The following is a 40,486-nucleotide window of genomic DNA, read 5'->3' on the forward strand; positions in this document are numbered from 1 at the left end:
CCCCGGACCCCCGGGGCGGCCGCCGCCGTTCTCACACCAGCTGATAGCCGCGCATGTTCGTCAGCAGCATGTGGCAGTCCCGCAGCGAGTCCGACGTGTCGCCGAGCGAGCGGTAGATGCCCCACTTGGGCCGGACCCGGTCGGCGAGGAAGGTGTCGACGCCGGTCTTCTGCGCGTCGATCACTGTGCTGCCGCCCTTGCGGAGGATCCACCGCACGGTGCCGCTCGTACCGTTGCCGATCTTGAGCTGGAAGTCCACGTCGACCCATGAGTCGTGCAGGGGCGTGAGGGCGGTGCGGCCGACGAGGATGTCCTGCTCGAAGATCTTCAGCTCGATGGTCTGCGCGCCGTCGACCCGCCGCAGCGACTGCACGACGATCGGCGCGGACCCGGTGCCGGGCTGCTTCATCTGCATGATGTGGGTGAAGGTGGTGGTCGCCCGCAGGGTGCTCGGGATGTACATCGAGTACGTCACCCGCCAGCTCTCGCCCTGCTTCCACTGGAGGTACGAGCCGCCGGCCGGGCTGCGCATCCCGGTGACCTCGTGGCGCTGCCGGTCGGTGGAGGTGTCCCGGTCGACCATGTGCATGTTGAAGCGGTAGTTGTCACCCTCGGCGAAGATGTGCGGAGAGGCGGAGGTGTGGGAGTCCGCGCGGTCGTCCTCGATCGACTCGAAGGCGGCCAGCTTGTCGGTACGCGCCGAGGGCGCCCAGCGCTGCTGCCAGGAGGCCGCGGCGGCCGGACCGGCGAGCTGCGGCAGCCCGGCGGCGACGGCGCCGCCGATTGCCGCGCCCAGCAGCGTGCGCCGTGACGGGGCCAAGGACCGGTGACCCGGAACGGGGCGTGGGGAGTGTGTCATCGCGATTCACCTTGTCGTCTCGTCGGCAGGCCGTGGCTGAGGCGGCGCTGGGCGGTGTGCAGGTTGCGCGGGGTGACGGCGGGGGTCCCGTAGGCGTCGAGGCGCGCGTGCAGGGGCCCCTGGAAGTCGGGCTTGTCGATCTGGCCGAACGGGGTGACCTCGGAGATCCCCACGGTGGCGCTGTACGGGGCCACGTCGTCGATCCGTACGCACCCCGCCCGGCCGTTGGTGACGGTCACGTTCCAGTGCGTGAAGCGCGCGCCGTACAGGGGACCGGCGTTGGCGTCGCCGCCGTGCTTCCCGTCGTTGTGCAGGGTGATCTCGGTGCGTACGTTGGCGAACGGCAGGCCCCGGTGGGTGTCGAAGGTGCCGGTGGTCATGCGGCCGCGCGACCAGACGTTGTAACTCGACAGGCCCTCGACGTTGATGCCGTGCACCTGCGTCCCGGCGGGCGGTGGAACGGCGGGCCGCTCGACGGAGAAGTCCTCGACCAGGTTGTCGTGGGAGCCCTCGCGGCACGCGTACGGGTGGTGGCTGCCCCGCCCGGAGACGCGGGTCCGGCGCAGGGTGACGGCCTTGGCCGCGACGAAGAGGAAGCCGTTGTCGGCGTTGACGACATGGACGTCGTCGGCCCAGCAGTCCCAGGCGCACTGCATGGCCAGGCCGTTGTACCCGGTGTCGAGGAGATGCGGGGACTGCGTCGTCTCCCGCATCTCGATGGTGAGGCCCTCGACCCCGGACCCGGTGACGGGCGCGACCAGGGTGGTGAACCGCGGGGCCCACTCCGGGCGCGCGTCCAGCGGCAGCGGCCGGTCGAGGGTGACCCGGCGGCCCCGCACGGCGGTGATCCGCACCGGCCACTCGTACGGGGCGTAGCTCAGCAGCTTGGTCTTGTCGGACCAGTCGTACGCGGCGGTGCCCTCGACGTCGCCGCACATGTGGGCGAGCAGGCCGTGCCCGGCGTCGTCCGAGAGCTGGAGCAGCACGCGGTCGCCGGGGCGCAGCGCGGCCGGGGCGTCCACGGTGACGGTGAGGTCGCCCCGGCGGGCGGGCGAGGTGACGCGGGCGAGGGTGCGCCACTGGTCGCGCCGGTTGCCCGTCCATCCCTCGAACGGCCACTCCCGGGCCCTGATCGCCCCGGTCAGCGCCCGGAGCCGGTCGCGGGGGCAGACCCACACCAGCCCGCCGGCCCAGGACCAGGAGGACTTGTCGCCGCCGTACCGGCTGCCGTAGGGGCCGATGATGTCGGTGAGTGAGCGGGTGGCGTACAGCGTGGTGGCACCGCTGCCCGCGCCGCGCAGGGTGACGTTGCTGTGGCCGATGCGGATGATGTCGTCGATCCGGTACCGGCCGGGCGGGAGCCGGACCGTGCCGCCGCCGCGCTCGCCGGTCTCGGCGATGGCCCGGTTGATCGCGGGCGCGGCGTCGGCGGAACCGTCGGGACGGGCCCCGTACCGCACCACGTCGGCGCGGACCGGGCGGCGCGGGAAGGCGGTGGAGCCGCCGGCGAAGCCGGCCCGGCCGATGAACGGGATCTGAGGATGTGTACGGGGTGAGGCCCGGAACTCGTCCCAGAGGGAGGCGCCGGGGCGGTGTCCGGGGGCGGTGTCCGGAGCGCGTTCGCCGTGCGCCATACCGGTGAGGGCGACCGAGGTCGCGGTGGCTGTGGTGGCCTGGAGCAGACTTCTTCGGCTGATCACCATGCATGCGCCTTTCGGGGCAGCTTTCATGTATATGAATGGCGTTCAGATGTGCATCCCTGGGGGAGAGTGCCACGGGCCCGCGAAGCAGGGAAGAGGTCGCCCGCAAGATTTTCCCGGGCGAAGGCGCGGCGGGGCGCGGGCGGGCCACGGGCGGAGATCACCCCGATCACCCCGATCGCCCCGATCGACCGGGCCGCCGGAACGCGGCGGTGTCCCCGGGCGCACCGAAGCCCCGCCGGCGAGCGGATCCGGCGGGGCCAGGCACAACTGATGGTACGTCAGATGAGGTAGGTCAGGTCATCACACGGGGCCGGGGTGTCACACCGGCCGCAGCCAGACGGTGGCCAGCGGCGGCAGCGTGAGCTGGATGCTCGTCGGCCTGCCGTGCGCGGCCACCGACTCCGGCTTCAGCGGCTCCGGGTTGCGGATGTCGCCGCCGCCGTACCGCGCCTCGTCGGTGTTGAGGACCTCCGTCCAGGCCGTGAACTCCTCGGGCACCCCCAGCCGGTACTGGTGGCGCACCACCGGCGAGAAGTGCGAGACCGCCAGCAGCGGCGAGCCCTGGGCGTCGAAGCGCAGGAAGGCGAAGACGTTGTCCTCGCCCGCGTCGCCGTCCACCCAGGCGAACCCCTCCGGCACGGTGTCCCGCTGCCAGAGCGCCGGCGTCGCGCCGTACACCGTGTTGAGTTCCCGGACCAGGTCGCGCACGCCCCGGTGGTCGGGCTCGGCCTCGTACGACGGGTCCAGCAGCCACCAGTCCGGGCCGTGGCCCTCCGACCACTCCGCGCCCTGCGCGAACTCCTGTCCCATGAACAGGAGTTGCTTGCCCGGATGGGCCCACATGAAGCCGAGGTACGCCCGCTCGTTCGCACGCTGCTGCCACCAGTCGCCGGGCATCTTCGCGACCAGCGCGCCCTTGCCGTGCACGACCTCGTCGTGCGAGATCGGCAGGACGTAGTTCTCGCTGTACGCGTACACCATGGAGAAGGTCATCTCCCCGTGGTGGTACTTGCGGTGCACCGGCTCCTTCGAGACGTAGTCCAGCGAGTCGTGCATCCACCCCATGTTCCACTTCAGCCCGAAGCCCAGCCCGCCGAGCCCGTCGGGGCCCACCTGGTGGGTGGCGCGGGTGACACCGTTCCAGGCGGTGGACTCCTCGGCGATCGTCACGACGCCGGGACAGCGGCGGTAGACCGTCGCGTTCATCTCCTGAAGGAACGCCACCGCGTCCAGGTTCTCCCGCCCGCCGTGCTCGTTGGGGGACCACTGGCCCTCCTCGCGCGAGTAGTCGAGGTAGAGCATCGAGGCGACCGCGTCCACGCGCAGCCCGTCGATGTGGAACTCCTCGCACCAGTAGACGGCGTTGGCGACCAGGAAGTTACGGACCTCCGTGCGCCCGTAGTCGAACTCCAGCGTCCCCCAGTCCGGGTGCTCGGCCCGCTGCGGATCCGCGTGCTCGTACAGCGGCCGGCCGTCGAAGCACGCCAGCGCCCACTCGTCCTTCGGGAAGTGGGCGGGCACCCAGTCGACGAGCACCCCGATGCCCGCCCGGTGCAGGGCGTCCACCAGGTACCGGAAGTCGTCGGGCGTCCCCATGCGGGACGTCGGCGCGTAGAACCCGGTGACCTGATACCCCCACGAACCCCCGAAGGGATGCTCGGCCACCGGCATCAGCTCGACGTGCGTGAAGCCCAGGTCCTTGACGTACGCGGGGAGTTGAGCCGCGAGCTGACGATACGTCAGGCCAGGTCGCCAGGAGGCGAGATGCACCTCGTAGACGGAGAACGGCGCCTCGTGCACCGGACGTTCACCGCGCCGCGCCAGCCACGCGGCGTCCCGCCACACATGGTGGGACTCCGTGACGATCGAGGCCGTCGCGGGCGGCACCTCCGTACGCCGGGCCATCGGGTCGGCGCGCAGGGTGTGCGAGCCGTCGGGGCGGGCGATGTCGAACTTGTAGAGCGCGCCCTCGCCGATCCCCGGCACGAACAGCTCCCACACCCCCGAGGAGCCGAGCGAGCGCATGGGCAGACTCGTACCGTCCCAGTAGTTGAAGTCACCGGCGATCCGCACCCCGCGCGCGTTCGGCGCCCAGAGGGTGAACCGGGTCCCGGTCACCCCCTGGTGGGTCATCGTCCGGGCGCCGAGCGCCTTCCACAGCTCCTCGTGGCGGCCCTCGCGGATCAGGTGCAGATCGAGATCCCCGAGCGCGGGCAGGAAGCGGTACGGGTCCCCCACCTCCAGCTCGTCCGGCTCGGCCGCGGAGTCACCGCCGCCGTCGGCGTCGGCGCTCTCGCCGTACCGGACGAGCAGCGTGTACGCGGGCACCGTGCGCAGCGGCAGGACGCCGGAGAAGAAGCCGTCCCCGTCGTCTCTCAGCTCCGCCCGCAGATCCGTGGCGCATACGGTGACGGCGCGCGCGTACGGCCGCAGCACCCGGATCGCCACCCCGTCCGGCACGGGGTGCGCCCCCAGCAGCCCGTGCGGATCGTGGTGGGTCCCGCTGAGCAGCCGGTCCCGGTCGCCCGCGTCCAGCGGCGGCGCGACCCGCACCCGGGGCGCGGCCGTCGCGGGAGCCGCGGCGGGTGCGGGTGCCGTCGCGGGGGCCGGGATCGGGACGGCGACGGCCGGTGACGCGGCCTTCGGTTTCGTCTTCGGTGTGGTCTTCGGCTTCGGCTTCGGCTTCGACGCGGACTTCGATGTGGACTTCGACGCGGGCTTGGGAGTCCGGTCCGACGAACGGTCGGACGGCGTGCGGGCGGTCACGGGGGCTGCCTCCTCGAAGGGGCTTCGTTGTCGAACAGAGGGGGAAACAGGGAGGAGAGGAACGGGGGAGGAGCGAGGACCGCGACGGGCGGGCGGCGCGGGTCAGGTGCCCGCGGCGAGCCGGCGGATCGCCGCCATCGGGACCGGGAGCCAGTCGGGGCGGTGCCGCGCCTCGTACAGGACCTCGTACACCGCCTTGTCCGTCTCGTACGCGCGCAGCAGCTCGGGCTCCGCGCGCGGATCGGTGCCCGAAGCGGCGGCGTACCCCTCGCAGTACGCCGCGCGGCAGCGCGCCGCCCAGTCGGGGCGCCACGGCTCGTGCTGGCGCGCCGCGTAGTCGAAGGACCTGAGCATGCCCGCGACATCGCGGACCGGCGGCTGCGGCCGGCGCCGTTCGGCGAGCGGCCTGGCGGGTTCGCCCTCGAAGTCGATGACCGACCAGCGGCCGTCCGGGGTCCGCAGGGCCTGGCCGAGATGGAGGTCGCCGTGCACCCGTTGCGCGGGCCGGCCGCGCCCCGCCCCGGCCGGCCCGGCGAGCGCGTCGAACGCGGTGCGCAGCCCGGGGACGTACGGCAGCAGTGCGGGCACCGCGCGCGCCGCCGCCTCCAGCCGTTCGGTCATCCCCTCGGCGAGGTGCGCGGTCTGCCGGCGGCCCAGCGTCACCGTCGGCAGCGCCGCGGCGAGCGCGGTGTGCACCTCGGCGGTGGCCCGGCCCAGCGCCCGCGCCTCCGCGGTGAACTCCCGGTCCTCGGCGAGCGCCGCCAGCGCCAGGCGCCAGCCGTCCAGGGAGTCGCGCAGATACGGCTGGAGCACGCCGAGCGTCAGGGTCTCGCCGCCGCCCGGCCGGCCGCCGCCCGACGGGTCGGCCGCCTCGATCCAGCCGACCGGCGCGGGCACCCGCTCGCACCCCTCGGCGTCCAGGGCGAGCGGCAGTTCCAGATCCGGATGGGGGCCGGGGAAGACCCGGCGCAGGATCTTCAGGATGTACGCGTCCGAGCCGCCGGCCGGGCCACCGTCCACGGCGGTCCCGTCCGCCCCGCTCCTGTCCGCCCCGGTCCCGTACACCAGCGACGAGTTGGACTGTTCGGCGTCGAGCAGCCGGCCCGTGAGCCCCGCCGGGACGGGCGCCGCGCGGCAGAACCGCAGCGGCCCGCGCGCGCCCGGGGCGCGCAGCCGCTCCAGCAGCAGGTCGGCGACGCGCGGGTCGTGGAGGCCCTCGTAGACGGTGCGGCCGGCCAGCGGCCCCTGCTCCACCTGGCCGATCGCGGCGGCGGCGAGGGAGGCGGGCAGCGAGTGCCGCACGCCGAGGAGGAGCTGGTAGCAGTCCTGGTACCGGCCGGCCGCCGGGGCCGGGCTCGCGGCGCCGTGCTGCTCCACCCGTACGAGCAGATGGAGCAGCCCGGGACCGCCGGCGCCCAGCGCCCGCAGCTCCGTGACGGCGACCGGGACGAAGCCGGTGACCGGCCGGCCCTTGCCCGCGAACCAGCGCTGGCGGGGCAGCCATTCCCGGAGGAGCGGCGCGAGCGAGCCGACCAGGGTGCGTGCCTCGGCGTCGGAGAGAGCGGGAGTGGATGCCTGGGCCCCGGACGGCGGGGACAGGGCACTCCTGAGTCGGGGGACGCCGTGGTCGGGGCGGGCGTCCTGCGCCGGGGAGGTGACGGGGTCCTGCGGAGGGTGGCTTCGGTCAGCGAGACCCGGAGTAATCCGGGCGGATGCCGCCTTCGACATGGCATCGCGTCCTTTCCCCGGGCACACCACAGGATGCGCAGAGTGTCCCGGATTGCGGCAATGGCTGTCCGGCTGTGCGGGACGTGTCGGGTGAGGATGATCCGTACGGATCGATTCCGTACGAACTCGATACGAATTTGATCGAATCGATCGAACTGGATGTGGAGGAGAGTGCCCCGTGCGGGGCGGTGGAAACCGCCCCGCACCACGACACGCGTTAACACCGTGTCACAAGGGCCCTCCGGGCACGGGGGAGTGCGCGGCGCACGCCCGGGATGCCCTGCGCCTCACACCCAGGAGGGATACGCGGCTCACGCCGGCGGCGCGGCGGCGACGTCCTTCCGCAGCCTGAACCAGTAGAAGCCGTGACCCGCCAGGGTCAGCAGATACGGCCATTCGCCGATCGCGGGGAACCGCACCCCGCCGATCAGCTCCACCGGGTGCCGGCCGCTGAACGTCTTCAGGTCCAGCTCCGTCGGCTGTGCGAAACGCGAGAAGTTGTGGACGCACAGCACCAGGTCGTCGCCCTCGCCCTCCTGGGAGGGCGCCTCGCGCAGGAAGGCCAGCACCGCCGGGTTCGACGACGGCAGCTCCGTGTACGAGCCGAGCCCGAAGGCCGGATTCTGCTTCCGGATCTCGATCATCCGCCGGGTCCAGTGCAGCAGCGAGGACGGCGACGCCATCGCCGCCTCCACGTTGGTGACCTGATAGCCGTAGACCGGGTCCATGATCGTCGGCAGATAGAGCCGCCCGGGGTCGCTGGACGAGAAGCCCGCGTTCCGGTCCGGGGTCCACTGCATCGGCGTCCGTACGGCGTCCCGGTCGCCCAGCCAGATGTTGTCGCCCATCCCGATCTCGTCCCCGTAATAGAGGATCGGGGAGCCGGGCAGCGACAGCAGCAGCGCCGTGAACAGCTCGATCTGGTTGCGGTCGTTGTCCAGCAGCGGGGCGAGCCGGCGCCGGATGCCGATGTTGGCGCGCATCCGCGGATCCTTGGCGTACTCCGCGTACATGTAGTCGCGCTCTTCGTCCGTGACCATTTCGAGGGTCAGCTCGTCATGGTTGCGCAGGAAGATGCCCCACTGGCAGCTGCTCGGGATCGCCGGGGTCTTCGCCAGGATTTCCGAGACCGGGTAGCGGGACTCGCGCCGTACGGCCATGAAGATCCGCGGCATCACGGGGAAGTGGAACGCCATGTGGCATTCGTCGCCCCCCTTCGCGTAGTCGCCGAAGTAGTCGACGACGTCCTCCGGCCACTGGTTGGCCTCGGCGAGGATCACGGTGTCGGGGTAGTTCGCGTCGATCTCCGCCCGTACCCGCTTCAGGAACTCGTGGGTGGCCGGCAGGTTCTCGCAGTTGGTGTTCTCCTCCTGGTACAGGTACGGCACGGCGTCGAGCCGGAAGCCGTCGATGCCCAGGTCCAGCCAGAAGCGCAGCGCGGAGACGATCTCCTCCTGCACCTTCGGGTTCTCGTAGTTGAGATCGGGCTGGTGGGAGAAGAAGCGGTGCCAGTAGTACTGCTTGCGTACCGGGTCGAAGGTCCAGTTCGACGTCTCCGTGTCGACGAAGATGATCCGCGCGTCCTGGAACGCCTTGTCGTCGTCGGCCCAGACGTAGTAGTCGCCGTACGGACCCTCGGGGTCCTTGCGGGACTCCTGGAACCAGTCGTGCTGATCGCTCGTGTGGTTCATGACGAAGTCGATGATCACGCGCATGCCGCGCTGGTGCGCGGCGTCGACGAACTCCACGAAGTCGGCGAGGTCGCCGAACTCGGGGAGGACCGCCGTGTAGTCCGAGACGTCGTAGCCGCCGTCGCGCAGCGGCGACTTGAAGAACGGCGGCAGCCAGAGGCAGTCGACCCCGAGCCATTGCAGATAGTCCAGCTTGGCGGTGATGCCCTTGAGATCACCGATGCCGTCGCCGTTGCTGTCCTGGAACGAACGCACCAGGACCTCGTAGAAGACGGCGCGCTTGAACCAGTCGGGATCGCGGTCCTTGGCCGGGGTGTCCTCGAACGTGTCGTGGACGGGCTCATTGACGATCATGATGTGGGTGACCCTCCGATCGGCGGGGACGGTCGCAGCACCACGATGTGCGCGGGCGTGACGCCCGGCTCCAGGCGCACATAGAAGGAGCTGCCCCAGTGATAGGTCTCGCCGGTGAGCTCGTCGCGCACCGGCACGGTCTCGTGACCCTCCATCGATGCGAGGCCGAGCCGTGCCCTGTCCAACGAGACCGTCGCCTCCTGGGTGTGGTGGGGGTCGAGGTTGACGACCACCAGAACGATGTCCGTGCCCGACCTCTTGCTGTACGCGATGACCGCGTCGTTGTCGGCGTGGTGGAAGTGGATGTCGCGGAGCTGCTGGAGGGCGGGGTGGCGCCGTCTGATCCGGTTGAGTGAGGTGATCAGCGGTGCGATCGTCCGGCCCTCGCGCTCGGCCGCCTCCCAGTCACGGGGCCTGAGCTGGTACTTCTCCGAGTCGAGGTACTCCTCGCCGCCCGGCTTGAGCGGTGTGTTCTCGCAGAGTTCGTACCCCGCGTACACCCCCCAGGCGGGCGCCATCGTCGCCGCGAGCACCGCCCGCGCCTCGAAGGCGGGGCGGCCGCCGTCCTGGAGGTAGGCGTGCAGGATGTCCGGTGTGTTGACGAAGAAGTTGGGCCGCATGGACCAGGCCGACTCACCCGACAGCTCCGTCAGGTACTCCGTCAGCTCCTGCTTGCTGTTACGCCACGTGAAGTACGTGTACGACTGCTGGAAGCCGACCGCGCCGAGCGTCCGCATCATGGCGGGCCGGGTGAACGCCTCCGCCAGGAAGATGACGTCCGGGTCCGTGCGGTTGATGTTCGCGATGACCTTCTCCCAGAAGAGCACCGGCTTCGTGTGCGGATTGTCGACGCGGAAGATGCGGACGCCGTGCGCCATCCAGTACCGCAGGACACGGGTGGTCTCCCGGACCAGTCCGCGCAGATCGCTGTCGAAGGCGATCGGATAGATGTCCTGGTACTTCTTCGGCGGGTTCTCCGCGTACGCGACGGAGCCGTCCGCGCGGTGGTGGAACCACTCCGGGTGCTTCTCGACCCACGGGTGGTCCGGCGAGCACTGGAGCGCGAAGTCGAGCGCGATCTCCATCCGCAGGGTGCGGGCCGTCTCCACGAAGTGGTCGAAGTCCTCGATCGTCCCCAGGGCCGGGTGGATCTCGTCGTGGCCGCCCTCGGCCGAGCCGATCGCCCACGGCACCCCGACATCCTCGGGGCCGGGCGTGAGGCTGTTGTTGGGGCCCTTGCGGAACGTGGTGCCGATGGGGTGGATCGGCGGCAGGTAGACGACGTCGAACCCCATCGCGGCCACGGCGGGCAGCCGCTCGGCCGCCGTCCGGAAGGTGCCGCTCACCGGCGGCTCGCCCTGCCGGACGACCGCGCCCTCGGAGCGCGGGAACAGCTCGTACCACGATCCGTACAGCGCGCGCCGGCGCTCGACGAGCAGCGGCACCGGGCGTGCGGCGCTGACCAGTTCGCGCAGCGGATGGCGGTCGAGGGCCGCGGTGGCCTCGGGGGCGAGCGCGGCGGCCAGCCGGGCGGCGGCGGGCAGCGCGGTGTCCCGCAGGGTGTCGGCGGCGGCGAGCACCGCCTCCCGGCCGTCGCGCTTGGGCACCCCGGCGGCGGCGCGCTCGTACAGCTCGGCGCCCTCCGCGAGGACGAGGGGAATGTCGGTGGCACCGGCCGGGATCTTGATGCCGGCGGCATGGCGCCAGGTCGCGACGGGGTCGCTCCACGCCTCGACCGTATACGTCCACCGGCCTTCCCCGGTGGGGGTGACCTCCGCGCCCCACCGGTCGGTGCCCGGGGCGAGTTCACACATCGGGGTCCACGGGCCGGGGCGTCCGCCCGGGTCCACGAGAACGACATTGGCGGCGACGGCGTCATGGCCTTCGCGGAAGACGGTCGCGGTGACCTGGAAGGATTCACCGACCACCGCCTTCGCGGGGCGTCTTCCACAGTCGACGAGCGGGCGTACGTCCAGGACGGGAATGCGTCCGATCAGCGGTTTCACTGGATCACCTGAGGGCTGTGCGGGCTTGACAGGCAGGGCGGGTGAAGCGGGTATCGCGAGTGGAGCGGCTGCAGTGCCGTGACGAGACAAGGTGTGCGAGCTTTGTGTGGTTTTAATGCTCTTTGTAGCTGCTCTGTGGGCGACTGCGAGGCTGCGAGCATGGCCGCTCCTGTCCGCGTTCACTCGAATAGCGCTGGAAATCGGGACGAGACGCGCTCGTGTGCGGTAGGTACCGCTGGAGCCTTCCCACTCGTTTCGGGGCGGTAATCCAGCGGTGTGTTAACTCCTCCTACTCCGGCCGGATCGGGTCATGCATGCCGTGAGGGGGTGGGTTTCGGCCGATAAGGACGGTGCCGCGTGTCGCGGCGCCGGACCGCTCCGGTGTCCCGGCGCCGATGTCCCCACCACGTCCCGGATATCACCGACGGGACAACCGGGGAAACCACGGGGGAGGGAGCGAATGGAGTGCATTCGCGGCCACGTGTGCGCCGTGGTCCCGCGCGGCGGGGTAGGGCTACCTTCGAGGAGAGGCGGACGCACCCTGCGGTGTGTCCGCTGCGGCTCTTCTGCCGTCCGGCTGTCCGACCCCCCGGTTGCGAAGGTGGAACACGTGAAGGCAATCCGTCGGTTCACCGTCCGCCCCGTCCTGCCAGAACCGCTCCAACCCCTCAGCGACCTCGCCCGCAATCTGCGCTGGTCATGGCAGACCGAGACCCGTGAACTCTTCGAGTCCGTCGACCCCGCCGGGTGGCGCGCGGCGGGCGCCGACCCCGTACGGATGCTGGGCGGCGTCTCCGCCGCCCGCCTCGCGGAGCTGGCGGCCGACCGTGCTTTCCTCGACCGGCTCACCGCCGCCGCCGCCGATCTCGACACCTATCTGCGCGGTCCCCGCTGGTACCAGGAGCGTGCCGTCGACGTGGGGGAGACCGGTGGGGAAGGGGGCGTACGCGGGAGCGCGGGCGGGGCCGCGGAACTGCCCGCCGCCATTGGCTACTTCTCGCCGGAGTTTGGGGTCACGGCCGCGCTGCCGCAGTACTCGGGCGGCCTCGGCATCCTCGCCGGCGACCACCTCAAGGCCGCCAGCGATCTCGGCGTACCGCTCATCGGCGTCGGACTGCTCTACCGGCACGGCTACTTCCGCCAGTCGCTCTCGCGGGACGGCTGGCAGCAGGAGCAGTACCCGGTCCTCGACCCCAACGAGCTGCCGCTGACCCTGCTGCGCGAGGCGGACGGCACCGCCGCGCGGGTCGCCCTCGCCCTGCCGGGCCACCGCACCCTGCGCGCCTGCGTCTGGCAGGCCCAGGTCGGCCGCGTCCCGCTGCTGCTGCTCGACTCGGACGTCGAGGAGAACGGCCCCGGCGAACGCGAGGTCACCGACCGGCTCTACGGCGGCGGCAGCGAGCACCGCCTCCTCCAGGAGATGCTGCTCGGCATCGGCGGCGTCCGCGCGCTCCGTACGTACTGCCGGCTCACCGGCCACCCCGCGCCCGAGGTGTTCCACACCAACGAGGGGCACGCCGGCTTCCTCGGCCTGGAACGCATCCGCGAACTCGTCAGCACCCCCGCCGAGGCCCTGTCCGGCACGGGAGCCCCCGGATCCGGTACGGGCATGGGGTTCGAGGCCGCGCTGGAGGCGGTCCGCGCCGGCACGGTCTTCACCACGCACACCCCCGTCCCGGCCGGCATCGACCGCTTCGACCGCGACCTGATCGCCCGCCACTTCGGCGACGACGGCGAACTGCCCGGCGTACCCGTGGAACGGGTCCTCGGCCTCGGCATGGAGAGCTACCCCGGCGGCGAGCCGCACCTCTTCAACATGGCGGTCATGGGGCTGCGGCTCGCCCAGCGCGCCAACGGCGTCTCCACCCTGCACGGCGCCGTCAGCCGGGAGATGTTCGCCGGGCTCTGGCCGGGCTTCGACCCGGCGGAGGTGCCCATCACCTCCGTGACCAACGGGGTGCACGCACCGACCTGGACCGCCCCCGAGGTGACCCGCCTCGGCACCCGGCGGGACGGCGCCGACCACCCCGCCCCCGCGGATCTCCCCGGGGCGGCGGACCACCCCGCCCCCGCGGATCTCCCCGACTTCGCCGGGACCTCGGACGCCGACCTCTGGGACGTACGCCGCGCGCTGCGCGCCCGGCTCGTCGCCGAGGTACGCGAACGGCTCCGCGCCTCCTGGCGGCTGCGCGGCGCCGAGGACGCCGAACTGGGCTGGATCGACGGCGTCCTCGACCCGGACGTCCTGACCATCGGCTTCGCCCGCCGCGTCCCCTCGTACAAACGCCTCACGCTCATGCTGCGCGACCGGGACCGCCTCACGGAGTTGCTGCTCCACCCCGAGCGGCCGGTCCAGATCGTCGTCGCCGGGAAGGCGCATCCGGCGGACGACGGCGGGAAGCGGCTGGTGCGCGAACTGGTGCGGTTCTCCGACGACCCGCGCGTACGGCACCGCATCGTCTTCCTGCCCGACTACGGCATGGGCATGGCGCAGAAGCTCTACCCCGGCTGCGACGTGTGGCTCAACAACCCGCTGCGCCCGCTGGAGGCGTGCGGCACCAGCGGGATGAAGGCCGCGCTCAACGGCTGCCTCAACCTGTCGGTGCTGGACGGCTGGTGGGACGAATGGTTCGAGCCCGACTTCGGCTGGGCGATCCCCACCGCCGACACCGCGAGCGCCGACGAGAACCGCCGGGACGACCTGGAGGCGAACGCCCTCTACGAACTCATCGAGGACCGTGTCGCGCCACGCTTCTACGACCGGGGCGACAGCGGTGCCGGCGGACTGCCGGGCCGCTGGATCGAGATGGTCCGCCGCACCCTGGTCACCCTGGGGCCGAAGGTGCTCGCGGGACGCATGGTGCGGGAGTACGTGGAGCGGCTCTACGCCCCGGCCGCCCGCGCCCATCGCGCGCTCGACGGCGGTACGGCGGCGGAGCTGGCCGCCTGGAAGTACCGGACGCGCACGCTCTGGCCGTACGTCTCCGTCGACCACGTGGAGGCGGTGGCGGCCACCGGCGCCGGGGGCAGTGCCGAGCTGGGCTCCACGCTCACCCTCCGGGTGTGTGTCGGCCTCGGCGAACTGCGCCCGGACGACGTCGAGGTGCAGGCCGTCGCGGGCCGGGTCGGCACGGACGACGCGCTCGTGGACGCGCGGCCCTTCCCGCTCAAACCGGCGGGCGGCCCCGACCTGGAGGGCCGCTGGGTGTACGAGGGCCCGCTCGCCCTGGACCGTACCGGCCCCTACGGCTACACCGTCCGCGTCCTGCCCGCGCACCCGCTGCTGGCCACCAGCGCGGACCTCGGGCTGGTGGCCCTGCCGACGGAGGCGACCGGGGAGGGCGCGGGGGTGCTGATGCGCTGAGCCGCGCGCCGCCACGTCCCTGGGACACCGGGCCGGGACGCCGGTTCAGGACGCCGGTGCGGAAGTCCGGTTCAGGAGAGCGAGCCGGGGTCCGTGTTGGCGCCGCACAGCACCACGCACACCCGCTCCCCGGGGCCGGGCCGGTAGCCGTACCCTCCCTCCTCCGGGGCGTGGGTGAGCGCGGCCAGCGCCGTCGACGCCGCGTGCTCCACCGCGATCCGGTGGCCGTCCCACAGGGACTGCCGGGCCGCCGTGATCGCGGTGTCCGGGACGAGCACCGAACGCACCCCGTCCCGCCCGGCGGTGGACAGGGCCATCGCCGAGGCACGGGACGCGCCCAGGGAGTCGGCGGCGACCGAGTCGACCGGCACGTCCACCACGCGGCCCGCCTCCAGCGCCGCGTTCAGCGCCCGGCAGTTCTCGGGCTCGACCGCCACGACCCGTACGCCGTGGTGCAGCGCGGCGGTGGCGACGCCGGTGAACAGCCCGCCGCCGCCCACGGACACCACCACCGTGTCCAGCTCGGGAAGCCGGGCGTGGATCTCCTCCATCAGGGTGCCCGCGCCGGCCGCGATCAGCGGATGGTCGTACGCGTGCGAGGCGAGCGCGCCGCTCGTGGCGGCGAACTCCTCGCACGCCGCGAGCGCCTCGCCGTACGTGGCCCCGGTCAGCCGCACGTCGGCGCCGTACGACCGGAGCCGGCCGACCTTCACCGGCGGGGCCGACTCCGGCAGGAAGACCGTCGCCCGTACGCCCTGCTGCCGCGCCGCCCACGCGCAGGCGAGCCCGGCGTTGCCGCCCGAGGCGATGGTCACGCCCGCGGCCGGCAGGGTGCCGGAGGCGCGGTGGGCGCGGAGGAAGTTCTGCGCGCCGCGGGCCTTGAAGCTGCCGGTGTACTGGAGGTACTCCAGCGCCAGCCAGATCTCCGCACCGCCTTCGGACACCGGGTCCGCCGGGGCCAGGGCCACGGGGCGGACGTGCCCGGCGACGCGGTCCGCCGCCTGCTTGACGTCGTCGTAGGTGATTCCGGGCATGTGCTGGCTCCTGCCGGTGGGGCGCGAGGGTCCGATGGCCACCGGGGCTCCCGGAACGGGGGGCCGAGGGGACCGGTGGATGGTCCGATACGGTGTACCGTACGCTGGCTCCCATGCCCAGGCAATCCGCTTCCCTCGACGCCGCCACCCCGGAGCGCATCGCCGCCACCGCGCTGGCGATGATCGACACGGACGGCCCCGGCGCGCTGAGCTTCCGCACCCTCGCCGCCCGCCTCGGCGTCGCCCACGCCACCGTCCAGCGCCGCTGCGCCGACCTCGCCGGGCTGCTCGACCTCTGTGCGGACCATCTCGCCGGGGACCTCCCCGACATCCCGCCGGACACCGGCTGGGCCGAGGCGACCGAGACCCGCTTCCAGGCGCTGTACGCGACGCTGACCGCGCACCCCGGGCTGCTCGCGCTGCGTGGCAGCCGACCGTGGCTCGGCCCCCGGCTGCTGGGCAGGCTGGTGGAGCCGCAGCTCGCCGACAGCGTCGCCGCCGGGATGACACCGGGCGAGGCGATCGCCGCGTACCGCCGGATGTACCTGCTCACCCTCGGCAGCGCCACCTTCGTCGACCACCGCGACCCCCGGGGGAGTGTGGCGGCGACCCGTACGGCACTGGCGGCGCTGGACCCCGAGGAGTTCCCGGTGCTCACCGGACATCTCCCGGAGATCCTGTCCGCGGTCGTGGACCACGAGGTCTTCTACGGCGCGCTGCGCCAGCTCGTCCGCGCCGCCGACCCGGCGGCATGAAACCGCCCGGGGCGCAGAGGCACCCCGGGCGGCTTCCGTGGAACGACGGCTCAGACGGTGAGCTGTCGAAGGATGAACTTTCAGAAGGTGAGCTTGAAGCTGTTGAGCCGGCCCGTGTCCTGGGACGCGACATCCTGGACCTTCAGCGTCCAGGTGCCGTTCGCCACCTCGGACGAGGCGTTGACGTAGTACGTCTCGATCACGTCGTCCGCCGAGTCACCGCTGCTGGAGGCCTTCAGCCGGTACGAGGTACCGCTCGGCCCCACCAGGTCGACGACCAGGTCACCGCGCCAGGTGTGCGTGATGTTCACGTCGACCTGGAGGGTGGACGGGGCGTTGCCCGTGACGCCCGAGACGACGAGCGGCGAGGTGATCGCCGCGCCGTTGTCCGGGATGGCGATCGACGTCGTGGACTCGAACGCCTGGCCCGTGCCGCCGCCGCCCGGACGGGGGCCGACCGCGATGCCGGCCCACGCGTTCTGCACGGCCGTGTACTCGGCGCTGGTGGTGCCGTACAGCTCACCGGCGACCGCGAGCGTGCCGGTGCGGGCCGCCGCGTAGTTCGTCGTGGAGGTGAACTTCGTGGCGAGCGCCTTGAACCAGATCTGCTCGGCCTTCTCCCGGCCGATGCCGGTCACCGGCAGCCCGTCGGAGGTCGGGGAGTTGTACGAGACCCCGTTGACCGTCTTGGCGCCGCTGCCCTCGGAGAGCAGGTAGAAGAAGTGGTTCGCCGGGCCCGAGGAGTAGTGGACGTCGACGCCGCCGATGCCGGAGTACCAGTAGTCCTTGGAGGCGCCGTCCTTGCTCGGCTGGTCCATGTAACGGAGCGGCGTGCCGTTGCCGTTGATGTTGATCTTCTCGCCGACGAGGTAGTCGCCCGGGTCGTTCGGGTTGTCCGCGTAGAACTCGACGGCCGCGGCGAAGATGTCGGAGGTGGCCTCGTTGAGACCGCCGGACTCGCCGCTGTAGATCAGGCCGGCCGTGTTGGCCGTGACCCCGTGGGACATCTCGTGGGCGGCCACGTCGATGGAGGTCAGCGGCCGGGTGTTGCCCGAGCCGTCCCCGTACGTCATGCAGAAGCAGGAGTCCTGCCAGAAGGCGTTGACGTAGCCGCTGCTGTAGTGGACGCGGGAGTACGCGCCGACACCGTCACCGCGGATGCCGGTGCGGCCGTGCACGTTCTTGAAGTAGTCCCACGTCTCGGCCGCGCCGTACGCGGCGTCGGCGCCCGCCGTCTCCAGGTTGGCGGGCAGGCCGTTGCCCCACGTGTCGGTGGAGTTGGAGAAGAGCGTCCCGGTGCCCGACGTACCGCGGTTCAGGTTGTACGTACGGTGGTTGCCGCGGCCCCCGTCGGTGAGGTTGTACGTCGAGCCCGACGCGGTGGAGCCGAGGGTGACCTGGCCGCTGTACTGGGTGTTGCCCACGCCGTTCTTGACGGCCTGCCACTGGTACAGCTTCTTGCCGGTGGCCGCGTCGGTGACGACGTGCAGCTCGTTCGGGGTGCCGTCGTGCTGGAGGCCGCCGACGACCGTCTCGTAGGCGAGGGTGGGGGAACCCTGCGCCATCCAGACGACCTTGCGCGGCGCGCGCTCGGCCTCGGTCTTCTTCGAACCCTCCGCCACGGCGGCGCTCAGCGCCTGCTTCTCCGCGACCGGGGCCGCCACGTCGGCCTCGGTGCTGACGTTCGTGAGCGTGGACTTGGACGCCTTGCTCACGGACTGCGTGGTGCCCGCCTTCGTCTCGGCGACGACGAGGTCGCCGCCGAGGACCGGCAGCCCCTGGTAGGTGCGCTCGTACCGGGTGTGCGTGGTGCCGTCGACATCCTGGGTGACGTCGCGTACGACCAGCTTCTCCTGGGCGCCGAGGCCGAGTTCCCCGGCGGTCTCCGCCTTGGTCGCGTCGGCGTCGCGCAGCAGCGCGGCGCGCTGGGCGGGGGAGAGCGTGCGCGGCAGCGCACCCGGATCGGCCTTGCCCGCGACCGGTGCGGCGGGCGCGCCGTCCGGCTGCGCGACGGCGGTGCCGGCCTGGACGCCGACGGTGAGAAGGGCTGCTGCGGCGAGCAGTGCGCCGGTGGCCGTGGCGCGCCGACGGGGTCTGTGCGTGGGTCTCACGCGAACTCCTTCTGCGAGGGGGGACCGGGCGGCTCGGTGGGTCACCCGGACAGTGCACGCGGAGCTGGGTGGAGCGCGGTGGTGCGGAGAACGGGGGAAGAGTGGCAGCAGTGACGTACTCCTGTCAGGGGCGCGTCAAGAAGTTGGCCGGAATTCGTTCGCTGCCCGAAATTGCCTGTTCGTTAAGCGGACGTTTCACCGATCAACACCCGTGCGGTGCCCGCGCGTCGGGCCGGGCGCGGGGATGTGAACGGAACGTCAACCGGCTCCGGGCGAGACCCGCCCGGAGCCGGCTGCACTGTGGCGCGTTCTGTACTGTGCGCCCGGTCAGACCGCCGTACTCCGCGCGGACGGACGGGACACCGTACCGGCCCCTGCGGTGTGTGCGGATTCCGCCGGTGCGGACGGCTCCACCGGTGCGGACGGCTTCACCGGTTTCGATGGTTGCGCCGGTTCCGGGGCCTGCCGGGCCCAGCGGGCCGCGAGGACCGCGCACACCATCAACTGGAGCTGGTGGTAGAGCATCAGCGGCAGGATCACCGGGCCCGCCGAGGCCCCGAACAGCACCGCCGCCATGGGCAGTCCCGTCGCGAGGCTCTTGTTCGAGCCGCAGAAGACGATGGTGATCCGGTCCTCCCGGTCGAAGCCGAGCCGCCGGGCGGCGTACGCCGTCGCCGTGAGCGCCAGCCCGAGCAGGCCCGCCACCACACCGAGGAGGCCGGCCAGCCGCGCCGGAGTGATCTGCTGCCAGATCCCCTCGGCCACGCCCAGGCTGAACGCCGTGTACACGACGAGCAGGATCGAGCCCCGGTCCAGCAGGGCGAGTCCCCTTTTGTGCCGCCCGACGAACCCGCCGATCCAGCGGCGCAGCACCTGCCCGGCGAGGAACGGCAGCAGCAGCTGGACCGCGATGGCGAGCAGCCGCTCCGCCGAGAAGGTCGCCGTGGCGCCGATCAGCCAGGCGGACAGCAGCGGCGTGGCGACCATCCCGGCGAGGCTGGAGTACGTACCGGCGCAGATGGCGGCCGGCACATTGCCCCGGGCGGTGGAGGTGAGGGCGATCGAGGACTGGACGGTGGAGGGGACGACGCAGAGGAAGAGCAGACCGACGTGCAACTGGTCGGTGAGCAGATACGGTACGAGGCCGCCCGCGGCCACACCGAGCAGCGGGAAGAGCGCGAACGTGCTCGCGCCCACGACGAGATGGAGCTTCCACCGGCGCAGGCCGTCCAGCGCCTCCCGGGTGGAGAGCCGCGCTCCGTAGAGGAAGAAGAGCAGCCCGATGGCGAGGTCGGCGGCGCCCCCGACGGCCACGGCGGCGCCCCCGGTCGCGGGGAGCAGCGCGGCGAGCACGACCGTACCGAGGAGGGCGGCCACGTAGGGGTCGACCGCCTTCCTCAGCCGGCCCGGCCAGGACGGCGGCCGGGACTTCTGGTTCACGTCAATCACCTTCGCCGTCGTCGCCCTGCCACGGGGGGTGGCCGATCTGCGCGATCCACCCGAGCAGCGAAGGCGTGGAGTTGGCGGCCCGCGCGGGGGCCGGTGCGGGGGGCGGGGCCCCGGCCGGTGCGGGCGGCCGGGCCTGGTCGGAGGGATCCGCGGACAGGGCGGACGGGGACGCGGTCCCGGTCCCGGACTCGGTTGCCGGGGCCGGTGGTTGTGCCTGTCCCTGTCCTGCACCGGGTGCGGGCGCCGGCGCGGGTGCTGTGACCGGTGCGGGTGCGGTGCCGGAGGTGTCCCCGGTCCGTACGTCGATCGCGCCGCCGCCCCCGTCGTGGTCGCTGCCCGCCGTCCCCTTGCTGCTGATCAGCGTGTTGAGCGTGCGGTCGACCTCCAGCCAGGAATCGGCGTGGGAGTTGTCGATCACGACGAGCCCGACGTTCCGCCCGGCGACGGGCCCGGACTCCGACGAGTCGTCGTCATCGGCCTGCGCCCCGGCGCCCGCGCACAGGATGCTCGCGCCCGCCATGGCGACGACGCCCACGGCGGAGCCGCGGGTCAGGCGGGAACCGCCGGCGGTGTTCCGGTGCCGGCCGGTGCCGGCCCGGAAAGGATTCGACGACACGAGGTTCCGCGGCCCGCTCAGACGGAGGCGGGAACGGGCACGGAATGCCGGACGTCGTGATGTCTGCTGATGTTCTTCTCCAGCAGTTCCGTCGCGCCCTGCACTCCGATGGCGCCGGTTTCCCGGGTGTCCGGCAGCCGCCCGTCCTCCATTTTCAGATCGATGAGCGCGCTGTCGATCGCGCCGTGCGCGGCGAAAAGGCACGGCGTGCTGTAGATGGCGACATCGACGCCGAGTTCCGAGAGTTCGGTGAGCGAGAGACGCGGCGACTTTCCGCCCGCGATCTGGTTGAAGAGCAGGGGCTTGTCGCCGACGACCGAACGGATCTTCCGGATCCATTCGACGCTGCGCACCCCGTCGACGAGGACGACGTCCGCGTCGGTCTCCGCGAGCGCCTCGGCCCGCCGGATGATCTCCGCCTCCTCCGTGGCGTCCGTACGGGCCACCACGAGCAGGTCCTCCCGGCTGCGCAGCACCAGATCCAGCTTGGCCAGGTACTCCTCCAGGGGCAGGATCAGCTTGCCGTCCGCGTGCCCGCAGCGGCGGGGCCGCTTCTGGTCCTCCAGGATCACCCCGGAGGCCCCGGCGCGCTCCAGCCGCTGCACGACGTGGCAGGCGACCTCGGGGTCGACGTAACCGTCGTCGATGTCCACCAGCATGTGGTGGCGGGGGAAGGCGAGCCGGAGCCGCTCGGCGAAGGCCACCATGTCGGGCCACGCGATGTATCCGATGTCGGGGAGTCCGTAGTGCGAGGCGGCGAAGCCGAATCCCGAGACGAAGAATCCGTTGTAGTGCTGGGCCGCGATCGAGGCCGAGTACATGTCGTAAATACCGATGAGCGGTGTGGTGCGGGGCGATTGAACCGCTTCCCGCAGGGCGTTGCCGTAGAGCATGGCTCTCCTCTGTCCGGAGTGGATTCCTCGGTGGAATCCGGGACGGGGTGGGTGGGGGTACGGGAAGAGATTTGCAGAACCCCAAGAGTTGGTAACGCGACACACCGGAGTATTTCCCGGTTTGGCAAAATTTCGATATTCGTCCTGTCCGGATCCGGTTGACCCGATCCGGTCTGTTGGGCCCTGGATTGGGCCCTGGGGCCCATGACGCGCCTGTGTCGCGGCCGTTACGCTCGCCCGAACGGGGGGTGGGGCGATGTGCGCCACCATGAACGGCCCTTTCACCGGGGCAGTTTGAGGTCAGTCATGTCATTTTCTGGTGTCGTTCCACGATCGGTTCCGCAGCCCATGCCCAGGCAGCTCCTGCTGGCGCGCCTGCTGGTGTACGTCCTGTTCGGCGCGACGCTGCTCGGCGGTCTCGGGATCTTCCTGACCGCCGTGCTGCTCGGCGCGGTGGACGGGACGCTGATCGGGGCGGTGGCCTGGGCCGCCGCGCCCGGAGTGGCCGGCTGGGTGCTGGCGCGGCAGGCGGGGATCGGCGGGGTCCGGGTCTGGTGGGGGCTGGTCGCGGTCCAGGTGTGGCTGATCCTCGGCGGTCTGGCCAACATCCGGGACGGCTCGGTCGCGGGTCTCACCCAACTGGTGCTGCCCATCGCGATCCTGACGCTGCTGAGCCGGGTGCGCAGCCGCGAGTGGTTCGACCTGTCGGAGCGCGAGCGGCTCGTGGACCCGCCGTTCTCGTTCGCCCACATGATCACGTGGCGGCGGGACCGCGGGCAGACGGCGATGGAGTACCTCGGTCTCGTCCTGGTCGTCGTGGCGGTCATCGGGGGTCTGGTGCTGGGGGCAGCGCAGATCGGCGGCGGTGTCCAGGCCCGTATCTGCTCGGTCCTCGACCTGTCCTGCGCCTCGGAGGGCGGCGGGGACAGCGCGATCGAGGCGGGCGGCGACCAGGGCGGCCAGGGCGACCCGGGCGGCCAGACGGGCGGTGCCACGGGCGGTACGACGGGCGGCGCCACCGGAGGGACTGGCGGTACCGGCGGCACTGGTGGTACGGGCGGCACGGGAGGCACCGGAGGTACGGAGGGCGCGGGAGGCGCGGACACCTCCGGGGGGACGGCGGACGCCCCGGGCGATGACATCCCGGGCGGCTCCGACGACGAGGCGGGCGACCCCACCGACCCGTACGAGCCCATCTTCGCGCCCGGCGAGGAGGAGCGGCGCGAGGGGGGCGGCGACGACAAGAAGGCCGACTGCTCCGGTTTCTGGGGATGCACCTGGGACAAGCTCGGGCAGGTCGGCGAGGGACTGTTCGTCGACGGCGTCTGGGGTGACGTCACCGACCTGTTCAACACGGTCGTTCACCCGATCGACACGTTCAACGGCATCCTCGACTACGGCAAGTCGCTCGGCGACAAGTGGTCGGACGACTCCAAGGACGCCTCCGGCAAATGGGGCGACGGCGACTACCTCGGCGCGCTGGGCGACTGGACCGGCGCCACGCTCAAGACCGGCGGCACGGTCCTGGACGACATGTTCATCGGGGACGACGTGCGCGAGACGTGGAACCGGGGCGAGAAGACCCAGGCCGTCACCAACGTCGCCTGGAACATCGGTTCGCTCTTCATCCCCGGCTACAACGTCGCGAAGGTCGCCGGGAAGACCAGCAAACTCGGCAAGCTGGGCAAGATCGCCCAGGCCATCGCCAAGGGGGCCGAGAAAGCCAAGGACGCCGCGGGCAAGGCGCGGAAGGCGGCGGGCCTCGGCGACGCCAAGGGTGCCCGCAAGGCGGCCGACGAGGCGCAGCAGCACGCGGACGACGCGGCGAAGCAGGTCGAGGAGAAGGGGAGCTGCAGCATCGCGCTGGGCGGCGCGCTGCGCGTCCCGTACGGCGGCGGCTCGGGCGACGGCGGTCCGGGCGACGGCGGTCCGGGCGTCGGCGGAGGTCCGGCCGGGGTGGCCGGCTCCGGCACCGGGGTCCTCGCCTCGGCCCGTGCCTCCGTACCGCTGATCGTCCTCGCGGAGGGCGGCACGAAGCGGTGCGAGGGCGCGGAGGCGGACGACGCGCGGGAGGCGCAGCGGGAGGCGGACGACGCCGACCGGGCGGCGGACGGCGCGGAACTCGTCGACGCGGCCGACCGGGCGAAGCAGACCATCAAGGACGCGAAGGACAAGCAGAAGACGCCCAAGGAGGACCGCTACAACCTCAACGAGGGCGCGATCGACAAGCTCACCGCGAAGGCCAAGGACAACCCGGACCTGCGGCGGGGCGAGTTCGGCAAGGACGAGCTGGCCGCGGCGCTGGACGACCTCTCCGAGATGCTGAACACCAAGGGCATCGACAACCAGAGCCGCGGTTCCCTCGGCGCGACCGTCCTGAAGGCCAACGACCGTCACCAGCTGGCCGAGGCCATGGCCGAGGTCCGCGCCGCCAAGCGCGCCGCCGATCTGGAGGCCGAGCCCGGCACCAAGGTGTACGCGGCCGTCGGGGAGAAGAAGGGCCGCCAGTCGGTGGACCTCGGGGACGGCACCACCGCCGACCTCAAGGGCATCGACGACGCGGACGTCGTCTACAGGGGCAAGGACGGCAACATCCACGTCGCGGAGGTCAAGAACACCGCCAACGCCACCACCCAGGCGTCCCTGCCCGCCCAGGCGAAGAGGCTCGGCGAGTGGGCGAAGCAGGACGGGGCGAACCCGCCCAGGGCGGCGCGGTACGAGATCCAGACGCAGAAGGACTGGGACAAGATCTTCGACGGCTTCCAGAAGGACAAGAAGACGGGCGAGACCCCGGAAGGCACCCCCGCGCAGACCATCGCGGACAACGGCCTCGGGGCCCGGATCGCCGGCCAGGACCTCACCCCCAAGCAGCTCAAGGACCTGGACACGGTGTGGAACGCGAAGAGCCCGGCGGAGAAGCAGGCCGCGCGCGACTCGGGCAAGATGAAGGATCCCAAGAGCGCGATGGAATACCTGGGGGTCTCGTGACCAAGGACGACGGCGCGGAGGACAGCGGTGTGAGGAGTGACGGCGTGGGCGACGGCGCGGGTGACGCTTCGGGCGGCGCCGCGCCGCTGCTGCCCGAGGCGGTGCGGGCCCTCCCGTACTCCTGGGACACCGGCTTCGGCTGGCCGCCGGAGACCCCGGAGAGCGCCGAGAACCTCGCCCTCGCCCGTGCCGTACTGGAGGCGTGTCTCCCGGCGCGCCCCCTCGCGGTGCCGGAGCCGCCCGCCGAGGTCCGGGCGAAGGACCTCGGCGAGGGGGAGGAACTGCCCGACTGGGTCGAGGCCAGGAGTGTGCTGCGGGACCTCATGCCGTACGCGCGCGACGTGACCCGGGAGCGTATGGCCGAGGCGGAGGCGCGGTGCGCGCGGGCCGGCCTGGACACCACGGACTTCGCGGCGCGCTGGACCCTCCGGATCTCCGCCTGGATCGCGGAGGAGGTGCTGCGGTGGTGCGGCCTGATGGTCGACGACACCACGGCGCTCACCCCCTGGGCGGTCGAGCTCGCGGAGCGGTACGCGACCCGGGGCGTCGCCGCCGAACAGGCCGTGTGGCTGCTCCGGCTCACCCCCGAACTCCCGTCCGGCCAGGCGGCCCTGGCCCGACTGGCCCGTGACGGGACCCTGCCGGCCGGGGTACGGGAACTGGCCGCCGACGGGGTCGAGGGAGCCGCCCCCGGGGCCTGAAAAGGGAGAACCCGGGGCCTGGAACCGGAGATCCGGCCCGGGCGGAGCTCAGGCCGCGACGGAGATCCGGCACGGCGGAGAACTGACCGCGACGGAGATCCGGCTGAGGCGGAGAACTGACCGCGACGAAGATCCGGCTGCGGCGGACGAGCGGCACGGCGGACAACCGGCACGGCCGGTGTCGGCTGTCAGCCGCCCGCGGTGACCGCTTTCAGCTGGGCCAGCGAGTCGCGGACGAGTTCCCGGAAGTCCGCCGGGCCGGGGTCGGTCAGCCAGCGTTCGAACGTGACCTTGAAGACGGCGATGCCCGCCTCGGCGGTCAGGCCCGCGGCCGGGTCGGGGACGCCGCGGCCGCGGAGGGTGTCGGCGACCCCCTCGGACAGGCGCGCGAGCTTGATCAGCTCGCGCTCCAGGAGTTCGGCGTTGGCGGAGATGATCGCCTGGCGCCTGCGGGAGTGCTCGCGGCGTTCCTGGAAGAGGGTGGCGGTGGCCTCCAGCGCCACGCCCACCGCGTCGATCGGCGCGACCGCCGCGGGCACCGCCGCGAGGGTGTCCACGATGAGCCGTTCCAGCGACGTCGAGCCCCCGAACAGGACCTCGCGCTTGTCGGCGTAGTGGCGGAAGAACGTCCGCTCCGTGAGCCCCGCCCGCCGGGCGATCTCGGCCACGGTGGTCTGCTCGAATCCGCGCTCGCCGTAGAGCTCCAGCGCGGCCTGTTCGATTCGCCCGCGCGCGTTGGGCTCCCATCGGCTCATGCCCTGATCCTACTCGACGCCAGTCACTGACATGGGTGATGGCAGTGACTGCCGTCGGCTGCTACGGTTGATGTCAGTCACTGGCATCGACTTCTCCGCCGCTTGCCGGGCGCTTCCGCGTCCCGTGGTGCGGACAGGTCGACCTATCCGGAGGTTCTCCTCATGCGTGTGTTCGTCACCGGTGCGTCCGGCTGGATCGGTTCGGCCGTGGTTCCGGAGCTGATCGGCGCGGGCCACCAGGTCGTCGGGCTCGCCCGCTCGGACGCCTCGGCCGCCGCCCTCGCCGAGGCCGGCGCCGAGGTGCGCCGCGGCACGCTCGACGACCTCGACACCCTGCGCGGCGCCGCCGCCGAGTCGGACGGCGTGATCCACCTCGCCTTCAAGCACGACATCGCGTTCAGCGGCGGCTACGAGGACGCGGCCGACGCGGACCGGCGGGCCATCGACACCTTCGGCGACGCGCTCGCCGGCTCCGGCCGGCCGTTCCTCATCGCCTCCGGCACGCTCGGGCTGGCGCCGGGTCAGGTGGCCACCGAGCGGGACGGTCAGGCGTCCGGCCCTGCCCTCGTCCACACGGCCGGCGGGCCGGCCGAGCGGCTCGCCAACGCGCAGGCGACGGCCGCCCTCGCGGAGCGCGGCGTGCGCTCGTCGGTCGTCCGGCTCGCTCCGACCGTGCACGGCGACGGGGACCCCGGCTTCCTCGCCGCCGTGGTCGCCACCGCCCGGGAGAAGGGCGTCTCCGGCTACATCGGCGACGGCGCCAACCGGTGGCCCGCCGTACACCGGTCCGACGCGGCGCGCCTCTTCCGCCTGGCGCTGGAGGGTGCTCCGGCGGGCTCCACGCTGCACGCGGTCGCGGACGAGGGCGTGCCGATCCGTACCGTGGCCGAGGTGATCGGGCGCCATCTCGGCCTGCCGGTGGCCTCGGTCTCCCCCGACGACGCGGCCGGGCACTTCACCTGGCTGGCATCCTTCCTCGCCATGGACAGCCCGGTGTCCAGCGCGTACACCCGTGAACTGCTGGGGTGGCGGCCGACCGGGCCCGGGCTCGTCGACGACCTCGACCAGGGCCACTACTTCGCCGCCCCGACCGCCTGACCGCCCGTCCGCCGTCCGCCCCGTCCGCCCCGTCCACCCGTCCGCCTGGCCGCCGTGCGCCCGGAGGCCGGCCGGTCGGAGGCCGTCCGTCCGGCTCTCAGGCCAGGCTGTCGCGCCACGCGCGGTGGAGGCCCGCGAAGCGGCCCGTGCCCGCGATCAGCTCGGCCGGGGGGCCGTCCTCCACGATGCGGCCGTGCTCCATCACCAGGACCCGGTCCGCGATCTCGACCGTCGAGAGACGGTGGGCGATGACCACCGCGGTACGTCCGTGCAGCACCGTGTCCATCGCTCGCTGCACGGCACGCTCGCCCGGGATGTCCAGCGAGCTGGTCGCCTCGTCCAGGATCAGCACCGCCGGGTCCGCGAGGAGCGCGCGGGCGAACGCGACCAACTGGCGCTGGCCCGCCGAGATCCGGCCGCCCCGTTTCCGTACATCCGTGTCGTAGCCGTCCGGCAGACTGCTGATGAAGTCGTGCGCACCGATCGCCTTGGCGGCCGCCTCGATCTCGGCGCGGCCCGCGTCCGGGCGGCCGATGGCGATGTTCTCGGCGACCGTGCCGGAGAAGAGGAACGCCTCCTGGGTCACCATCACCACCCCGCGCCGCAGCTCGGGCGTGTCCAGCTCGCGCAGGTCGACGCCGTCCAGCAGGATCCGGCCCTCCGTCGGGTCGTAGAACCGGGCCAGCAGCTTGGCCAGGGTGGACTTGCCCGCCCCTGTCGAGCCGACCACCGCGACCGTCTGGCCCGCCGGGATGGACAGATCGAAGCGGGGCAGAACCTCGCCGCCCGTGCGGTACGCGAAGCGCACCCCCTCGAAGACGGCCGCACGGCCGGGGAACCCGCCCTCCAGCACCGGCAGTTCCCTCGGCTGCGCGGCCTCGGGCACCGAGGGCGCCTGGGCCAGCAGACCCGCGATCTTCTCCATGGAGGCGGCGGCCGACTGGTACGAGTTGAGGAACATCCCGAGCCGGTCGATCGGGTCGTACAACCGCCGCAGATACAGCGCCGCCGCCGCGAGCACCCCGAGCGGCAGGGTGCCGTCCGCCACCCGGTAGGCGCCCCAGAGGACGATCCCGGCGACGGCCGTGTTGGCGACGAGCCGGGAGCCGGTCACATAGCGGGCCATCTCCAGGATCGCGTCGCCGTTGCTCCGCTCGTGACGGTGGTTGAGCCCCCGGAAGTCCGCGTCGTTGGCGCCTTCCCGCCGGAACGCCTGCACGGGCCTGATGCCGTTCATCGTCTCCGCGAACTTCACGATGACGGCCGCGATCGCGGTGGAGCGCCGGGAGTAGGCGAGGGCCGCCCGCCGCTGGTAGAGCCGTACGAGCAGATACAGCGGAACGAAGGACGCGACGGCCAGCGCGCCGAGCCCCAGGTCCAGATAGAGCAGCATCGCCGAGATGTAGACGAAGGCCAACACCACACCGATGAGTTCCTGGAGGCCCTCGCTCAGCAGCTCCCGCAGCGACTCGACGTCCGTGGTCGACCGGGAGATCAGCCGCCCCGATGTGTACCGCTCGTGGAAGTCGACGCTCAGCGCCTGGGCATGGCGGAAGATCCGGCCGCGCAGGTCGAGGAGCACGTCCTGGTTGATCCGGGCGGCGGCCCGGATGAACGCGTACTGGAGGGCTCCCGACCCGGCCGAACAGATCAGATAGCCCACACCGACGGCGTAGAGCGGCCCGTACTCCCCGTCGCGGAAGGCGGGCACGCCCCGGTCGATGGCGTACGCGACGATCAGCGGCCCCGCCTGCATCGCGGCCTGCTGGAGCAGCAGGAGCAGCGCGGCCACGACCACCTTCGTACGCCGGGCGCTCAGCAACGACCGCAGCAGGGCGCCGGTGGCTCCCGGAGGCGTGGGCAGTGCGTCCTTCCCGAAGGGATCGTCCGCGTCGGAGGAGAGCGGCGATGGCGACGGGGTCGCCTTGTCCAGGTTCAGGCCCTTGTCCAGGTCCAGGTCCAGGTCCTTGTCCAGGTCCAGGCCCTTGGCCCGGCCCCGGTCTTGGGCCTCGTCCAGGTCCTGGGCCGGGGCCCCGCCCTCGTCCAGGCTCACGGAGCGGACGCCGACCGCCTCCCGCCGGGCCTTCGCCTCCCGCCGGGCCTCCGCTTCCGCTTCCGCTTCCGGATCGGGTTCCGGGCTGTGCCCGTCCGTCGTGGTCGACGTCGTCATCGGACACTCTCCTCAACGGGCGCGGAGGCCCCGGACATCAGCCATGCGTACTCCGTGCTGCTCCGCAGCAGCTCCTGATGCGTCCCCACGGCGGCGACCCGCCCCCCGGAGATCAGCGCCACCCGGTCGGCGAGCAGCACCGTCGACGGCCGGTGCGCCACGACCAGCGCCGTCGTGTCCCGCAGGACCCGGCGCAGCGCGGCCTCCACCCGCGCCTCCGTGTGCACGTCCAGCGCGGAGAGCGGGTCGTCCAGCACGAGGAAGCGTGGTCGGCCGGCCACCGCCCTGGCCAGCGCGAGCCGTTGGCGCTGGCCGCCGGAGAGGCTGTGGCCCTGCTCGCCCACCTCGGTCTCCGTGCCGTGCGGCAGCGCCTCGACGAAGTCCGCCTGCGCCACGTCCAGCGCGCGCGGCAGTGCGTCCTTCCCGAGGTCGGCCGCGCCCATCAGGACGTTCTCGCCAACCGTCGCGGAGAAGAGCGTGGGCTCCTCGAAGGCCACGGACACCAGCTCCCGCAGCCGCCGTCTGGGCAGCTCCGTGATGTCCTGCCCGTCCAGGGTGATCCGCCCCGCCGTCGCCTCGTGCAGGCGCGGTACGAGCGCGGTCAGCGTCGTCTTGCCCGAACCCGTGGCCCCGACCAGCGCCATCGTCTCGCCGGACCGGATGTGCAGATCGATCCGGTCCAGGACGGGAGCGGAATCGGCGGGGGCGTCGGGATAGCGGAACGAGACGCCCTCGAAGCGCATCCCGCCTCCGGTGCCGTCCGTGCCGTCCGTGCCGTCCGTGCCGTCCGTGCCGTCCGTGTCTCCCGTGCCGTGCGGGCTGTCCGTGCCGTGCGGGCCGTCGGCCAAAGGGCCGCCCGCCGCCGCTTCCGGCGCCCCCGCTTCCGCTTCCGATTCCTCTTCCTCCCGTACGTCCATCACCTCGAAGTACCGGTCGGTCGCCGTCGCCGACTCCTGGCTCATCGCCAGCAGGAACCCGATGGACTCCACCGGCCAGCGCAGCGCCAGCGCCGTCGACAGGAACGCCACCAGCGTGCCCGCCGAGAGCCCGCCGTCCGCCACCTGGATCGTGCCCAGCACCAGCGCCGCGCCGATGGCCAGCTCCGGGACGGTCACGATGACGGCCCAGATCCCGGCCAGCAGCCGTGCCTTGACCAGCTCCGTCGCGCGCAGCCGGCGCGTGAGCTCACGGAAGGCCAGCGCCTGGCTGCGATGGCGGCCGAACCCCTTGATGATCCGGATGCCGAGCACGCTCTCCTCGATCACCGTCGTCAGATCCCCGACCTGGTCCTGCGCCTTCCGCGCGACCAGTGAGTACCGCGTCTCGAAGAGCGAACAGACGATCACCAGCGGTACGACGGGGAGCAGCAGCACCAGCCCCAACGACCAGTCCTGGAGCAGCAGAATGACGAAGCCGATCAGAATCGTCACGCCGTTGACCAGCAGGAAGGTCAGCGGGAAGGCCAGGAACATCCGCAGCAGCATGAGGTCCGTCGTGCCGCGCGAGAGCAACTGCCCCGACGGCCAACGGTCGTGGAAGGACACCGGCAGCCGTTGCAGATGGCGGTAGAGATCGGCGCGCATCGCCGCCTCCACCCCCGCCAGCGGCCGGGCCACCAGCCACCGCCGCAGCCCGAACAGCAGTGCCTCCGCGACCCCCAGCCCCAGCAGCGCCAGCGCGCCGAGCCAGACGCCCCCGGGGTCCCGGTCCGTCACCGGGCCGTCCACCATCCACTTCAGGACGAGCGGCATCACCAGCCCCAGGCACGACGCCACTATCGCGACGACCGCCGCGCAGAAGAGACGCCTGCGCACCGGCCGTACGTACGGCCACAACCGCAGCAGCGAACGGACGGACGAGGACCGCTCCCCGGGGCTTTCCCCGGGCCGGTCCTTGGCAGGTGCATCTGTTTCGGTCATCAGAGCGAGCCTACGGTCCGGCACTGACAAGGCTCATGTGGTTTTCCTGCCACTCTCGTCCGGTCGTACCACCACATCAACCGATCGGATGATGGTAGTTCGAGCGTGGTGGCCGATGCCGCTCGGCGCCGCCGCGCGGAACCCTCGTCCTCATGGCGATCATCGAAGTGAACGGCCTGCGCAAGGCGTACGGCGGCCGAACGGTGGTGGACGGAGTCTCCTTCACCGTGGACGAGGGGGAGATCTTCGGGATCCTCGGGCCCAACGGCGCCGGCAAGACGACCACCGTCGAATGCGTCGAGGGCCTCAGGACCCCGGACGGCGGCACGGTCCGGGTCGCCGGGCTCGACCCGGTCGCCGACCACGACCGCGTGACCCGGATCCTCGGCGCGCAGCTCCAGGAGAGCGAGCTCCAGGCCAAGCTGACCGTACGGGAGGCGCTGGAGCTGTACGCGGCGTTCTACCCGGAGCCCGCCGACTGGCGGCCCCTGGCCGAACGGCTCGGCCTCACCTCCCGGCTGACGACCCGGTTCGCGAAGCTGTCCGGCGGCCAGAAGCAGCGGCTGTTCATCGCGCTCGCGCTGATCGGCAATCCGCGTGTGGTCGTCCTCGACGAGCTGACCACCGGCCTCGACCCGCGCGCCCGCCGCGACACCTGGAGCCTGATCGAGGAGGTACGGGACTCCGGCGTGACCGTGCTGCTGGTCACCCACTTCATGGAGGAGGCCCAGCGCCTCTGCGACCGGATCGCCGTGATCGACGGCGGCCGGATCGCCGCGCTCGACACCCCGTCCGGGCTGATCGGCCGCTCGGCCGCGTCCACCGTCATCTCGTTCACCCCCTCGGCGCCGCTCGACGACGCGGAACTGGCCGCACTGCCGCAGGCGGCCTCCGTCGACACCCGGGGCGGCCGTGTGGTGATCAACGGGACGGACGACACCGTCAACGCCGTGATCACCCTGCTCGCCCGGCACCGGGTCACGGCGCGCCAGCTCCGGGTCACCGAGGCGACCCTGGACGACGCGTTCCTCGACCTCACGGAGACGACGCAGACGTCGGACCCCACGGTCCCTGTGAACCCCACCGCCGCAGTGAGCCCCACCGGAAAGAAGGTCTGACCGATGCCCGTCCCCGTCCCCGCCACCGCCTCTTCCCGTTCATCCTCCGCTACCGCACTCGTCGTCAGGGCCGAGGCCCGGCTCTTCCTCCGTGAGCCCGGCAGCCTCTTCTGGGTCGTCCTCTTCCCGACCCTCCTGACGACGATCCTCGGGCTGATCCCTTCCTTCCGCGAGAGCTCGGACTCACTCGGCGGCCGGCGCGTCATCGACCTCTACGTGCCCGTCGGTGTCCTGCTCGCCATGATCATGGCCGGGCTCCAGGCCATGCCCCCCGTTCTCACCGGCTATCGCGAACGCGGCATCCTGCGCCGGATGTCGACGACCCCCGTACGGCCCGCCTCCCTGCTAGGCGCCCAGATCCTGCTGCACGGGGTCGCCGCGCTCTGCGCCGCCGTCCTGGTGATCCTGGTGGGCAGAATCGCCTTCGGTGTCGAACTGCCTGGTCAGCTCGCCGGTTACGCGGCGGCCCTGGTCCTCGCGACGGTGAGCGCCCTTGCGCTGGGCGCGGTGGTGACGGCGGTGTCCCGTACGCAGAAGATCGCCGGGGCCGTCGGTTCCGCCGCCTTCTTCCCCGCGATGTTCGCGGCGGGCGTCTATCTGCCGGTGCAGACGATGCCGGGCACTCTGCGCCACATCGTCGAGCTCACCCCTTTCGGCGCCGCCTCCCAGGCGCTCGACCAGGCGACGCGCGGAGACTGGCCGAGCTGGAGCCATCTCGGGGTGACGGCGCTGTGGGCGGTCGTGCTGACGACCGTGGCGGCCCGCAGGTTCCGGTGGGAGTGACCGGATGAGCGGCGGCGCCACCGTGGCGATGCGCGGGCACACTGTGGGCATGCCCGGCACCCCGACCTCTCCGACCCCCGCACTCGTACCGGCGCCCGTGTCCGCGTCGGCACCCGTCTTCGTGTCCGCGCCCGTCTCCGTGGAGGAGCGCTGGGCGCAGTTCTACCGCTGGGGCCCGTACGCCACGCTCGCGCTCTCCACCGCCATCTCGGCCTTCGTCGACCGTGACCGCGTGCCCGTCCCGAGCGCCGCGCTGCTGCTCTCGGCCGTCGTGCTCCAGCTGTGGTGGCACCGGACCCGCGACCGGGTGCCCGCGCAGTCCCGGCCCGCCCAGTTCTACTACGTGTCCCGTACGGTCCTCGCGTTCACGCTCACCTGGCTGCACCCCTTCTACTCCATCTACGCCATCCTCGGCTACTTCGACGTCGACCGGCTCCTGCCCCGGCGGTACGCCCGCGCCGGCATGTTCGTCACGGCCGTCACCATGGCGGGCTCGCAGTCCGGCGGGCTGCCGCCGGAGTCTCTTCTCCAGGCGTTCGTCCTCGCGGCGCTCTTCCTGCTGCACTGTTCCCTCGTGTTCATCTTCGGTCATCTCGCCGAGCGGGAGGCCGAGAACGTACGGGAGAAGGCCGCCACCATCGCCGAGCTGGAGCGCACCAACGCCCGGCTGGAGCAGGCCCTCGCCGAGAACGCCGCCCTCCAGGCCCAACTGCTCGTCCAGGCCAGGGAGGCGGGCGTCGCCGACGAGCGCCGCCGGCTCGCCGCCGAGATCCACGACACCATCGCCCAGGGGCTGGCCGGGATCATTGCCCAGCTCCAGGTGGTCACCGTCACCCCCGACCGCGCGCTCGCCCGGGTCCATCTGGAGCGGGCCGCCGACCTCGCCCGGCACAGCCTCGGCGAGGCGCGCAGGTCCGTGCAGAATCTCGGCCCGGCCGAGCTGGAGCACGACACGCTGCCCAAGGCGCTCCGCAAGACGGTCTCCGGCTGGGCCGAACGCTCCGGACTGCGGGCCGGGTTCACGGTCACGGGCACGGAGGAGCCGCTGCACGACGAGGTCGCGGCGACTCTGCTCCGTATCGCCCAGGAAGCCCTGGCCAACACCGACCGGCACGCGTCGGCCCGGCGCGTGGGCGTCACGCTCTCCTACATGGGCGACGAGATCACCCTCGACATCCGCGACGACGGCCGCGGCTTCGACGCGCTCACGCCGCCCCCGCGCTCCGGTACGGGCGGCTTCGGCCTGGCCGGGATGCGTGCCAGGGCGGAACGCCTCGCGGGCACGGTCACCGTCGAGTCGGCACCGGGGGAGGGGACGGCGGTGTCGGCTCGCGTACCGTTGGTGCGCCATGACTGACAGACCCACTGACAGACCCACTGACAGACCCATTGACAGAACCGGCGGGACCGGTGTGCCGGACCGGATCATCACGCTGATCGTCGTCGACGACCACCCCGTCGTACGGGACGGTCTGCGCGGCATGTTCGAGTCCGCGCCCGGCTTCCGGGTGCTCGGCGAGGCCGCGAACGGCGTCGAGGGCGTCGCGCTCGCCACCCGTCTCGACCCCGACGTCGTCCTGATGGACCTGCGGATGCCGGGCGGCGGCGGGGTCGACGCGATCGCCGAACTCGGCCGCCGGGGCGCCCGCGCCAGGGTCCTCGTCCTCACCACGTACGACACGGACTCCGACACGCTCCCCGCGATCGAGGCGGGCGCGACCGGCTACCTGCTCAAGGACGCCCCGCGCGAGGAACTGTTCACGGCGGTACGGGCCGCCGCCGACGGCCGTACGGTCCTCTCGCCGGCCGTCGCCTCCCGCCTCGTCTCGCACGTGAGATCCCCGGCCGCCGCCGGGGGCGAACCCCTGTCGGCGCGCGAGCGCGAGGTCCTCCGCTGGGTCGCCAGGGGTACGTCGAACCGGGAGATCGCCGCCGAACTCTTCATCAGCGAGGCGACGGTGAAGACCCATCTCACCCACCTCTACGCCAAGCTCGGCGTGAAGGACCGCGCGGCGGCGGTCGCGGCCGGCTACGACCGGGGCATCCTCGGCTGACGGCCCCCACGGCGCCGCCACGGCCCCATGGCCCCACGGCGTCTCCGCCGTCGCGGGCCGCCACCGGCCGCCGCAGGCCGCCGGTCACGCGGTCACCCGGAACAGCAGCACCGCCCGCGCCGGGACCCGTACCACCGTGCCGCCCTTGTGCACCGTCCCCGGCGCCGCCCGCTGGTCCGGCCGCGCGGTGTCCACCACCAGCTCGTACGCGCCCGACCACGGCGGCCCGGGCAGGGTGAACTCCACCGGCGCGGCGCCCGCGTGCAGGACCGTCAGAAAGCTGTCGTCCGTGATCTTCTCGCCCCGCGCGTCCCGCCCCGGGATGTCGCGGCCGGAGAGGAAGAGCCCGAGCGTCGACGCGGGGGCGTACCAGTCCGCCTCGGTCATCTCCGCGCCGTACGGGGTGAACCACGCCAGGTCCCGCAGCCCGTCCGGGGCCTGCCGGCGGCCGGAGAAGAACGCGCGGCGGCGCAGCACCGGGTGGGCGCGGCGCAGGGCGAGCAGCCGGACGGCGAGCCGGTGCAGCTCCAGCGGCCCGCGCTCCGCCCCGTCGGCGAGTTCCCGGGCGTCCCGGGCGCCCCGCTCGCCGCGCCCGCCCCGTGTGCCGTCCTCGTCGAGCAGTGACCAGTCGAGCCAGCTCACCTCGTTGTCCTGGCAGTACGCGTTGTTGTTGCCGCGCTGCGTACGGCCCATCTCGTCGCCCGCGACCAGCATCGGCACGCCCGTCGACAGCAGCAGCGTGGTCAGCAGGTTGCGGATCTGGCGCCACCGCGCGGCGTTGACCTCGGGGTTGTCGCTCGCGCCCTCGGCGCCGCAGTTCCAGGACCGGTTGTCGTCCGTCCCGTCCCGGTTGCCCTCGCCGTTGGCCTCGTTGTGCTTCCGCTCGTACGACACCAGGTCGCGCAGGGTGAAACCGTCGTGCGCGGTGATGAAGTTGACGGAGGCGTACGGCCGCCGGCCGCCGGCCGCGTACAGGTCGCTCGACCCGGAGAGCCGGTAGCCGAGGTCCCGTACGTCGGGCAGCGCGCCTCGCCAGAAGTCCCGTACGGCGTCGCGGTAGCGGTCGTTCCACTCCGTCCACAGCGCCGGGAAGGCGCCGACCTGGTAGCCGCCGCTGCCCACGTCCCACGGCTCCGCGATCAGCTTCACCCGGCGCAGCACCGGGTCCTGGGCGATCACGGCGAGGAACGGCGAGAGCATGTCCACGTCGTGCATGGAGCGGGCCAGCGCCGCCGCCAGGTCGAAGCGGAAGCCGTCCACGCCCATCTCCGTCACCCAGTAGCGCAGCGAGTCGGTGATCAGCCGCAGCACATGCGGCTGTACGACGTGCAGGGTGTTTCCGCAGCCGGTGTAGTCGGTGTACCGGCGGGCGTCGGGGGGCAGCCGGTAGTAGCCGCGGTTGTCGATCCCGCGCAGGGAGAGCGTCGGCCCCCGCTCACCCGCCTCGGCCGTGTGGTTGTAGACCACGTCGAGGATGACCTCGATCCCGGCGGCGTGCAGCGCGCGCACCATCTCCTTGAACTCCTCGACCTGCTGGCCGCGGGTGCCGCCCGCCGCGTACCCGGCGTGCGGGGCGAAGTAGCCGATGGAGTTGTAGCCCCAGTAGTTGCGCCGGCCGCGGCGCAGGAGATGGTCCTCGTGTGCGAACTGGTGTACGGGAAGCAGCTCGACCGCCGTCACCCCGAGGCGCCGCAGATGGCCGATCGCCGCCGGGTGCGCGAGGCCCGCGTACGTGCCCCGCAGCCGCTCCGGGATCCCCGGGTGGAGCTTGGTGAAGCCCCGTACGTGCACCTCGTAGATGACGGAGTCGGCCAGCGGCGTCTTGGGGCGCCGGTCGTCCGTCCAGCCGTCGTCGGGCGCGCCGTCGTGGACGACGACCCCTTTGGGGACGAACGGGGCGGAGTCGCGGTCGTCCCGCACGGTGTCGGCGACCTGCGGCTGCGGCCAGTCCCGTACGTGGCCGTAGACCTCCGGGGGCAGCGTGAACTCCCCGTCGACGGCGCGCGCGTACGGGTCGAGCAGCAGCTTCGCCGGGTTCCAGCGCGCACCTGTCCACGGGTCCCAGCGGCCGTGGACGCGGAACCCGTACCGCTGTCCCGGGCCGACCCCGGGGACGAAGCCGTGCCAGATCTCGTGGGTCAGCTCGGTCAGCGGCAGCCGGGTCTCGGCGCCGAGGTCGTCGTACAGACAGATGTCGACCGCCTCCGCGCCGCCCGCCCAGAGCGCGAAGTTCGTGCCCGCGACGCCGTCCGGGCCGACCCGGTAGCGGGCCCCGAGGGGATTCGGCGCGCCCGGCCTGACGACGGGCGCGGGGGCGCCGGACGGCTCCGCCCGCGCGGGGCGCTCCGCCGGGCGCCCCGTGGCCTGGTCCGTGGCTCGCTCCGTGGCCTGCTCCGTGATCTGTTGCGTGCTGTGTTCCTGATGGGCTGTCTCCTGCTCGGCTGCGCTCGCCACTGACCGGCCTCCCGCGGCTCATGGGCCCCGCTCCCCGGCGCGTACGGCTGTCCCGGCCGTGGCGCGCTCCTCGCGTGGTCCTTTCCCTGTTCTGCCCCCAAGAGGCCCCGCCCTCACGTTTCCCCGGGAGGGGGGTGGTCGTTGGGCGGTCATGAGAAACGTGACAAAACGGGCACGGGCTCGCAGGGTGACCGCCCCGGCCTGGGCAGGAATGATCGTGGCGCTGATCGCCGGAGTGACTGCTCTGGCCGGGTGCACCGGCGGCGCCGCGCTGCTGGAGGGCAAGGACGGCACGCTCACCGGCACGCCGGCCGGCGACTCCGCCGACACCATCGCCGTCACCCCGAAGGACGGGACGAAGGGGGTCGCGCGGACGGACCGGATCGAGGTGAGGATCCCGGACGGCAGGCTCGAACGGGTGAAGGTGACCCAGGTGGAGGACGCGCGCCCGGCGGAGCTGCCGGGGCGGATCTCCGCGGACGGCCGGTCGTGGACCCCGCGCGGCGGGGCGGTCGTCGCGCTCGCCGCCAAGTACCGGGTGGACGCGGTCGCGGTGGACGGCGCGGGACGCCGCTCCGCGCGCCACACCACCTTCACGACGGCGGTGCCCGAAGACCGCTTCACGGCCTACTCCTCGCCGGAGAACCGGGCCACCGTCGGCACCGGAATGATCATCTCCGTCGACTTCAACCGGAAGATCCGGGACCGGGCCGCCGTCCAGCGGGCCGTCCGGATCACCTCGGACCCGCCGGTGGAGGTGGCGGCCCACTGGTTCGGGGACGAGCGGCTCGACTTCCGTCCGCAGGAGTACTGGCAGCCGGGCACCGAGGTCACGGTCGAGCTGGCGCTGCGGGACGTCGAGGGGGCGCCCGGCGTCTTCGGTATGCAGCACAAGACGTTCGCCTTCACGGTGGGCCGCTCCCAGGCCTCCTTGGTCGACGCGGAGGAGCACACCATGGAGGTACGGCGCGACGGCGAGCTGCTGTCGACGCTGCCGGTCACCGCGGGCAACGCCAAGAGCCCCACGTACAACGGGAAGATGGTGGTGACGGAGCTGCACGAGGTGACGCGCATGAACGGCAGGTCGGTCGGGTTCGGCAGCGAGTACGACATCAAGGAGGTGCCGCACGCGATCCGGCTCACCACCACGGGCACGTTCCTGCACGGCAACTACTGGGAGTCCGCGGACACGTTCGGCTCCGAGAACGTGAGCCACGGGTGCGTGGGGCTGCGCGACACCAAGGGCGGCGGCGCCGACACCCCGGCCGGCTGGTTCTTCGACCGGACCCTGGTCGGCGATGTGGTGGAGGTGGTCAACTCCAAGGACCGCACGGTCGCTGCGGACAACGGCCTCGGCGGCTGGAACATGGAGTGGAAGCGGTGGAAGGCGGGCTCGGCACTCCGCTGAGGCCCCACGGACCGTTCCCCCGGACCGTTTCCCACGGGCCGTTCCCCAGGGCCCCTTCCGGGCGCCGCCCGACGGCGCACGGAAGGGGCCCTGACCCGTACCACCGCCATGACCTGCGCCGTCCCGGCCTGTTGGGACGGAACGGTGACAGACGGGAGATCTACACCGCGCTCACCATGTGATTATCTATCGCCATGCGCGTGCACTCGACGCGCGGGGGTGCGGGCCGTGGCGGGGCCAGGCCGCGCGAGGGGAGACACCATGGTGAACGGGCTGCCGATATCGGCGACATCAGCCACATCGACCACACTGACCACATCGGTCGCCACGTCCACGTCCGCGTCCGGGCGTGGGCGCGGACGCGGACGTACGGGGCTGCTCGCCCTGCTGCTGGGGGCGCTGCTCCTGGTGGTGACGGCGTGCGGCGGGGGCGGCGGCTCCGGCGCGGGTGACGACGACAAGGGCGGCGGGAAGGGCGCGGCGGAGGTGAAGAACGCCGCCTCCGTCGCGGTGGTGACGATCGAGCCCAAGGACGACGCCAAGGCCGTGGAGACCACGGGCGCGCTCAAGGTCTCCGCGGCCAAGGGCAAGCTGACCACCGTCACCGTCCAGGACGACAAGGGCGACGCGGTCGAGGGGAAGCTCTCGGCGGACGGCACGGCCTGGGAGCCGCTCCAGCACCTCGCCTCCGGCACCCGGTACAAGGTGCACGCGATCGCCGAGGACGCCGACGGCCGGGAGTCCGCGAAGGACACCACGTTCACCACGCTCGTACCGAAGAACACCTTCATCGGCACCTACACGCCCGAGGACGGCTCGACGGTCGGCGTCGGCATGCCGGTCTCGATCAACTTCACCCGGGGCATCACCGAGCCCGAGGCCGTGGAGAAGGCCATCACGGTGACGGCCGAGCCGTCCGTCCCGGTGGAGGGCCACTGGTTCGGCAACGACCGGCTCGACTTCCGCCCCGAGAAGTACTGGGCGCCGGGCACGAAGGTGACCGTGAAGCTCGACCTGGACGGCGTCGAGGGCCGCCCCGGTGTCTACGGCAAGCAGGCCAAGACCGTCTCCTTCACCATCGGCCGCAGCCAGGTGTCGACCGTCGACGCGAGCGCCAAGACGATGAAGGTCGTCCGGGACGGCAAGCTGGTCAAGACCATCGCGATCACCGCGGGCGCCCCGTCGACCACCACGTACAACGGCCAGATGGTCATCAGCGAGAAGTACGCGGTGACCCGGATGAACGGCGCCACGGTCGGCTTCGGCGGTGAGTACGACATCAAGGACGTGCCGCACGCGATGCGTCTCTCCACCTCCGGCACCTTCCTGCACGGCAACTACTGGGCGTCCTCGGGCACCTTCGGCTCGGCGAACGTCAGCCACGGCTGCGTCGGACTGCGCGACCTCCGGGGCGGCGGGAACAACGGCACCCCCGCGGCGTGGATGTACAACTCCTCGATCCTCGGCGACGTGGTGATCGTGAAGAACTCGAAGGACAAGCAGATAGCCCCGGACAACGGCCTCAACGGCTGGAACATGTCCTGGGCGGAGTGGACCGCGTAGGTCCCGTCCGCCGCGGCCCCCGGGCCCGGGGGGGCGGCCCCGGGGCGGGGGGGGGCGGGCCCGGGGGGCCGGGGCGGCCCGGGGAAGGGGGCGGTGGGAGGGCGCGGGCGCGGCACCCCCCGGGGGCGGGCCGGCCGGGGGAGGGG

Annotated in this window: 26 protein-coding genes; 11 read left to right on the top strand and 15 right to left on the bottom strand. The window is 72.3% G+C overall.

Annotated elements, in window-relative coordinates:
- Positions 1-31: 31 nt before the first annotated feature.
- The 6 genes from ACFXKG_RS35440 to ACFXKG_RS35465 all read right to left on the bottom strand — a co-directional run bounded on the left by ACFXKG_RS35440 (position 32) and on the right by ACFXKG_RS35465 (position 11,098).
- A complete protein-coding gene (locus tag ACFXKG_RS35440; protein ID WP_384847986.1) occupies positions 32-820 on the bottom strand; it encodes a Tat pathway signal sequence domain protein in 789 nt (262 codons plus the stop codon).
- A 35-nt stretch (positions 821-855) separates the two neighbouring features.
- Positions 856-2,562 (bottom strand): glycosyl hydrolase family 28-related protein, encoded by a 1,707-nt coding sequence (locus tag ACFXKG_RS35445; RefSeq protein WP_384847820.1) that lies wholly within the window; start codon positions 2,560-2,562, stop codon positions 856-858.
- Between the two features lie 318 nt (positions 2,563-2,880).
- Positions 2,881-5,175, bottom strand: a complete 2,295-nt coding sequence (gene glgB, locus ACFXKG_RS35450) for a 1,4-alpha-glucan branching enzyme (protein ID WP_384847989.1) — start codon at positions 5,173-5,175, stop codon at positions 2,881-2,883.
- Between the two features lie 255 nt (positions 5,176-5,430).
- On the bottom strand, positions 5,431-7,056 hold the full coding sequence (locus ACFXKG_RS35455; protein ID WP_384847823.1) for a phosphotransferase: 1,626 nt from the start codon (positions 7,054-7,056) through the stop codon (positions 5,431-5,433).
- A 311-nt stretch (positions 7,057-7,367) separates the two neighbouring features.
- Complete coding sequence (gene treS / locus ACFXKG_RS35460; protein WP_384847826.1) at positions 7,368-9,101, bottom strand: maltose alpha-D-glucosyltransferase; 1,734 nt, start codon at positions 9,099-9,101, stop codon at positions 7,368-7,370.
- Complete coding sequence (locus ACFXKG_RS35465; RefSeq protein ID WP_384847992.1) at positions 9,098-11,098, bottom strand: alpha-1,4-glucan--maltose-1-phosphate maltosyltransferase; 2,001 nt, start codon at positions 11,096-11,098, stop codon at positions 9,098-9,100. The genes treS and ACFXKG_RS35465 overlap by 4 nt, the downstream gene beginning before the upstream one ends.
- Positions 11,099-11,717: 619 nt before the next feature.
- Here ACFXKG_RS35465 and glgP point away from each other — a divergent pair.
- The gene (glgP, locus tag ACFXKG_RS35470; RefSeq protein WP_384847829.1) at positions 11,718-14,471 is read left to right on the top strand and encodes an alpha-glucan family phosphorylase; all 2,754 of its coding nucleotides are present in this window, start codon (positions 11,718-11,720) and stop codon (positions 14,469-14,471) included.
- Positions 14,472-14,542: 71 nt separating this feature from the next.
- On the opposite strand, the gene ACFXKG_RS35475 is transcribed toward glgP, so the two are convergent.
- A complete protein-coding gene (locus ACFXKG_RS35475; RefSeq protein ID WP_384847832.1) occupies positions 14,543-15,505 on the bottom strand; it encodes a serine/threonine dehydratase in 963 nt (320 codons plus the stop codon).
- Between the two features lie 113 nt (positions 15,506-15,618).
- Between ACFXKG_RS35475 and ACFXKG_RS35480 the strand changes: the two genes are divergently transcribed.
- Complete coding sequence (locus tag ACFXKG_RS35480; RefSeq protein WP_384847835.1) at positions 15,619-16,260, top strand: TetR/AcrR family transcriptional regulator; 642 nt, start codon at positions 15,619-15,621, stop codon at positions 16,258-16,260.
- A gap of 80 nt (positions 16,261-16,340) precedes the next feature.
- Here ACFXKG_RS35480 and ACFXKG_RS35485 read toward each other — a convergent pair whose 3' ends face one another.
- The 4 genes from ACFXKG_RS35485 to ACFXKG_RS35500 form a co-directional block, all read right to left on the bottom strand.
- Positions 16,341-18,371 (bottom strand): M4 family metallopeptidase, encoded by a 2,031-nt coding sequence (locus ACFXKG_RS35485; RefSeq protein ID WP_384847838.1) that lies wholly within the window; start codon positions 18,369-18,371, stop codon positions 16,341-16,343.
- A gap of 327 nt (positions 18,372-18,698) precedes the next feature.
- The gene (locus ACFXKG_RS35490) at positions 18,699-19,820 is read right to left on the bottom strand and encodes a bile acid:sodium symporter family protein (RefSeq protein WP_384847841.1); all 1,122 of its coding nucleotides are present in this window, start codon (positions 19,818-19,820) and stop codon (positions 18,699-18,701) included.
- Positions 19,813-20,436 carry a hypothetical protein gene (locus ACFXKG_RS35495; protein ID WP_384847844.1) on the bottom strand — a complete coding sequence of 208 codons (624 nt, stop codon included), beginning with the start codon at positions 20,434-20,436 and terminating at the stop codon, positions 19,813-19,815. Before ACFXKG_RS35495 ends, ACFXKG_RS35490 begins: the two co-directional genes overlap by 8 nt.
- A gap of 17 nt (positions 20,437-20,453) precedes the next feature.
- Positions 20,454-21,329: an oxaloacetate decarboxylase gene (locus ACFXKG_RS35500; RefSeq protein ID WP_384847847.1), complete on the bottom strand. Its 876-nt coding sequence runs from the start codon at positions 21,327-21,329 to the stop codon at positions 20,454-20,456.
- Positions 21,330-21,677: 348 nt separating this feature from the next.
- On the opposite strand from ACFXKG_RS35500, the gene ACFXKG_RS35505 reads away from it, so the two are divergent.
- Entirely contained in the window at positions 21,678-24,317 is a 2,640-nt protein-coding gene (locus tag ACFXKG_RS35505) for a hypothetical protein (RefSeq protein ID WP_384847850.1), read from the top strand.
- Complete coding sequence (locus tag ACFXKG_RS35510) at positions 24,314-25,018, top strand: hypothetical protein (protein ID WP_384847853.1); 705 nt, start codon at positions 24,314-24,316, stop codon at positions 25,016-25,018. The genes ACFXKG_RS35505 and ACFXKG_RS35510 overlap by 4 nt, the downstream gene beginning before the upstream one ends.
- A 188-nt stretch (positions 25,019-25,206) precedes the next feature.
- Here the strand turns inward: ACFXKG_RS35510 and ACFXKG_RS35515 are convergent, their stop codons facing one another.
- On the bottom strand, positions 25,207-25,773 hold the full coding sequence (locus tag ACFXKG_RS35515) for a TetR family transcriptional regulator (protein WP_384847856.1): 567 nt from the start codon (positions 25,771-25,773) through the stop codon (positions 25,207-25,209).
- Positions 25,774-25,935: 162 nt separating this feature from the next.
- Between ACFXKG_RS35515 and ACFXKG_RS35520 the strand changes: the two genes are divergently transcribed.
- The gene (locus tag ACFXKG_RS35520) at positions 25,936-26,871 is read left to right on the top strand and encodes an SDR family oxidoreductase (protein WP_384847859.1); all 936 of its coding nucleotides are present in this window, start codon (positions 25,936-25,938) and stop codon (positions 26,869-26,871) included.
- Between the two features lie 97 nt (positions 26,872-26,968).
- Here the strand turns inward: ACFXKG_RS35520 and ACFXKG_RS35525 are convergent, their stop codons facing one another.
- Entirely contained in the window at positions 26,969-29,041 is a 2,073-nt protein-coding gene (locus ACFXKG_RS35525) for an ABC transporter ATP-binding protein (protein WP_384847862.1), read from the bottom strand.
- Positions 29,038-30,960: an ABC transporter ATP-binding protein gene (locus ACFXKG_RS35530; RefSeq protein ID WP_384847865.1), complete on the bottom strand. Its 1,923-nt coding sequence runs from the start codon at positions 30,958-30,960 to the stop codon at positions 29,038-29,040. Before ACFXKG_RS35530 ends, ACFXKG_RS35525 begins: the two co-directional genes overlap by 4 nt.
- A gap of 152 nt (positions 30,961-31,112) precedes the next feature.
- Here ACFXKG_RS35530 and ACFXKG_RS35535 point away from each other — a divergent pair, with 152 nt between their 5' ends.
- The 4 genes from ACFXKG_RS35535 to ACFXKG_RS35550 are packed head-to-tail and all read left to right on the top strand — an operon-like array spanning position 31,113 to position 34,915.
- The gene (locus ACFXKG_RS35535; RefSeq protein ID WP_384847868.1) at positions 31,113-32,078 is read left to right on the top strand and encodes an ABC transporter ATP-binding protein; all 966 of its coding nucleotides are present in this window, start codon (positions 31,113-31,115) and stop codon (positions 32,076-32,078) included.
- Positions 32,079-32,081: 3 nt separating this feature from the next.
- Complete coding sequence (locus tag ACFXKG_RS35540; protein WP_384847871.1) at positions 32,082-32,861, top strand: ABC transporter permease; 780 nt, start codon at positions 32,082-32,084, stop codon at positions 32,859-32,861.
- A 49-nt stretch (positions 32,862-32,910) separates the two neighbouring features.
- Positions 32,911-34,218, top strand: a complete 1,308-nt coding sequence (locus tag ACFXKG_RS35545) for a sensor histidine kinase (protein ID WP_384847874.1) — start codon at positions 32,911-32,913, stop codon at positions 34,216-34,218.
- Between the two features lie 55 nt (positions 34,219-34,273).
- Complete coding sequence (locus tag ACFXKG_RS35550; RefSeq protein ID WP_384847877.1) at positions 34,274-34,915, top strand: response regulator; 642 nt, start codon at positions 34,274-34,276, stop codon at positions 34,913-34,915.
- Positions 34,916-34,999: 84 nt separating this feature from the next.
- Here the strand turns inward: ACFXKG_RS35550 and glgX are convergent, their stop codons facing one another.
- Positions 35,000-37,369 carry a glycogen debranching protein GlgX gene (gene glgX, locus ACFXKG_RS35555; protein ID WP_384847880.1) on the bottom strand — a complete coding sequence of 790 codons (2,370 nt, stop codon included), beginning with the start codon at positions 37,367-37,369 and terminating at the stop codon, positions 35,000-35,002.
- Positions 37,370-37,520: 151 nt separating this feature from the next.
- On the opposite strand from glgX, the gene ACFXKG_RS35560 reads away from it, so the two are divergent.
- Together ACFXKG_RS35560 and ACFXKG_RS35565 are read left to right on the top strand one after the other, a co-directional pair.
- Positions 37,521-38,777, top strand: coding sequence for an Ig-like domain-containing protein (locus ACFXKG_RS35560; protein ID WP_384847883.1), 1,257 nt, complete (start codon positions 37,521-37,523; stop codon positions 38,775-38,777).
- Between the two features lie 264 nt (positions 38,778-39,041).
- Positions 39,042-40,340, top strand: coding sequence for an Ig-like domain-containing protein (locus ACFXKG_RS35565; protein WP_384847995.1), 1,299 nt, complete (start codon positions 39,042-39,044; stop codon positions 40,338-40,340).
- Positions 40,341-40,486 lie beyond the last annotated feature (146 nt).

The organism is Streptomyces sp. NPDC059255 (assembly GCF_042752355.1).
In the GTDB taxonomy this organism is placed as follows: Bacteria; Actinomycetota; Actinomycetes; order Streptomycetales; family Streptomycetaceae; genus Streptomyces.

Coding starts and splice junctions, on each gene's coding strand:
- ACFXKG_RS35445 (WP_384847820.1), bottom strand. CDS start 2,562: ATGGTGATCAGCCGAAGAAGTCTGCTCCAGGCCACCACAGCCACCGCG.
- ACFXKG_RS35455 (WP_384847823.1), bottom strand. CDS start 7,056: ATGTCGAAGGCGGCATCCGCCCGGATTACTCCGGGTCTCGCTGACCGA.
- treS (WP_384847826.1), bottom strand. CDS start 9,101: ATGATCGTCAATGAGCCCGTCCACGACACGTTCGAGGACACCCCGGCC.
- ACFXKG_RS35475 (WP_384847832.1), bottom strand. CDS start 15,505: ATGCCCGGAATCACCTACGACGACGTCAAGCAGGCGGCGGACCGCGTC.
- ACFXKG_RS35480 (WP_384847835.1), top strand. CDS start 15,619: ATGCCCAGGCAATCCGCTTCCCTCGACGCCGCCACCCCGGAGCGCATC.
- ACFXKG_RS35500 (WP_384847847.1), bottom strand. CDS start 21,329: ATGCTCTACGGCAACGCCCTGCGGGAAGCGGTTCAATCGCCCCGCACC.
- ACFXKG_RS35505 (WP_384847850.1), top strand. CDS start 21,678: ATGCCCAGGCAGCTCCTGCTGGCGCGCCTGCTGGTGTACGTCCTGTTC.
- ACFXKG_RS35515 (WP_384847856.1), bottom strand. CDS start 25,773: ATGAGCCGATGGGAGCCCAACGCGCGCGGGCGAATCGAACAGGCCGCG.
- ACFXKG_RS35520 (WP_384847859.1), top strand. CDS start 25,936: ATGCGTGTGTTCGTCACCGGTGCGTCCGGCTGGATCGGTTCGGCCGTG.
- ACFXKG_RS35525 (WP_384847862.1), bottom strand. CDS start 29,041: ATGACGACGTCGACCACGACGGACGGGCACAGCCCGGAACCCGATCCG.
- ACFXKG_RS35530 (WP_384847865.1), bottom strand. CDS start 30,960: ATGACCGAAACAGATGCACCTGCCAAGGACCGGCCCGGGGAAAGCCCC.
- ACFXKG_RS35535 (WP_384847868.1), top strand. CDS start 31,113: ATGGCGATCATCGAAGTGAACGGCCTGCGCAAGGCGTACGGCGGCCGA.
- ACFXKG_RS35540 (WP_384847871.1), top strand. CDS start 32,082: ATGCCCGTCCCCGTCCCCGCCACCGCCTCTTCCCGTTCATCCTCCGCT.
- ACFXKG_RS35545 (WP_384847874.1), top strand. CDS start 32,911: ATGCCCGGCACCCCGACCTCTCCGACCCCCGCACTCGTACCGGCGCCC.
- ACFXKG_RS35560 (WP_384847883.1), top strand. CDS start 37,521: ATGAGAAACGTGACAAAACGGGCACGGGCTCGCAGGGTGACCGCCCCG.